The sequence below is a fragment of the Aliterella atlantica CENA595 genome, from assembly GCF_000952155.1.
Taxonomy (GTDB): Bacteria; Cyanobacteriota; Cyanobacteriia; order Cyanobacteriales; family Chroococcidiopsidaceae; genus Aliterella; species Aliterella atlantica.
This window is the reverse complement of sequence record NZ_JYON01000009.1, coordinates 1-57671: the sequence shown is the minus strand read 5'-3', so window position 1 is coordinate 57671 and position 57671 is coordinate 1. Positions and strand designations below refer to the sequence as shown.

Annotated in this window: 53 protein-coding genes and 1 pseudogene (1 of these 54 running past the window's edge); 35 read left to right on the top strand and 19 right to left on the bottom strand. The window is 42.5% G+C overall.

Going from position 1 to position 57671, the window contains the following annotated elements:
* The 3 genes from UH38_RS10280 to UH38_RS10270 all read right to left on the bottom strand — a co-directional run.
* Nucleotides 1-557, bottom strand: partial view of a hypothetical protein gene (locus UH38_RS10280; protein WP_045054572.1) — the 5' portion only. The gene continues 337 nt to the left of window position 1, outside the view; only the first 557 of its 894 coding nucleotides appear in the window; its start codon is at nucleotides 555-557; its stop codon lies beyond the left edge, outside the window.
* A 105-nt stretch (nucleotides 558-662) separates the two neighbouring features.
* On the bottom strand, nucleotides 663-1316 hold the full coding sequence (locus UH38_RS10275; RefSeq protein ID WP_045054571.1) for an Npun_F0813 family protein: 654 nt from the start codon (nucleotides 1314-1316) through the stop codon (nucleotides 663-665).
* Between the two features lie 209 nt (nucleotides 1317-1525).
* A complete protein-coding gene (locus tag UH38_RS10270; protein ID WP_045054570.1) occupies nucleotides 1526-2416 on the bottom strand; it encodes a tetratricopeptide repeat protein in 891 nt (296 codons plus the stop codon).
* A 301-nt stretch (nucleotides 2417-2717) separates the two neighbouring features.
* Here UH38_RS10270 and UH38_RS10265 point away from each other — a divergent pair, with 301 nt between their 5' ends.
* From UH38_RS10265 to UH38_RS10230, 7 genes are all read left to right on the top strand, one after another.
* Nucleotides 2718-3893 (top strand): DUF3466 family protein, encoded by a 1176-nt coding sequence (locus UH38_RS10265; RefSeq protein ID WP_045054569.1) that lies wholly within the window; start codon nucleotides 2718-2720, stop codon nucleotides 3891-3893.
* Between the two features lie 251 nt (nucleotides 3894-4144).
* Complete coding sequence (locus UH38_RS24780) at nucleotides 4145-5368, top strand: PEP-CTERM sorting domain-containing protein (protein ID WP_052672334.1); 1224 nt, start codon at nucleotides 4145-4147, stop codon at nucleotides 5366-5368.
* A 180-nt stretch (nucleotides 5369-5548) separates the two neighbouring features.
* Nucleotides 5549-6700: a PEP-CTERM sorting domain-containing protein gene (locus tag UH38_RS10255; RefSeq protein ID WP_045054568.1), complete on the top strand. Its 1152-nt coding sequence runs from the start codon at nucleotides 5549-5551 to the stop codon at nucleotides 6698-6700.
* A gap of 349 nt (nucleotides 6701-7049) precedes the next feature.
* Nucleotides 7050-8237: a PEP-CTERM sorting domain-containing protein gene (locus tag UH38_RS24775; protein WP_160295948.1), complete on the top strand. Its 1188-nt coding sequence runs from the start codon at nucleotides 7050-7052 to the stop codon at nucleotides 8235-8237.
* Between the two features lie 154 nt (nucleotides 8238-8391).
* Nucleotides 8392-10080: a dihydroxy-acid dehydratase gene (ilvD, locus tag UH38_RS10245; RefSeq protein WP_045054567.1), complete on the top strand. Its 1689-nt coding sequence runs from the start codon at nucleotides 8392-8394 to the stop codon at nucleotides 10078-10080.
* A gap of 82 nt (nucleotides 10081-10162) precedes the next feature.
* Entirely contained in the window at nucleotides 10163-10714 is a 552-nt protein-coding gene (locus tag UH38_RS10240) for a hypothetical protein (protein WP_045054566.1), read from the top strand.
* 516 nt (nucleotides 10715-11230) lie between these two features.
* Nucleotides 11231-11644 (top strand): response regulator, encoded by a 414-nt coding sequence (locus tag UH38_RS10230; protein WP_045054564.1) that lies wholly within the window; start codon nucleotides 11231-11233, stop codon nucleotides 11642-11644.
* Between the two features lie 112 nt (nucleotides 11645-11756).
* Here the strand turns inward: UH38_RS10230 and UH38_RS10225 are convergent, their stop codons facing one another.
* Both UH38_RS10225 and UH38_RS10220 read right to left on the bottom strand, forming a co-directional pair.
* Nucleotides 11757-12131, bottom strand: a complete 375-nt coding sequence (locus UH38_RS10225) for a DUF2294 domain-containing protein (RefSeq protein WP_045054563.1) — start codon at nucleotides 12129-12131, stop codon at nucleotides 11757-11759.
* A 124-nt stretch (nucleotides 12132-12255) separates the two neighbouring features.
* Entirely contained in the window at nucleotides 12256-13302 is a 1047-nt protein-coding gene (locus tag UH38_RS10220; protein ID WP_045054562.1) for a zinc-dependent dehydrogenase, read from the bottom strand.
* Nucleotides 13303-13450: 148 nt separating this feature from the next.
* On the opposite strand from UH38_RS10220, the gene UH38_RS10215 reads away from it, so the two are divergent.
* Both UH38_RS10215 and UH38_RS10210 read left to right on the top strand, forming a co-directional pair.
* Nucleotides 13451-15406 carry a serine/threonine-protein kinase gene (locus UH38_RS10215; protein WP_045054561.1) on the top strand — a complete coding sequence of 652 codons (1956 nt, stop codon included), beginning with the start codon at nucleotides 13451-13453 and terminating at the stop codon, nucleotides 15404-15406.
* Between the two features lie 206 nt (nucleotides 15407-15612).
* Nucleotides 15613-16665: a WD40 repeat domain-containing protein gene (locus tag UH38_RS10210; RefSeq protein ID WP_045054560.1), complete on the top strand. Its 1053-nt coding sequence runs from the start codon at nucleotides 15613-15615 to the stop codon at nucleotides 16663-16665.
* Nucleotides 16666-16860: 195 nt separating this feature from the next.
* Here the strand turns inward: UH38_RS10210 and UH38_RS10205 are convergent, their stop codons facing one another.
* A complete protein-coding gene (locus tag UH38_RS10205) occupies nucleotides 16861-17055 on the bottom strand; it encodes a hypothetical protein (protein WP_045054559.1) in 195 nt (64 codons plus the stop codon).
* Nucleotides 17056-17253: 198 nt separating this feature from the next.
* On the opposite strand from UH38_RS10205, the gene ffh reads away from it, so the two are divergent.
* The 6 genes from ffh (at nucleotide 17254) to UH38_RS10175 (ending at nucleotide 21766) form a co-directional block, all read left to right on the top strand.
* Nucleotides 17254-18699, top strand: coding sequence for a signal recognition particle protein (ffh, locus tag UH38_RS10200; protein ID WP_045054558.1), 1446 nt, complete (start codon nucleotides 17254-17256; stop codon nucleotides 18697-18699).
* A gap of 149 nt (nucleotides 18700-18848) precedes the next feature.
* Entirely contained in the window at nucleotides 18849-19112 is a 264-nt protein-coding gene (rpsP, locus tag UH38_RS10195; RefSeq protein WP_045054557.1) for a 30S ribosomal protein S16, read from the top strand.
* Nucleotides 19072-19521: a KH domain-containing protein gene (locus UH38_RS10190; RefSeq protein ID WP_072044910.1), complete on the top strand. Its 450-nt coding sequence runs from the start codon at nucleotides 19072-19074 to the stop codon at nucleotides 19519-19521. The genes rpsP and UH38_RS10190 overlap by 41 nt, the downstream gene beginning before the upstream one ends.
* Nucleotides 19522-19613: 92 nt before the next feature.
* Nucleotides 19614-20567 carry a PhoH family protein gene (locus tag UH38_RS10185; RefSeq protein WP_045054555.1) on the top strand — a complete coding sequence of 318 codons (954 nt, stop codon included), beginning with the start codon at nucleotides 19614-19616 and terminating at the stop codon, nucleotides 20565-20567.
* A gap of 3 nt (nucleotides 20568-20570) precedes the next feature.
* Complete coding sequence (locus UH38_RS10180; RefSeq protein WP_045054554.1) at nucleotides 20571-20978, top strand: ChuX/HutX family heme-like substrate-binding protein; 408 nt, start codon at nucleotides 20571-20573, stop codon at nucleotides 20976-20978.
* A complete protein-coding gene (locus UH38_RS10175) occupies nucleotides 20975-21766 on the top strand; it encodes a DUF6816 family protein (RefSeq protein WP_045054553.1) in 792 nt (263 codons plus the stop codon). Before UH38_RS10180 ends, UH38_RS10175 begins: the two co-directional genes overlap by 4 nt.
* 156 nt (nucleotides 21767-21922) lie before the next feature.
* On the opposite strand, the gene UH38_RS10170 is transcribed toward UH38_RS10175, so the two are convergent.
* Nucleotides 21923-24322, bottom strand: a complete 2400-nt coding sequence (locus UH38_RS10170) for a putative bifunctional diguanylate cyclase/phosphodiesterase (RefSeq protein WP_235355182.1) — start codon at nucleotides 24320-24322, stop codon at nucleotides 21923-21925.
* Between the two features lie 400 nt (nucleotides 24323-24722).
* Between UH38_RS10170 and UH38_RS10165 the strand changes: the two genes are divergently transcribed.
* The gene (locus tag UH38_RS10165; protein ID WP_045054552.1) at nucleotides 24723-25358 is read left to right on the top strand and encodes an antibiotic biosynthesis monooxygenase family protein; all 636 of its coding nucleotides are present in this window, start codon (nucleotides 24723-24725) and stop codon (nucleotides 25356-25358) included.
* Between the two features lie 33 nt (nucleotides 25359-25391).
* Here the strand turns inward: UH38_RS10165 and UH38_RS10160 are convergent, their stop codons facing one another.
* Nucleotides 25392-27851 (bottom strand): CHAT domain-containing protein, encoded by a 2460-nt coding sequence (locus UH38_RS10160; protein WP_045054551.1) that lies wholly within the window; start codon nucleotides 27849-27851, stop codon nucleotides 25392-25394.
* Between the two features lie 259 nt (nucleotides 27852-28110).
* Between UH38_RS10160 and UH38_RS10155 the strand changes: the two genes are divergently transcribed.
* From UH38_RS10155 to UH38_RS10130, 6 genes are all read left to right on the top strand, one after another.
* Nucleotides 28111-30693 carry a M1 family metallopeptidase gene (locus UH38_RS10155; protein ID WP_045054550.1) on the top strand — a complete coding sequence of 861 codons (2583 nt, stop codon included), beginning with the start codon at nucleotides 28111-28113 and terminating at the stop codon, nucleotides 30691-30693.
* A gap of 219 nt (nucleotides 30694-30912) precedes the next feature.
* Nucleotides 30913-32622, top strand: a complete 1710-nt coding sequence (locus tag UH38_RS10150) for an ABC1 kinase family protein (protein ID WP_045054549.1) — start codon at nucleotides 30913-30915, stop codon at nucleotides 32620-32622.
* Between the two features lie 96 nt (nucleotides 32623-32718).
* Complete coding sequence (locus tag UH38_RS10145) at nucleotides 32719-33090, top strand: hypothetical protein (protein ID WP_045054548.1); 372 nt, start codon at nucleotides 32719-32721, stop codon at nucleotides 33088-33090.
* 10 nt (nucleotides 33091-33100) lie between these two features.
* The gene (gene gloB / locus UH38_RS10140) at nucleotides 33101-33874 is read left to right on the top strand and encodes a hydroxyacylglutathione hydrolase (protein ID WP_045054547.1); all 774 of its coding nucleotides are present in this window, start codon (nucleotides 33101-33103) and stop codon (nucleotides 33872-33874) included.
* Between the two features lie 552 nt (nucleotides 33875-34426).
* Complete coding sequence (locus tag UH38_RS10135; RefSeq protein ID WP_200892380.1) at nucleotides 34427-34954, top strand: LabA-like NYN domain-containing protein; 528 nt, start codon at nucleotides 34427-34429, stop codon at nucleotides 34952-34954.
* A gap of 118 nt (nucleotides 34955-35072) precedes the next feature.
* On the top strand, nucleotides 35073-35315 hold the full coding sequence (locus tag UH38_RS10130; RefSeq protein WP_045054545.1) for an indolepyruvate ferredoxin oxidoreductase subunit alpha: 243 nt from the start codon (nucleotides 35073-35075) through the stop codon (nucleotides 35313-35315).
* A gap of 101 nt (nucleotides 35316-35416) precedes the next feature.
* Here UH38_RS10130 and UH38_RS10125 read toward each other — a convergent pair whose 3' ends face one another.
* The gene (locus UH38_RS10125; RefSeq protein WP_045054544.1) at nucleotides 35417-35872 is read right to left on the bottom strand and encodes a DUF4383 domain-containing protein; all 456 of its coding nucleotides are present in this window, start codon (nucleotides 35870-35872) and stop codon (nucleotides 35417-35419) included.
* Nucleotides 35873-36225: 353 nt separating this feature from the next.
* Nucleotides 36226-36789, bottom strand: a complete 564-nt coding sequence (locus UH38_RS10120; protein ID WP_045054543.1) for a Uma2 family endonuclease — start codon at nucleotides 36787-36789, stop codon at nucleotides 36226-36228.
* A 113-nt stretch (nucleotides 36790-36902) separates the two neighbouring features.
* Between UH38_RS10120 and UH38_RS10115 the strand changes: the two genes are divergently transcribed.
* From UH38_RS10115 to dnaB, 3 genes are all read left to right on the top strand, one after another.
* A complete protein-coding gene (locus UH38_RS10115) occupies nucleotides 36903-38351 on the top strand; it encodes an alpha/beta hydrolase (protein WP_045054680.1) in 1449 nt (482 codons plus the stop codon).
* Between the two features lie 152 nt (nucleotides 38352-38503).
* A complete protein-coding gene (gene rplI, locus UH38_RS10110) occupies nucleotides 38504-38962 on the top strand; it encodes a 50S ribosomal protein L9 (protein ID WP_045054542.1) in 459 nt (152 codons plus the stop codon).
* Between the two features lie 66 nt (nucleotides 38963-39028).
* Entirely contained in the window at nucleotides 39029-40372 is a 1344-nt protein-coding gene (gene dnaB, locus UH38_RS10105; protein ID WP_045054541.1) for a replicative DNA helicase, read from the top strand.
* Between the two features lie 24 nt (nucleotides 40373-40396).
* Here the strand turns inward: dnaB and UH38_RS10100 are convergent, their stop codons facing one another.
* From UH38_RS10100 to UH38_RS10080, 5 genes and pseudogenes are all read right to left on the bottom strand, one after another.
* Nucleotides 40397-41326, bottom strand: coding sequence for a hypothetical protein (locus UH38_RS10100; protein WP_144405665.1), 930 nt, complete (start codon nucleotides 41324-41326; stop codon nucleotides 40397-40399).
* Complete coding sequence (locus UH38_RS10095) at nucleotides 41268-42140, bottom strand: SDR family oxidoreductase (protein WP_045054539.1); 873 nt, start codon at nucleotides 42138-42140, stop codon at nucleotides 41268-41270. The genes UH38_RS10100 and UH38_RS10095 overlap by 59 nt, the downstream gene beginning before the upstream one ends.
* A 59-nt stretch (nucleotides 42141-42199) precedes the next feature.
* Nucleotides 42200-43699 (bottom strand): annotated as a pseudogene (locus UH38_RS10090) (aldehyde dehydrogenase family protein).
* Nucleotides 43700-43815: 116 nt separating this feature from the next.
* A complete protein-coding gene (locus UH38_RS10085; RefSeq protein WP_045054538.1) occupies nucleotides 43816-44715 on the bottom strand; it encodes an AraC family transcriptional regulator in 900 nt (299 codons plus the stop codon).
* A gap of 57 nt (nucleotides 44716-44772) precedes the next feature.
* The gene (locus tag UH38_RS10080) at nucleotides 44773-45051 is read right to left on the bottom strand and encodes a hypothetical protein (RefSeq protein ID WP_045054537.1); all 279 of its coding nucleotides are present in this window, start codon (nucleotides 45049-45051) and stop codon (nucleotides 44773-44775) included.
* Nucleotides 45052-45240: 189 nt separating this feature from the next.
* Here UH38_RS10080 and UH38_RS10075 point away from each other — a divergent pair, with 189 nt between their 5' ends.
* Both UH38_RS10075 and UH38_RS10070 read left to right on the top strand, forming a co-directional pair.
* A complete protein-coding gene (locus UH38_RS10075; protein WP_045054536.1) occupies nucleotides 45241-46434 on the top strand; it encodes an MFS transporter in 1194 nt (397 codons plus the stop codon).
* 15 nt (nucleotides 46435-46449) lie between these two features.
* Nucleotides 46450-46845 carry a VOC family protein gene (locus tag UH38_RS10070; RefSeq protein WP_045054535.1) on the top strand — a complete coding sequence of 132 codons (396 nt, stop codon included), beginning with the start codon at nucleotides 46450-46452 and terminating at the stop codon, nucleotides 46843-46845.
* 167 nt (nucleotides 46846-47012) lie between these two features.
* On the opposite strand, the gene UH38_RS10065 is transcribed toward UH38_RS10070, so the two are convergent.
* Entirely contained in the window at nucleotides 47013-47603 is a 591-nt protein-coding gene (locus UH38_RS10065; RefSeq protein WP_045054534.1) for a (2Fe-2S) ferredoxin domain-containing protein, read from the bottom strand.
* Between the two features lie 78 nt (nucleotides 47604-47681).
* On the bottom strand, nucleotides 47682-47924 hold the full coding sequence (locus tag UH38_RS10060) for an Asr1405/Asl0597 family protein (protein WP_072044909.1): 243 nt from the start codon (nucleotides 47922-47924) through the stop codon (nucleotides 47682-47684).
* Between the two features lie 257 nt (nucleotides 47925-48181).
* Between UH38_RS10060 and dpsA the strand changes: the two genes are divergently transcribed.
* A complete protein-coding gene (gene dpsA / locus UH38_RS10055) occupies nucleotides 48182-48736 on the top strand; it encodes a DNA starvation/stress protection protein DpsA (protein ID WP_045054533.1) in 555 nt (184 codons plus the stop codon).
* A gap of 40 nt (nucleotides 48737-48776) precedes the next feature.
* On the opposite strand, the gene UH38_RS10050 is transcribed toward dpsA, so the two are convergent.
* Nucleotides 48777-49550 (bottom strand): ABC transporter permease, encoded by a 774-nt coding sequence (locus tag UH38_RS10050; RefSeq protein WP_045054532.1) that lies wholly within the window; start codon nucleotides 49548-49550, stop codon nucleotides 48777-48779.
* The gene (locus tag UH38_RS10045; RefSeq protein WP_045054531.1) at nucleotides 49543-50478 is read right to left on the bottom strand and encodes an ABC transporter ATP-binding protein; all 936 of its coding nucleotides are present in this window, start codon (nucleotides 50476-50478) and stop codon (nucleotides 49543-49545) included. Before UH38_RS10045 ends, UH38_RS10050 begins: the two co-directional genes overlap by 8 nt.
* Nucleotides 50479-50588: 110 nt before the next feature.
* Between UH38_RS10045 and UH38_RS10040 the strand changes: the two genes are divergently transcribed.
* The 7 genes from UH38_RS10040 to mutT all read left to right on the top strand — a co-directional run bounded on the left by UH38_RS10040 (nucleotide 50589) and on the right by mutT (nucleotide 57408).
* On the top strand, nucleotides 50589-51023 hold the full coding sequence (locus UH38_RS10040) for a GNAT family N-acetyltransferase (RefSeq protein ID WP_045054530.1): 435 nt from the start codon (nucleotides 50589-50591) through the stop codon (nucleotides 51021-51023).
* 68 nt (nucleotides 51024-51091) lie between these two features.
* On the top strand, nucleotides 51092-51379 hold the full coding sequence (locus UH38_RS10035; protein WP_045054529.1) for a BrnT family toxin: 288 nt from the start codon (nucleotides 51092-51094) through the stop codon (nucleotides 51377-51379).
* Nucleotides 51348-51623 (top strand): hypothetical protein, encoded by a 276-nt coding sequence (locus UH38_RS10030; protein WP_045054528.1) that lies wholly within the window; start codon nucleotides 51348-51350, stop codon nucleotides 51621-51623. The genes UH38_RS10035 and UH38_RS10030 overlap by 32 nt, the downstream gene beginning before the upstream one ends.
* Before the next feature lie 154 nt (nucleotides 51624-51777).
* A complete protein-coding gene (carB, locus tag UH38_RS10025; protein ID WP_045054527.1) occupies nucleotides 51778-55047 on the top strand; it encodes a carbamoyl-phosphate synthase large subunit in 3270 nt (1089 codons plus the stop codon).
* Nucleotides 55048-55457: 410 nt separating this feature from the next.
* Entirely contained in the window at nucleotides 55458-56417 is a 960-nt protein-coding gene (locus UH38_RS10020; RefSeq protein ID WP_045054526.1) for an RNA polymerase sigma factor, RpoD/SigA family, read from the top strand.
* Between the two features lie 157 nt (nucleotides 56418-56574).
* The gene (locus UH38_RS10015) at nucleotides 56575-56913 is read left to right on the top strand and encodes a DUF760 domain-containing protein (RefSeq protein WP_045054525.1); all 339 of its coding nucleotides are present in this window, start codon (nucleotides 56575-56577) and stop codon (nucleotides 56911-56913) included.
* A 102-nt stretch (nucleotides 56914-57015) separates the two neighbouring features.
* A complete protein-coding gene (gene mutT / locus UH38_RS10010) occupies nucleotides 57016-57408 on the top strand; it encodes an 8-oxo-dGTP diphosphatase MutT (RefSeq protein WP_045054524.1) in 393 nt (130 codons plus the stop codon).
* Nucleotides 57409-57671 lie beyond the last annotated feature (263 nt).

Below are 57671 nucleotides of genomic sequence, written 5' to 3'. Positions count from 1 at the left end.
TTAGTAACGTCCGCAGAAGTTGTGGGGTTGCCTGATGTTGATACCCAAATCCCCAAACTAATACCAACTAAAGCAATTACACCTACAAGCCCCCATTGCCAACGTTCTAAATTTAGCCTTCTTCCAGTGAGTGCGGAAACCATACCACCACCGATAAATAAGTAGGTTGCGATAAAAAATAAATCGGCTGGCGATACATTAGTTGCTTCCTGTTTGAGAATTAATTCCCAATAAGCCAAAATTAAATTTCCTAATAGATACGATAGCATCCCAAAGCCAACGCCTAGCCAAAGGCTGCGCCCGCTCATAATACTAGGACTGAGCAGGTTTCTAAAGCACAAAATAGCGGCTGCTAAATAGGCAACCGATTGAAATATATAAGTGCTGATGATATAGCCTTCCGAACGTCTAAAAACGCCTTCAGCATCGGCAACTGGTAAGCTAAAAAATAAAGCCGATAGTAGCGCCAGTACGCTCCAAGCGATCGCTAGTAATACAATCGTTTGCAGCGATAGCCAAGATTTAGAACTATTTGCTTGATTTAAAGGTTTGTTCATATAAACTACTCCTAGGGGTAACGGAGCAGCGATCGCTGCGTCTGTACGTAGTTCTCAACGCTTTTGGGATCTGTTCGTGACATTTGCTCGCTAAAGAACTTAATATTACTGCCACAGCTTACCAAGGCTAGATTGATTTAGCCACTGTAAAAACCCCGATTGCTCGACTTCTGGCATATCTTGAAGCCCACTCATAACTTCACGGGTAAATTCAGTATTGCCAAAATATCTTTTGCCTAGGCGATGCAATTCTTGTAATAAGTTCAATATTTGCGCTTCTTGCCATGATGGTAAATTGCTAGCGCTTAGAGGATCGATAGCTAAAAGATAATTAACTGCTTCTGGAGATTTTTCTGTCAAGTCAACTTTATCTAAAAAGTCTTTAAAGTCTTTTTGAAATAATTTTGCTTGCCTCGGTCCTAATAAGTCTTCAATCTCTATATATACTGCTTGCAATAGTAGTAAACTGCCTTTGACTAATTTCTCTAGTTGGTAATTAACGTTATTTTTATTTAATTGCTCTGGTTTGATTTTTCCCCAAACTGTATAGCGGTCTGGTTCTTCAAGTAGAATGCAAGCTTTGCCTTGGTTATCAGTCAAATCTCGCCACAAAGCTAAAGCTTCTTCTTGCCGCTCTGGGGGAAATGATTTTAGCAATCGAAAAGTTTGTCTTTGATAATTAATAATCGGAATTTGGCGATCGCTTGTTGGGTGCTGAATATTAAAAATTTCTACATCTTGTCTTTTTAAAATAAACATAACTTTTTGAGCTTGAGAGCAAGTTAGGTAATTATAGGTTGCCTAGCAGATAGAGCATAGTAGTTATCTTTATAAATTAATTTAAGTAGCATTGGGTGACAAGGTTATTGGCGATCGCAGTTTTTATTAATTAGCGTTAAATAAAAATTTTCCCCTTGCTTGATTAGCAAAGGGATTTTGGATCGCTGGGCAATTTTACCTATCTGTATTTATTGCGGAGTTTGAGGTGTAGTTTGCCTTGGTGGCTGTTGGGGCGCTTGTTGCAGTGTAGTACGGATGCGGGGGGCGGCTAGCAACTTTTTAGTGTCAGCAAGTAAGCGATTGCCCCACAGGTTTTGCTTGAGAAATTCTAAATCGCCGTAGCGGCTATCGATTTTTAAAGCGGCTTCTCCTGCTGCTAAACCGCGATCGCGATCGCCTCTAGCATACAAAGCTACGCCTATTGCTAACTGAGGTTCGGCAGCTTGTTTTTCAATTGCTAAAGCATTGCGCCAGTTAGTAAGCGCCCCTTCAATATCGCCTTGTTCGTATTTGATTAAGCCAATATTGTTAATTGCGGGCCAAAATTTCTGATTATTGGCAACTGCTTGGTTGTATTGGGCGATCGCATCTGATAAGCGATTGAGCTTGTAATAAGAGTTGCCTAAGTCGAACAGAGCATCAGGATCGTTCGGTTTTAACTTCAAACCTGCTTGAATATTGTCAACTGCTGCTTGGTATCTTTCTTGTCCAAAATTTGCCGAACCTAAAGCAAACAAAATCGCTGGGTTTTTCGGATCGAGCGCTCTCGCTTGTTGCAAAGGGGCGATCGCTTCGGCAAACTTATTTGTTTGCAGGTACAAACCGCCTAATAGCAGCCAAGATTGGTAAGTTTTAGGAGCTAATTGAGTTGCTAGTCTGGCTCTAGGTAGTGCTAGTTCGTATTGTTGAAATTGTGCTAACTGCGCTGCTTCCTGTGCTAACCCCAAGCCTTGTTTCTCTAGTTGTGCGGAATTGAGTTGCACTGTATAAGGAACTAACGCTTGCCCAAAAGCAGGTAAACTTATTCCCCAAAAACCACAGACAACTAGGAATGACAGCCAATAATTGCGATTTGGCACAGTACCGCCCCAACGAATTTCAAATAACCTTCAGCTAGCTTAGACTATCTTTGCCAAAATTGGCGATCTTACAACTTTACATTTAGTTAGGAGAGGAGCGACGTTTGGGCATAAATTGATACTTAAGCGTAACTGCCATTAGATAGAGCAAAAATTTTTCTGACTATGACACTCTATCTCTATATAAGCATATTTGCTTGAGAATTTTTTAAGGTTGCTCTACCCAGTATGCGTCGATTTAAGCTTCCAGGATACTGTTGACTGCAAAAATGCAATGTTATTTATTTAACCAAAATAGAACATGAAATCAACTAATATTAGTCAAGTTAGCCTAGTAGTAACAACAGTGTCGTTAGTAGGATTGACCACATCATTACCTGCTACGGCAGCAACCCTGTATAACGTTCTTGACCTCGGTGTTGCTGGAGAATCTGGTTTTACTACTGCCACAGGTCTCAACGACTTAGGTCAAGTTATTGGAACTTCTCGTTTCCTTGAAAGAGCTAACGAGTCTTTCCGCACTGCGCCTAATAGTCCGATTAATCCAGCCACAGATATTGTTGCTAGTTTAAACGATGTTGGAGTAAGTACGCCTAACGATATTAACAACTCAGGGCAATTTGTAGGAACTGGTACTTCCTTTAGCAGGTTTACAGGCGGCTATCTTTCTCAGCCCAATGGTTCTACAGGAGCAGAAAATATTTTCATTGGCAATGCCAATGGTATCAATGATTCAGGACAAGTAACTGGCAGAGCTTTAGTTGTAGATCCGGCAATATCAGAACCTATATATCATGCCGTACTTAGAAATTCAAGAGAAGCTGGGCTTATAGACTTAGGAACTTTAGGAGGAACTAATAGTTCTGGCAATAGTATCAACAATTTAGGTCAGGTAGTTGGTAGTTCGGAAACGGCTGACGGTCAAACTCGTGCCTTTCGCACTACGGTAAATAGTGCTATTAATTCAGCAACAGATGACTTAGGAACTTTGGGCGGTTCTTTTAGCGCTGCCAATGATATCAACGATTTAGGTCAAGTTATCGGTAGTTCAACAACTGCTAGCGGCGATACTCGTGCTTTCCTTACTGGGGCAAATAGTGCCATCAACTCAAGTATAGACGATCTTGGTACTCTAGGCGGCTCGTTTAGTATAGCTTACGGCATCAATGAGTTAGGGCAAGTAGTGGGCGATTCCGAACTTGCTGATGGATCGGATCGCGCCTTTTTATTTGCAGATAACACGATGTTCGATATCAACGATTTGATTCCTGAAACGTCTAACTTTGTCCTAACAAGCGCTAGAGGAATTAACGAAAAAGGACAAATTGCTGCTACTGCCTTCTTTAACGATTCTCAAACAACTCGTGCTGTACTTTTGACACCAGTTCCCGAACCAGCAAGTATGCTAGGCGTACTAGCTTTTGGTGCTAGTGCTGGTATTCTACGCAAGAAAACCAAACGAAAAGAAACAGTGTAGCTACTGAATAATCAGGGCGATCGCTTCCTACAAGCAAGCATTAATGTTGGTGTAACATTAATGCGGACAATCGATCCTAAAGCGATATATAGCAAATAATCATTTCTTAACTATATGTGAATACTGGCAAACGATGATAAATTTTCACTGAATATATAGTTACTGAACATCAAGCGATCGCCTTGATACATAGGTTGCATCTACCACAGTCATAAATTCATGTATTCACAACAAGCATAAAAGCAAATAGTATGAGTCGAATAAGCATTGGTTTGACAGCCCTAGTGTTAGGAATGACTAGCGTGTTTCCTCAATCTTTATCTGCAGCAACGTTATACTCAGTTCTCGACTTAGGTATTCTTTCCGCAGAAGGTGGCGAAACTTTCGCTACTGGTATCAATGATTCAGGTCAAGTAGTGGGTACAACTTCAGGGAGATTTGGAGAACCTCAAGCTTTTCGGACTGCACCGAATCGACCAATCAACCCCCTCACAGATGAAATCGATTTAGTAGAAGGTATAACTCGTGGATTTGGACTAGATATCAATAATTCTGGGCGAATTGTTGGTACTTATAAGACAAGAAGAGGATTTTTTAGAGATGTTGGTTTTCGCACTGCACCTAATGGAGTGATTGATGACACGTCCCTAATATCTAATCGGGAAAATATTTTTTTTGGTAATATCGATTCTGTTCCATTTGTGTATGGTGCTAATGGGATAAACGACTCAGGTCAGGTAGTTGGCAATGGTCTAATTCAATCTGACCCATCTGTCTCAGCCATAGATTACTTTGGTGTATTAGTAGACGACCCAAATAATGCTACCGAGCAAGTAACTCAGTTAGGTGGTGTTATACCTGAAGATATCAATGACTTGGGTCAGATTGTTGGTACTATCGGCGGGTTTGTTGCAGCAGGGTCGTCTGGAGTCGATCTTGGTTCTTTGACTCGCGCCTTTCGCACCGCCCCTGATAGTATAACTCCAGTCGATCTAGGTACTCTTGGTGGTACTGCTAGTAAAGGCTTTGATATCAACAATTTAGGTCAAGTGGTGGGCAGTTCAACTACCGCTAATGGAAATATTCACGCCTTTCTTACTGCTGCCAACGGTGCAATTAATCCAGAAACAGATGACCTTGGTACTTTGTCGGGAAGCAATTTTAGCGAAGCTCTTAGTGTAAATGAACTAGGTCAAGTAGTTGGATATTCTACCCTAGCTGATGGCATCGATCGCGCTTTCTTCTACGATAAGGGGACAATGTTCGACCTGAACGATTTGATCGCTCCAGCCTCCGGTATCGAACTTAGACAAGCTATAGGAATCAATGAAAGAGGACAAATTGTTGCTAATAGCTCCTCCCGCGCTTATTTATTAACTCCCGTTCCCGAACCTGCAAGTATGCTAGGGGTACTTGCTTTCGGTGCTGGGGCTGGTATTTTGCGGAAAAAAGCTAAACAGAAAGTCAAAGCATAAAGCAATTTGCGATCGCTCGCAAGTAAGCATAAGTGCCTTCAACAGTCATTTGCTAGGTGTAGGTCCTAGAAATGCATCGTAAATTTTTGATGGTAATAATTACTTAACGCTAGTGTAAGCGTTTTGACACATATCTAGGGTTGGCATCTACCGCAATTATTCAATTACGTTACAAAAAGCATGAAAGCAAATAACACTCAACTGAGCCTTGTAATTACAACCCTAGCTTTAGCAATAAATACATCATTCTCTCAATCTGCATCGGCTGCAACCTTATATTCGGTTCTCGACCTTGGTGTTGTATCTGGAATTGATACTGTCGACGCTATTGATGTTAACGATTTAGGTCAAGTTCTAGGCGAATCAGGCAACATTGAAGATGGACCTATAACTTTTCGCACTGTACCCAATCGCCCAATCAATCCAGCCACAGACATTGTAGAGGTAAGAGCAGACGATGTAACTTTTTCTAAGGATCTCAATAACTCAGGTCAAGTTGTAGGTATTATTCTCGGTGGATCGAGAACAACTTCTGGATTTATTACAGAACCCAATGGTTTAATTACAACAGGTTTATTTCCAATACAAGAAGTTGTCGCAATCAATAACTTAGGTCAAGCGATAGGCTCATCCTCTTTTTGTATAAGTTTTGATTGCAGAATCAGAGGCAGCGAACCGATCCGCATTAATCCTGATGGCACGACCTCTAGCCTTTTTGCATTAGACCGAGAAGCAGCAAATGGTAGATTATCTGGAGGAGCTATAAATGACTTGGGTCAAGTTGCTACCAGCAGCTATCGTTCCGCACCTAATAGTCAGATAAATCCAGAAACAGATGATATTGGTAGTCTTGGTGGTGGTGGAACATCTGGACTAGATATCAACAACTTAGGTCAGGTTGTTGGTAGTTCTACAACTACGAGCGGCGAAACTCGTGCTTTTCGTACTACTGCCAATAGTGCAATTAATCTTGAAACCGACGATCTCGGCACTTTAGGCGGTAACGATAGCGTTGCTAATGCCATCAATGAATTAGGTCAAGTTGTTGGTTACTCCGAACTTGCTAATGGCGATGTTCGTGCTTTCCTATTCGATGAAAATACAATGTTTGACCTCAACGATTTAGTTGCTGGTGACGTTGATTTTACATTTACTGAGGCTGTAGGTATCAACGAAAGCGGACAAATTGCTGTCAATGGATTTTTTGGTAATGACAGCCAAAACTCCCGCGCTTTCTTGCTAACACCTGTTCCCGAACCTACATCTATGCTAGGCGTACTTGCTTTTGGTGCTGGCGCTGGGATTTTGCGTAGACGAGCTAAAAGAGTGTAGAGAAATTAACTGCAATCGCAAATTAGCATGACCAAATAATTTGTAATTCGTAATTCGTAATTTATGGTTTCAAGCCCCTAAATTTATTTACGGAAAACAAGAAAGTGAGAAGCATCTGTATTCAAGCCAAACGTCGCGCCCTGACTTTAGGCATGGGGTATTAATGCGCGTTCTTCGCGCTCTTTGTAATGCGCGAATTGGAGTGAAGCTACTTGACTTCACCAAGTAGCTTTAGTCAAGTACAAATACTTAAGGAAGTATGGTAAAGTTTGCAAGACTATAAATGTTTTGATAAATAGCCAAGGTCAACATCTACCACTGTCATACATTTATTTACATCGTGATGAACATGAGAACGAATAGTAAGCATCTCAGCCTTGCCTTAACAACTCTAGTAGCAACTGCATCATTCACTCAACCTGTGTCTGCTGCAACCTTATATTCAGTTCTTGACCTTGGTTCTATTGCTGAATTTGATGATGTTGGTGCTTCAGGACTCAATGACTTAGGTCAAGTTGTTGGCAATTCAGTTCCCAATATAGGTCAACCCGTAACCTTTCGCACTGCACCCAATCGTCCAATTAACCCAGCAAGCGATCGCATTAACGTCAATTCAATCACCTTCGCCAGAGACATCAACAATTTAGGGCAGGTTGTTAGCGTAGATCCGCTAGGACGCCAATCATCTGGCATACTCACAGGTGCTAATGGTTTGCCCGACAATCTTTATCCTGTAATTAGTGCTAATGCGATTAATGACTTAGGTCAAATAGCTGGTCTAGCTTTAGTTGCTGGTTGTAGCCGTCCTGGTCCTAGTTGTAGCGAACCAGCAATTTACAACGGGGTACGGGTAGATGTTGCCGATACTGGAGCAACAACTATAGTCGATCTTGGTGTCAGCGATACCGCCAATGGTATAAATGACTTGGGTCAAGTTGTTGCTGGTCAGTACCGCACAGCGCCTAATAACGTGGTAAATCCAGTAACTGACGATATTGGTAGCCTTGGTGGTGGTGGAACTTCTGGAGTTGACATCAACAATTTAGGTCAGGTAGTCGGACGTTCCCTAAATGCTAGCGGTCAACCTCGTGCTTTCCGGACTGCGGCAAATAGCGCAATTAATCCAGAAACAGATGACTTAGGTACTTTGGGTGGCAAATTTAGCACAGCCACAGCAATCAACGAATTAGGTCAAGTTGTTGGTTCCTCAGCACTCGCCAATGGCGATGCTCGTGCTTTTATCTACGATGAAGGCAAGATGTTGGATATCAACGATTTGTTGATTGGCGATTTAGATTTTACGCTTACAGATGCCGTAGGTATAAACGAAAAAGGGCAAATTTTGGTTAATAGCTCTCCTGTTAGAGTAGACGAACAAGGAGAAGTCATAACAGATTCTCCCAGAACTGGCAATCAAAAGTATCGTGCCTTTCTGCTGACACCCGTTCCCGAACCTGCAAGTATGCTAGGGGTGCTAGCGTTTGGTGCTGGCATTGGCGTGCTGCGTAAAAGAGCTAAACAGAAAGTTAAAGCGTAAAACATAAGCTGAAATTTGTAGAGCCAGATGACTAATAAGCAGTCGTCTGGCTTTATTTTTGCTAACCTTCGCTAAGATGCGATCGCACCCCAAAACAGCACCCAACAAATGTAATACACTACCCAAATAGAGCTATATAAAAAAGGATATAGAAATGCCCGATAATCTCAAAAGTCAGGCTGTTACTCAAGGTACAGCGCGATCGCCTAACCGCGCAATGCTACGCGCTGTCGGCTTTACAGACCAAGACTTTACTAAACCCATTGTGGGCGTTGCTAACGGCTACAGCACGATTACACCCTGCAATATGGGCATCAATAAACTTGCCACTAGAGCCGAAGCGGGTTTGCGAAATGCCGCAGCTATGCCGCAAATGTTTGGCACAATTACCATTAGCGACGGGATTTCAATGGGAACCGAAGGGATGAAATATTCCCTGGTATCGCGGGAAGTAATCGCTGACTCCATTGAAACAGCTTGCAGCGGACAAAGTATGGATGGAGTGCTGGCAATTGGCGGTTGCGATAAAAATATGCCAGGAGCGATGATTGCGATCGCCAGAATGAATATTCCTGCTATCTTTGTCTATGGTGGCACGATTAAACCTGGTCATCATAACGGACGCGACTTGACGGTAGTTAGTGCTTTTGAAGCTGTCGGACAATATAGCGCCGGAAAAATTGATGAAGGGGAACTTTTAGAAATCGAACGCAAAGCTTGCCCTGGTGCGGGTTCTTGCGGTGGGATGTATACGGCAAATACAATGTCTAGTGCTTTTGAAGCAATGGGCATGAGCTTGCCTTACTCTTCCACAATGGCAGCAGAAGATGAGGAAAAAGCCGACAGCACTGAAAAGTCAGCTTTTGTCTTAGTTGATGCTATTCGCCAGCAATTATTACCTCGGCAAATTATTACTCGCAAGGCTTTTGAAAATGCAATTTCGGTAATTATGGCTGTAGGCGGTTCTACCAATGCAGTCTTACATATGCTGGCGATCGCACATTCCGCCGGAGTAGAGTTAAGCTTAGACGATTTTGAAACTATTCGCGCCCGCGTCCCAGTATTGTGCGACCTCAAACCCAGCGGTAGATATGTAGCTACAGACTTGCACAAAGCGGGTGGTATTCCTCAAGTTATGAAAATGCTTTTAGCTCATGACTTGCTACATGGCGATGCTTTGACTATTACAGGCAAAACAATTGCTGAAGTCTTAGCCGATGTCCCCGATACGCCGCGCCCAGACCAAGATGTAATTCGTCCTTGGGATAATCCTATGTACGCCCAAGGTCATTTAGCTATTCTCCGAGGCAATTTGGCGAGCGAGGGGGCTGTTGCCAAGATTACAGGAGTGAAAAAGCCAAAAATCACTGGACCTGCTCGCGTGTTTGAATCTGAAGAAGATTGTTTGCGAGCAGTTTTAGCCGGACAAATCGTTGCTGGTGATGTAATTGTGATTCGCTACGAAGGTCCCAAAGGCGGTCCAGGAATGCGCGAAATGCTAGCACCAACGTCAGCAATTATCGGTGCTGGTTTGGGCGACTCTGTAGGCTTGATTACGGACGGGCGCTTTTCTGGTGGTACTTATGGCATGGTTGTCGGTCATGTTGCCCCAGAAGCGGCTGTTGGCGGAGCGATCGCTCTGGTGCGCGAAAATGACACAATTACTATTGACGCTCATTCGCGCTTGTTGCAACTCCATGTATCGGATGAAGAGTTGGCTTTGCGCCGCGCCCAGTGGCTTCCACCTGCTCCCCGTTATACTAGAGGCGTATTAGCCAAATATGCCAAGTTGGTAGCTTCTAGTAGTGTTGGGGCTGTAACCGATTTAGACAGTGACCAGTAACCAGTGACCAGTGACCAGTTAAATAATATAAAGGGGAAGCCCCACTTAAGAGTTTTTATTAGCCTTGGTCACTGGTTACATAATGAATAAAGTATTTATATTTGGGCAAAATCCTTTACTTGCTCAAGTCATAGCTAGTTGGGCGCAGACAAAAGATTTTTTGACTAAAACTGCTGATAGTTTTCAGGAAACAACTTCAGATGCAATGGCAAATGCGATCGCATCTTCAACGTACAATTGGCTGCAAACCCATCCTGTAGCGGCGCGGCTGTTTCATGCTTTGCTCTGGGCAATCGATCGCCCAATTATTAGTTTATGCTTGTTGCTAGTTGCGATCGCTGTTGCTAGCAGTATTGTTAAAGCTATTAACCGCTTGCTAGAACTAGCTGGATTATCCTTACTTAAAGCGCCGTTTCAGCTTGTTAAACTAAGCTGGCAAGGTAGTATAACTACAATTAATCGTTGGTTTGTCCGCCAAAATACTTCAGATTCAGCATTAGTTGGTAATAGCAAACAGCAGAAAATTGGAGCAATTACTACTAGGATAAAAGAGCTTCAGCAAGAGCATAACGAGCTTATGCAAGAACTCATAGCCCTGTTAGCTGCTGAGGAAGTAAATAAACGAGCAGATTAAATTAGCACCTCTAGCAAACTTTGGCAGCATATTAGCTGAGAAAATTAACTGCTGATATCAGTCTGTACAGCCGTTATGAAAATTTGCACAATAAAATCAACAGTGCATTTGTATTTTGTCAACCCCCAAAAGATATTTTTATATTTACACCTAATATCTATCAATTTGGAGTTGAATGTTGCTGATTTTTATTCTTCTTCAAGTTTAATTTGGTAATGATTAATGTAAAATAATAAAAATCAATAAATTTTACTAGCTTGCACTTACCTTTAGATAACGTACAATTATTTACTGCTGCCCAACCAATACTTACTCGCGCTAAAACGCAGGTAAACACAACTGCAGCTAATATTGTTCCAAAAGTTAAGCAACCTGGTATAACAGTTACGAGCCAGTTCATTGCAAGCGCCAAATTCGCCGCTTGAGAAATGCCTCGTCGTAGAGACAACTAAATATATAGTTGCTAATTTATAGGTAAGTTTGACTTGCCTATCTACGACTTGTCTATTATTAACTATGAGTTTGTCAAATTCCTCTAACCGCAGCGAACTAGAAAATCGCGAACAGCCGTTAATTCTAGCAGTAGATGATAACGATGATAATCTCCAATTGTTAAGTCAACTATTGGTATTAATGGAGTGTTCTTTTATTACTGCCACTGATGGCGTTACCGCCTTAGATTTAGCCCAAAAACATCTACCAAAATTAATACTGTTAGATATGATGTTACCAGATTTAAGTGGGATAGAAGTTGCCAATCGTCTCAAGCAAAATGCTCAAACTGCATCAATTCCAATTATTGCTGTAACAGCGATGGCAAGAGCAGAAGACAAAGAAAGTTTTATAGTAGCAGGCTGCATTGATTATATTACTAAACCTTATATTATTGACGATTTAGAAATGACTATTCGCCGTTATGTTGGGGAGTAAAAATATAAATATATGTGTTTAGATGTTAGGCATTAGGTGTTATGATATCGACTTTATTGTATTTTTAAATAAAGCTCGTTAACATAAGCTCCAACGCCATAATATCAGCATTTTATGATTGGTTGCGGACTTGAGGCGATTTTGCCAAAATAGCAACTGTGGCGCTACGCCCTGTATCTAATTTGGCATTACTTAATAAGTCAATTACAGGTACTCCAACTATCTCCTCAATTAGCGATTTCAGTTGTGGTTGGAGGGCATCATCTAATTCTACCCGTACTTGTTGCGCTAAATTTTCTTGACCATTTTCAACTAAAACTTGTTCTGGTTGCGTAATTGAATCTTCTAGTACAATAGCAATTTTGTCATCAAAAATCTGACAAACTACACGACTGGGATTATGCTCTAACTGATTGCGATACAATGATTGAATTCGCTGCGAGAGAGTTCGTTCTACTTGTCCGCGTGTTGGAGGGGATGATTCCATAGATTAGTCAGTTTCTCTAAAAAACATCTATCATCAGATAGATAATAAATCGAAAGTGTGTAATTTTATTAAAATTTATAAAAATCACTCTAAAGGTAGAGTGATAGAAACAAATAGCTGTTTTCTAAGGATAAATCAGAATTTTGTAGGTATTTGGCTGCGGAGATGTAGCCCGTTCCACCGCAATTGATAGCTCTTGGAGAGAAAAGCGATCGCTAATTAAAGCATTAACATCTATACGCGAGTTGAACACAATATCAGCAGCTAGATTTTGCAAGCGGTAGGAAGAACTATAACTACCCATTAAATCGATTTCGCGCCGATAGAGAACATTGGGATTAATGGCAATTTCTACTTCATCAGGAAACTCGGCAAAAAATAAGATTTTGCCACCTTTACGAGTACAATCTAATGCCTGAAAGAAAGCTTTATCGCTAGGAACAGCCAAAAGAGTAGTATCGACTCCCATTCCACCAGTCATTCCTTGAATCAAAGCTGGTAAATTAGGATCGCGGGCATCAAAAGCTGCTTGGGCGCCAACACTCAAAGCTTTTTCAATCCGGGAAGGAAGTAGATCGGTAGCGATCGCTTTACCACCAAAATACTTAATTAACATAATAAACATCAAGCCAATCGGACCTGCGCCTGTAACTAGGACAGTTTCGCCAGGAGCAATCTGCGCCTTTTTCACTGCCTTGAGACAGCAGTTAGTAGGTTCGACAAAACTAGCTTCCTCAAAACTAACTCCATCAGGAATCGCAATTAATCCACCATTGCGAACAATATGACCTGGAACTTTGACATATTCAGCAAAACCGCCACCGCTAGGGTTAAAACCTGCCGTTGTCGAGATGTTTTTATACTCGTCGCACATAGAAAAATTGTCATGAAGGCAGTAACTACAACGCATACAAGGAATGTGGTGCATGACAACCACTCTTTGTCCTACTTGCCAATTGCTAACTTCATTGCCAACTTCCGCAATAACTCCTGCTGTCTCGTGTCCAAATATACGTGGTGGTTCGTAAAGCGGGTAAAGAATTTTTTTAATATCTGACTGACATAAGCCTACTACTTGTACCTTGACTAATACCTCATCGCTGGCTAATGTCGGTACGGGCAATTCCTCGTAACTTAGCTGATTAACGCCTCTAAAGACTTGTGCTTTCATATCGATTTTTTAACTCCTTTGCGATCTTAGACTTTATCGAAAAAAATGAAACTAGGGAAAATAGTCCCTTTGGTATAAAAACTTTCCGAGGAGAGATATCTAAATAACCATATAACAAGTACACTGTGTTACATCAGTTATTGACACGATGCTAGGCAAGTTACTCCAAGGGCGTTATCAGATCATCGGGATTCTCAGTGCAGGGGGCTTCTGTCAAACCTATCTTGCCAAAGATATTGCTATTGCCGATAGCCCTACGTGTGTAGTTAAACACCTCAAATACTCTGCTCAATCCTCAATCTCGCTGCCAAGTCTAAGCGAATTACTAGATAGAGAAGCTGAAGCGCTAAAAAAGTTAGGCAAATACGATCGCGTACCGCAATTATTAGCTCATTTTGAAGAAAAACAAGAATATTACCTAGTTCAAGAGCTAATCGAAGGCTATCCGCTAACAGATGAATTAAACCCCGAACAGCTTTGGAGCGAACACCAAGTTATCTACTTCTTGCAAGAAGTATTGACTATTTTGGAGTATATCCACAGTCACGGGCTAATCCATCGAGATATCAAGCCTAGTAACTTAATTAGGCGCAGACATGACAATAAATTAGTGCTGATAGACTTTGGCGCAGTTAAGCAAGCTTGGACTCAAGTAATTACAGAAGGAGGCAAAACTTCGACCAAATTTGCCTTCGGTGTAGCAGCAACTATTGCCATTGGTACGCCAGGATATACGCCACCAGAACAAGAACGAGGCATACCGCGCCCGAATAGCGATATTTATGCATTAGGAGCGATCGCCATTCAAGCCTTAACAGGGCTAGCTCCTACCCAGCTATTAGAAGACAATAACACAGGCGAAATTTTGTGGCGGCACTACAGAGAAGTCAGCCCGCGCCTAGCAGAAATTATTAGCAAAATGGTGCGCTACCATTTTAAAGAACGCTACCAGTCAGCAACAGAAGTAAAACAAGATTTGCAGCTACTACTCAAGCCGCAGATCCCCCAAATCGCCACAATTCCTACAAAAGTTGTTACCAAACAAAACTACTCCCGACAACTGTATAACTCAAAAGTAGCGATCGCGATGGTAGCAGGCGTTGCTTTAGTTTTAACGGCGATCGCTGGCGGCTATTACTTGCTCAAACCCACAGCACCAGCTTCCGAACAAAAACAGTATTCCCTATTCACAACTAATAGACACAGTCCTTTCGCAAAAATTTTCCTAGCAAAAACTTTATCGGCTCATTCTCAGCCCGTTTGGTCTACTGCCATTAGCGCCAACGGTCAAATATTAGCGAGCGGCAGTCAAGACAATACAATCAAAGTTTGGGCGATAAATAGCCAACAACCAATTTACACCCTGTTAGGACATAAAGATACAGTGCGATCGCTAGCTATCAGTGCAGATGGACGCATCTTAGCTAGCGGTAGCGGCGATACAACAGTTAAGTTATGGAATTTGCAGACAGGCAAGCAATTTGGTACGCTCCAAGGACATAATAGCCCTGTATGGTCGATTGCGATGAAGCGCGACGGGCAAACGTTAGTTAGCGCTTGTGAAGATGGTACGATTAACATTTGGAATTTGCGTACCGGAGCGTTGCGAGAGATTAAAGCGGCGCATTCTAGTCGAATTTTCTCTGTTGCCCTTAGTCCTGACGAACAAACTATAGCAACAGGCAGCAAAGATAAAACTATCAAGATTTGGCACTTGCCTACAGGCAAACTTATCCGCACAATCAACGGACATACAAATGCTGTTCGGGATGTCTTATTTAACCCCAACGGCAAAGAACTTGTCAGCGCTAGTTGGGATAAAACTATTAAAGTTTGGGATTGGCAAACAGGCAAACAATTGCTGGTGCTAAAAGGACATAGCGATCGCATTGTCAGCGTTACCTTCAGCGCTAACGGTCAAAATTTAGTTAGTGCAAGTATTGATAAAACAATCAAAATTTGGGATATACATACAGGTAAAATGCTGCAAAGCTTGCCTGGACATTCTGACTGGGTTTTATCGCTAGTTAGCGACCCTACTGGGCAGACTTTGGTCAGTAGCAGTAAAGATAAAACAATTAAAATCTGGCAACGGGAAATGTAATACTTTACTGTATAGGCGATCGCTTATAATTTTAATTAAAAAAAGTTTATCTCCCGTTACTGCAAGTAAGCAATCTTTAGCATAAGATGGCATTGATATATTTGTTGCTGTAATTCAAATCGTTAAAAGTTGGTAGCAACTAAACTCAAAAAATGAGTTAGCAAGTAATAACAGTTTTTCCTCAATATTCAAGGTAGCGCGAAAAAATGCTAGATACTAAACCGCAACAAAACACTGCTACAAGTCCAGTTCGCCGCAAATCGAGAGTACCGCTAGCAATAGGTATATTCAGCGTCATAGCTCTTTCAACTGCTACATACGGATTTTATCAATGGCAAGATGCTCGCACCCAAGCTAGAAATAATTGGGAAAATGTCCAAAGTCAAAGTTTGAACGGTCATAGTAAAGGCATTTGGTTTGTAGCTACAAGTCCCGATGGCAATACCTTCGCAACTGCTAGCGATGACAATACAGTTATGTTGTGGAATGCTCAAACAGGACAACCTTTGCGTACTCTTAAAGGACATACTGCGCCTGTTTTATCGGTTGCTTACAGCCCAGATGGGCAAACTCTAGCAAGTAGCGGCAAAGATAAAGTAGTTAAACTGTGGAATCTGCAATCGGGGCAACTCATTCGCACAATTCAAGCAGATCAAAAAAATGTTAGGGCTATAACTTTTAGCCCAGACGGACAGGAGTTAGTTAGCAGCGGTTGGAATGGTGTTATCAAAGTTTGGAATCCCCAAAACGGGCAGCTACTTCATACTTTAAAAGGACACGTTGAGGGAGTATTTGCTAGTGCTGTTAGCCCTGATAGCAAAATCATCGCTAGTGCGGGTAAAGATAAGACCGTAAGATTGTGGGATATGCAATCTGGTAAGCTGCTCAATACAATTACCGCTCATGCTGCGCCAGTAAGAGCGATCGCATTCAGTCCTGATGGCAAAACTTTAGCAACTGGTAGCGGCGACAAAACTATTAAGTTTTGGGATGTAGCTACAGGTAAGCCAATTCGGACGTTAGAGGGACATACAAATTTTGTAAATTCAGTTGCCTTCAATCCTCAAGGCAAAACCTTGGCTAGCGGTAGCGAAGACAAAACTATCGATTTGTGGAATGTTGAGACAGGCGAACTTATTCGTACATTCAAGGGACATACAGGCGTAGTTAATTCTGTCGCTTTTAGCCCCAATGGAGAGTATATAGTCAGCGGCAGCGACAAAGGCGATAAAACCGCAAGAATTTGGCGGCAAGAGTAAGGAAGCACAAGGGCAAAAGTTAAAGGCTGAGAATTTTTCTTTGCCTGCAAAACCTATTACTCTCTAAGTTACCAATACCACCACGTCCAACTAAAAAGCTTGTCACTATTTAGTCGTGACAAGCTTTTTAACTATGAGTTTGCAGAAATTTTGTACTGATGTAATCATCTATTATTTATTGTCCATCAGCGCTATCTAGCTAAACGTACCGCCATCGCGATTGGAAGTTTGGCGGAAGCTAGACTGATTTTTATCTTGAGTGTGATTCCAGTAATCAGTACCTTCAAGACCTACTTCTGCTGCAACACGGTTTAACATTGATTGTTCGCGGTTTTTAATCAAGTGAGCGTGGCGCATCATCAAAGCACGAGCTTGTTCTTGAGTAGACATACTGGGTTCCTCTGTGTTTTTGTTTTTCTATATTTTTAATATATCAGATAATTCTGTAGCATAAACTACAAAATTGATGTTCTTAACAAAACTTTACAATTACCAAGAATACCCCACTAAGACAAACAAAAGACTTAACCTGTATATAGCGGGTTTGCTACCCGAATAATTCCTATTGATGAACGTATTAGACGAACTATGTTTGATGCACTGGCTGACCGTTTAGAATCTGCATGGAAAAAATTGCGGGGTCAAGACAAAATCACCCCAGCAAATATTCAAGACGCACTGCGGGAAGTTCGCCGCGCTCTTTTGGAAGCAGATGTTAACTTGCAAGTAGTTAAAGATTTTATTGCTGGAGTTGAAGCCAAGGCACAAGGAGCAGAAGTAATATCTGGAGTAAGACCAGATCAACAGTTCATCAAAATTGTTTACGACGAATTAGTAGAAGTAATGGGGGACACAAACGTTCCTCTAGCGCAAGCTGAAGTAGCGCCGACAGTAGTATTAATGGCTGGACTGCAAGGAACAGGTAAAACTACCGCTACCGCCAAGCTAGCATTGCACCTAAAGAAAATAGACCGCAACTGTTTGTTAGTAGCGACAGACGTTTATCGTCCTGCAGCGATCGATCAGTTAGTAACTTTGGGCAAGCAAATTCAAGTTCCAGTGTTTGAAATGGGTAGCGATGCAGACCCCGTAGAAATCGCCAGACGTGGAGTAGAACAAGGTAAAGCAGAGGGCGTTGATACCGTAATTATCGATACTGCTGGGCGCTTGCAAATTGACCGCGACATGATGGGCGAACTAGCGCGGATAAAAGAGGCAGTGCAACCGCAAGAAACACTGTTAGTTGTAGATGCGATGACAGGTCAAGAGGCAGCAAACTTGACGCGCACGTTCCACGAGGAAATTGGCATCACAGGCGCAATTTTGACTAAGTTAGACGGCGATAGTCGTGGTGGTGCAGCGCTATCAGTAAGACAAATTTCCGGTCAACCAATTAAATTTGTTGGCGTAGGCGAAAAAGTAGAAGCCCTGCAACCGTTTTATCCCGAACGGATGGCATCGCGGATTTTGGGCATGGGCGATGTATTGACGCTAGTAGAAAAAGCCCAAGAGGAAATCGATCTTGCCGATGCCGAACAGATGCAAGAGAAGATCCTGTCAGCAAAATTTGATTTTACTGACTTTCTCAAGCAATTGCGCTTGCTAAAAAATATGGGATCGCTAGGCGGCATCATTAAAATGATTCCTGGCATGAATAAGCTCAACGCCGACCAGCTAAAACAGGGAGAAACCCAGTTAAAACGCTGCGAAGCCATGATCAAGTCGATGACAGCCCAGGAACGCAAAGATCCCGATATCCTGGCAAGCTCGCCTAGTCGCAGGCGGCGGATTGCTAGCGGTTCTGGTTATAAAGAGAGCGATGTTGCTAAGTTGGTCAGCGACTTTCAAAAAATGCGCGGTCTCATGCAACAAATGGGTCAAGGCGGTTTTCCTGGAATGCCTGGAATGTTTGGAGGTATGGGCAATCCGGCTGCTGCGGGCAATCGTCCCCAACCAGGTTGGCGCGGCTATAACGATCCTGGGAGTAAGAAGAAAAAGAAAGAGAAGAAGAAAAAAGGTTTCGGTACTCTGTAGAGATGGGGAGACAAGGAGATAAGGAGATAAGGAGGACAAGGAGACAAGGAAGATAAGGAAGACGAGGGGGCTAGGGGGATCTATATAGTGATAGAATAGTAAATTCAGCAATAAAGCGAACAACTTTAATAGGAGCATCAATTTTCAACATGGTCAAACTGCGATTGAAGCGCTACGGCAAAAAGCGCGAAGCAAGTTACCGGGTAGTAGCAATCAATAGCCGCGATCGCCGCGATGGTCGTCCTTTAGAAGAATTAGGATTCTATAATCCTAGAACTGATGAAGTCAAACTAGATGTTCCAGGAATTGTGCGTAGACTCCAACAAGGCGCTCAACCCTCGGACACTGTACGTAGTATTCTACGTAAAGCTAATGTCTTTGAACAAGTCGGTGCTACACCAGCCGCCGAGTAATATTGCAAATCAACGCCCAAAAACAAAAATGACTGATTATGCTGGCTTGGTGCGCTTTCTCATCGAGCCATTTTTAGAATCTACGGACAATTTAAGCATTGATTGCGAAACGTCGTCAAATGCAGCAAAAGTGTGGATTCGCGTAGCCTTTGAAGGCGAAGACAAAGGGCGAGTTTTTGGTCGCGGCGGACGCAATATTCAAGCAATTAGGACTGTGCTAGCTGCTGCTGCTGCTTGTTCTGGTCATTCAGCACATTTAGACATTTATGGCAGTCAGCCTAGTAATAATTCCTTTGATGAGGTAGCCCAAAGCGCTGAACCGCCGAGAAGGTCTAGAGAACAACAGCGCGAACCGATAGCCAAACCTACTCTTAAGCTGCGTTCTCGTGATTCAGAACGAGACATCTAAGCAGGATCGAGTTCAGGAGTCGGTTCTACCCCGTCAGAACCGCTCTTGACAAGGCGATCGCTATACTTAAACCAACTATCGATAAAAACTTTATGGCAGAAGCGTCGACGATTCAACTGCCGACTATTGAAAGCGCGATCGCCTTGTCGGGAGAACGCGAAGAAAATCTCAAGACTATAGCGCGGCAAACAGGCGCGGCGCTAGTTTTACACGGGCAAGAGTTATATATTTCTGGTACGGATAAGCAAGTCGATTTGAGTCGGCGATTGGTGCAAAGTCTTGAGTATCTGTGGCTCAAAGGTAAAGCGATTACTCAAACAGATATTTTGACAGCAAGACAAGCTTTAGATACTCAGCGTCAAGACGAACTCCAAGATTTGCAGCGGGACGTTTTGGCTAAAACTCGCAAGGGTGAAGAAGTCCGCGCCAAAACTTTTCGCCAAAGGCAGTATATTCGCGCCCTGCATCAAAATGACCTAATTTTTTGTACTGGTCCTGCTGGTACTGGAAAAACGTTTTTGGCTGTAGTTGTTGCTGTGCAAGCGCTTCTTGCTAATCAGTACGAACGGATAATTTTAACTCGTCCGGCGGTGGAAGCAGGGGAAAAACTTGGCTTTTTGCCTGGAGACTTGCAGCAAAAGGTAAATCCTTATCTGCGTCCGCTCTACGATGCTATTAATGAATTTATCGATCCTGAAAAAGTTCCGAATTTAATGGAACGCGGGGTAATTGAGGTAGCGCCTTTGGCTTATATGCGAGGTCGTACTCTTAATAATGCTTTTGTAATTGTCGATGAAGCGCAGAATACTACTCCCGCTCAAATGAAAATGGTGCTGACTCGTTTGGGTTTTCGATCGCGCATGGTTGTAACTGGCGATATTACTCAAACCGATTTGCCTTTGAACCAACAGTCGGGCTTAACTGTGGCTTTGAAGATATTGCAAAATGTGGAAGGGATTGCTGTTTGTGAATTTTCACAGAAAGATGTGGTGAGGCATCCCTTGGTGCAGAGGATTGTGGCGGCTTACGAACAATACGAACATTAACTTATGAGTGCTACTTTAAAGGAATTTTTGGAACAGTGTGAAGCGCTTTCTACTCTGCGGTTGATTGTAACTAGCAGTGCTGCGGTTTTGGAGGCGCGGGGTAAGATTGAAAAGCTTTTTTACGCCGAGTTACCCAAGGGTAGGTATGCAAATATGCATACCGAGGGGTTTGAGTTTCATCTGAATATGGATGAAATTGTGCAGGTGAAGTTTGAAACTGGTGAGGCGAAGCGGGGGAATTTTACTACTTATGCGATTCGACTTTTGGATAAGGAGGGAAAGTCGGCGCTGAGTCTGTTTTTGCAGTGGGGGAAGCCAGGGGAGTATGAGTCAGGGCAAGTTGAGGCTTGGATGGCGCTTAGGGAACGATATGGGGAGGTTTGGGAGCCTGAGCCTGTAGGGAAGCTATGAACGCGCTAAGAGGGCTTTGGGTTGGTTTGTTGGTGTTGGTTTGGTGTTTTTGGGGTGGGGTGGCAGAGGCTAATCAGTTGAGCGATCGCTTGGCTAGTTTTCCGCGTTGGGAGAAGTTGTCTGTGCAGGTGGCGAAGGGGGATTTGGTTTATCCTGATTGGATGGCGGGTAGTTGGAATGTAAAAAGTACGCTGGTTGATTTGGCTGCTCCTTTGGCTCCTGATATTGTTACGCCTGGCTTTGAGAGCAACCGCCGCACTTTGAATGAGCCTGTAAGTTTTACGGTGCGGTTTGTCCAAGAGCGTTTGTCTACTGGCGGGTTGAAGGTGCGATCGCAGCCTGCGGTTGTTGCAGATCGAGCTTTTAATGGTCTGAATCTGGCACGCGCTTATTTAGATCGCTCGGTAATCGCTGTTAAGGTCGATCCTAAGTCTCCTAATAAACAAATTACTCTCTTGAAGGGCGATCGCGCTCTTGTTTCTTTGGTTACTGGACGGGCTACCGAATCTCCCCAATCAGATAGGTTTGTTGCTGCTGAGGTGTTTCAACAATTGTTTAAGGGTGGTTCTCAACCGTATTTTAATGAGGTGGAAAGCACTACTGCTTATCAATATCTGAGCGATCGCACTGTTGAGGCGGATCAGGTTACTGCTGTTTATCTTTCTCCTCAAGAGCCTCAGTATTTTATAGCTAATTCTCGTCCTGTGGCTTTGTATCGCTATCGTTTGGAGTTTTCGCCTGCTGATGTCTTACCATTCGAGCAAACCTACACAAATTTACCAAAGTAGAAAAGCGCGGCGTTGACTCTTTATACTGGATTGACCAGTAATTTAGAAAGTTGTTTGCGGTTATCTTTTAAACCACTACCAACTTCTTTAAATAGCTCACACCTGCTTGTTTGGCACGCATTAGATAGTTTCATTACATTTACCAAGTCTATAATTTCATGGGGCTACTACTAGATCGTTTTTATTAATACCTTGTCTGCTAGCATTTTCTAACTGCGTGATAATTAAGTCAGTCGCGGCTTCAGCTTCTAAAGGTTGGGAAAATAAGTAACCTTGCCCGTATTTGCAGTTAAGTTCTGCTAGGCGAAATAATTGTGATGGTGTTTCTACACCTTCAGCAACTACATCCATACCTAAAGCATGAGCCATTTGGGCGATCGCCTGCACAATTTCTAAGCCTTGATCGTTGGCTGTCATCCGATTGACAAAGCAACGGTCGATCTTTAAGGTATCGATAGGAAAGCAGTGCAAATGGCTTAAAGAGGAATACCCAGTCCCAAAGTCATCCAAATACAGCAAAATACCTAAAGATTTGAGTTGAGATAGGATTTTATGTACGGGTTCGTCATTTTTCATCAACAAACTTTCGGTAATTTCTAGACGCAGACTCAACGGGCTAAGGTTAGTTTGTTGCAAAATCTGGTCAATTTGCTCGATTAGCTGCGCGTGCTGTAGTTGTTTAACAGAAAGATTGACGCTAATTGTTAGCGGTGTCATGTGAGGAAATTGCTCGTGCCAAGCGCGCGTCTGCTGACAGGCTTGGCGTACTACCTGTTCGCCAATAGCGACAATTAACCCCGTCTCTTCAGCTAGCGGGATAAATTCAGCAGGTGAAACAAAACCGCGTTCGGGATGCTGCCAGCGTACTAAGGCTTCAAAGCCAGTAATTTCACCAGTTTCTAGCAACACAATTGGCTGATAATAAACTCGAAACTCTTGTTGCTCGATCGCTCGTCTGAGATCGTTTTCTAATTGCAGGCGCTTGACAATTTGCGTATGCATCGCCCTGTCGAACACTTCGTAACGATCTTTGCCTAGTGCTTTAGCGCGGTACATGGCAATATCGGCGTTGCGTAAAATGTCATCTAACCAGCCTACATCTTTACTACCCAAAGCAATGCCAATACTTGTAGAGATAAATACCTCATTGCCATTGAGTTTAAATGGTGAAGCTAGCGACGTGGCAATCCTTTGGGCTACAGATATAGCGCGATCGCACTTTTCAATATCGTCTAGTAAAATGCCAAACTCATCTCCACCAAAACGGGCGATCGTATCTCCTTGGCGCAAACACGATTCTAACCGCCTTGCCGTCGCCACTAACAGTTCATCGCCGATCGCATGACCTAGACTATCATTAACTATTTTGAAGCGGTCTAGGTCTAAAAATAGCAAGGCAAAGGCATAACCATCTTCAGTTTTCGCCCGCTTAACTGCTTGTTCTAGTCGCTCCGTAAATAAAGTTCTGTTGGGCAAATTAGTCAGCGCATCGTGATAGGCATTGTGTCGCAGTTCTTCTACAGCGCGTTTGCGATCGCTAATATCTCTTAAGGTCAACACAATTCCGCCAACGCTAGAATTCTCTATGAAGTTGTTGCCGACAATTTCTACATAGCGCCATTGCTCTTGACCGCACTGAACGTATAATTCCAGTAATGGTTTAGTGGGATGATGCAGGCACTCTACTAAAAAATTCTGCATTAATGCCTTATTTTCCTGGGAAAATAAGTTTAAGATGTTGCTACCAACTAAGTTTTCTGGGCAACAACACAAGAGGGCTTCTACCGAGCCGCTGATGTAGTTAATAGTCCAATCGGCATTTACAACTAGAATTACCTCAGAAGCGTTTTGCACCAACGCCCGAAACCGCTCCTCGCTCTCAATTAGGTTTTTTTGCTTGGCTAAAGCAAGCTCCGTCATTTGTTGTACTTGAGCGAACCGCCACAATAAAAAGCCGATAACTCCTGTAGAGATAAATAATGCTAGTGCAGAGCCATAAATTGCCTTGTCTTTTGCTAATTCCTCTTGTTGACTATAAATGCTTTCTAACTGGCTAATTTCCGCTTCTAGCAGTTTGTAAGCTGGATCTACCAATCGTTCTTCAATGGCGATCGCTTGGGCAATTTGCCCTGCACTAATTAATTTAAACTCTGTACCTATTGCTTGGTTGTATTGGGCATAAAGTTGAAAAAATTTCTTTAACTTGTGTTCTTCTAGGTCGAGGCTGTTTAGTTGTTTGAGTGTTTGTGCAGCGCGATCGCGGGCAGATTGCAATTCGCTTAGTGACTTGGTATCTAGCTCTTTACGAGCGATCGCTTGCCATTCTAATATACTGATTTGACTTAGTTCTGCTTCAGTATCAGTTAGTAAATGCTTGACCTCAGCACTCCTATTCACACGTTGATTTAATCCTACAATCAATGTTGCTGTAGTCATCGCAACAAGTAATGCAGCAACTAACGGTGTTGAACGCGGTAATTGATGTTTACCTCGGTCGTTGCGACTATTTACATTTTTGTTGCTCTTAAAAAATAACATTGCATATATAAAATTCAATTATCAATATCCTATTCTTTGCTATATGAATATTCGATTGTTTTGATTAACTCTTGTATGAACTTTCCGATAAAATATGGCGCTTAAAATAGCGATATTACTTAAGTAGTAATAATAAATACACGCATTTTTAATATTTCTAGTAAATTATCCGTAATTACCGCGAATAGTTAAATTTAGTTTGCGTAAATACACGGAAGTAGTTGAAGGTGTTTTAAATAAAATTGATTCATAAATTGCCTGGGTGAGGATCGCGAACAAAGTTGCTAGAGAAAAATAAATTACTATATCTTAGGTACAAAAAAATGAAACTATACATTTATAACCAATGTTTTAGAGATTACAGACAAAAGTTAAAACTTATTTCAGAATAAGCAGAATTGAAAATAGAGGTATTGAGATGCCTGCGATCGCCAAGCACAACGATGTCTTAACCGTTATCATCATTTTTGCCGTAGAACCAGCCAGACAGCAGGAATTGATAGATGCGATCGTTGAATTTTTGGAAGTAGTCAAACAGCAACCTGGTTTTGTATCGTCCAGCATTCACAAAAGCATTGATGGCGTGCGGGTTATGAACTACGCGCAGTGGCAAAACCAAGAAGCTTATCAAGCATTTATCAGTAATACTCAAGTCCAAGCAAAAGGTGAGAAACTCAGAGAGTTTCAGATTCACGAATACCACCGCTATGAAGTTGTAGTTTCCTTACCAGACAACGCTACACTCAAAATTGCTAAAGGCGGTTTGATTCATCTAGCGGAATTTCGAGTCAAACCAGAAAACCAGATGCGGTTAGTAGAATTAGAAAGAGAGTATTTACCCTTGGGGTTGCAAAATCCAGGACTAATATCTGGCAATTTCCACCGATCGCTTGATGGCGTACATAATATAAATTACGGTCAGTGGCGCAGCTTTGCAGATTTTGAAGAACTGGTTAAAGATCCCAAGTACAAACCTTTGAGCGAGTATTGGCAAGGTTTAGCCGAAAATGAGTTTCATTTGTATGAGGTAGTGCATACTGAACCTAGCGATTAGGGATTTGGTAGAAGGTGAAAAACTGCTCTTTAATCAACGTGCATCGCCAATTAAAATAAATGGCGACCAGTATAAAGGATGCTTGTCAATTAAGCTTAGTTTTGCCTGACGCAGTGCTTCTCCTTTGGTCATTCCCTTTTTCAGATTTTGGTAGAACTCAATCATCAATTGCTTGGTTTCTTCATCTTTGGCTAGCCACAAGCTAGCAATTACAGACTTAGCACCAGCACGTTCAAACAGATATGCTATACCTGCAAATTCTTCGCCGCTAGAATTGGCTTGAACTGCTGTTTGACAAGCACTGAGGACGACTAAATCGGTGTTTTTTAGTCCTAGCAGTGCAGCATCGGCGATGTTGAGATTGCGATCGCGAAACAAGATAGTATTAGCTGGTAACTTTAGATCGGGACAACCACCAGGACGGAAACAACCGTGAGTAGCTAGGTGCAAAATTGGAAAGCGAGGAGCCTGAATTTTAAAAGTATCGAGTTTAGCTTTAGCACCTAAGAAAGCCTCACTTCCTGGCAAAAGTGGAGCAATACTTTTAACTTCATCTTCTGCGCCTTGCAAGCTACGCCCATCATTGGGGAAGGGATTACCTAGAGCTAATAACGTTTCCTTGTTCTGATTTGACTGAGGTAAAGTACGACTTGACAGGCGAGTGAGATTATTAACAGGGTATTTTTGGATTAGATACTTGCCTGTTTTACTGTCAATCAGGGTTTCAAAAGGAATATAACGTAGTTTACCTGTAGCAATGATACTCAGTTGCTTGGCTTGATTGGCGACAATTTGCCTCTCTATAGGGCGAATCAGGATGTCGTAAAGCTTAGAGCTAGTAGCGCGGTACTTGTTGAATCTGCCATCGGTTATTTCTTGGCGATATTGAGTAACTAATTCGTCAAATACTTTCGGATCGATTTTTTGTTGGGTGACAGTCAGTTTATCTTTAGTGAGGACAAATATAGCGATCGTATTTGGGACATTAGTAGTTCCAGTGAGTAATACAGGTTGAATAACCACCGTTTCAGCAGGAATATTAGCCCGTAGCATAGCAACATCTTCAGGTTTAGTCTCAAACAGTTCGGCTACTTCTGGGAAGCGGCGGGAGATAGTTTCGGCTTGTTGATTAACCTGTGCTTGTAAAGTATTGACTTGTGATGATAGCTGGGGCGAAAATTTTTGTTGCAACTGCAGACGCAAGCTCTCTAGTTGACGGTTAGATTGATTCCACTTCCCAATTGCTTGTTGTGCTTGAGGGTTAGTGACTTTTGCATCAATCAGGCGGGAATAATCAGCAAGATCGGCGCTAGTAGTGAGGTTGACCCACTGATAAGCACGTTCTGGTTGTTTTTGAGCAATCAGTAAGTTAACTAAAACAATTCCTGAAATTTGGTTACTCGCCAAAAACTGTTGGCGATTTGTTCGCTCCAGCCCGCCACGAATTTGTAAAGTAATTTGCACCGACTTTTCAAGATTTTTGATGGCTTCAGATGGTTGCTTAGTGTCTCGATAGACTACACCAATATTACTCAGCGTCGTTGCTTCTGTATATCTGTCGCCTACTTCTCTAATAATTGGTAAGGCTTGCTTCAAATAATTCAAAGCTTGCTGCGGTTGCCTAGTAGCGTTATATAGTTCACTAATATTATTCAGTGTTTTAGCTTCCACTGAGCGAGCGCCTACTTCTTTAGCGAGCGGCAAAGCTTGATTGTAATAATTCAAAGCTTGCTGCGGTTGCCCGATAGCTCTGTAAACTACACCAATATTACTTAGTGTTATGGCAACGCCATAACGATCGCCTATTTCTCTGAGAATCGGTAAAGATCGATTGTAATAATCCAAAGCCTTCTGTGGTTGTCCAATAGCTCTGTACACTAAACCAATGTTACTTAGCGTGGTGGCGACACCCGATCTGTCGCCTACTTCTTTGGAGATCGGCAAAGCTTGATTATAATATGCTAGTGCTGTCTGTGGTTGCCCGATAGCCTGGTAGACTGAACCAATATTATTGAGAGCCGTAGCTTCATCTAAACGATTGCTGACTTCTCTAAGAATCGGTAAAGCTTGACTGTAATAATCTAAAGCCTTCTGTAGTTGCCCAAGGACTCTATATGCTTCACCAATATTACTCAATGTTATGGCAACGCCAGAACGATCGCTAATTCTTTTGAATATGGGGAGAGCCTGGTTGTAATAATTTAAAGCTTTCTGTGGTTGCCCAATATTATAGTTAAGACCAATACCAAGGAGTGCGATCGCCTCAGCTTCCTGGTTTTTGACTGCCCTTGCTACAGACAAAACTTTTTGGTATGTAGCGATCGCCTGTTGTGGATTCCCTTGCTGTGTCTGTTGTCTAGCTTGCTTTTGTAGTCTTTCTAGTTCCTGCTGCTGAGTTTGTGTCTGTGCTTGGGTAGGTTGAACTATTGGTGGTACAGCCACGTTACTCAGACTAATGCCCAACACTAATAGACTGCTCAAAAGTTTTTTCACGTCTGACACCTACTTGCTAAGATGTTCAATTACCGCAATTTGGTATAACTTCACTTGTTTACCCCCTACTTTCAAGTAGAAAGGATAGGGCTACTGCAAATATGGTATTAGCAAAGTATTAGTAGACGCTGAGAATTACTTAAGACAATATGGTGCGTTGCAAGGCAACACACCCTACAAGAAGCGATCGCTAATATTCGGTTAGAACTCTATGGAAGTGAAAAAGTTAGAATTTAGCTGATTATTCTATTTTCTAACTATGCCTCACTCCTACTTCGATACAGAAAATAACGGTCACAAATCCTTTGAACTACCAGGCGCGAAACCTCACTACAATCCCGATCGCCCAGGGCAAGTTGAGCATATATACTTAGACTTAAATTTAGATATTCCCAACCAAAGCTACAGTGGTACTTGCACCATTAGCTTAAAACCAATTTGCACAGGCATTAACAGCTTGTCACTAGATGCGGTTAATCTCAATATCGAGTCAGTGCAAGTTGATGGTATAAATCAAGCCTTTGATTACGACAAATCCAAGCTAGATATCAGGCTAGAGCCAGCTACCGAAATCGGCAAAGTTATCCAAATTGCGATCGCCTATTCTGTCGAAAAACCCCAACGCGGACTGTATTTTATCGCTCCTGACAAGCACTACCAAAGCAAACCTACGCAAGTTTGGACGCAAGGCGAAGATGAAGATTCTCGTTTTTGGTTTCCCTGCTTTGACTATCCAGGACAACTAGCAACATCAGAAATCAAAGTCAAAGTTCCTAACCCATTTATTGCGATTTCCAACGGACGCTTAATCGATACCCAAGCAGACGGCGATTATAAAACCTATCATTGGTTGCAAGAACAAGTCCACCCTACTTATTTAATGACGCTAGCAGTAGGAGACTTCGCCGAAATTCAAGATGAATGGCAAGGTAAACCTGTAACCTACTACGTAGAAAAAGGACGGGAAGAAGATGCGCGGCGCAGCATGGGCAAAACTCCCCGCATGATAGAGTTTTTCAGCGATAAATACGGCTACCGCTATGCTTTTCCCAAATATGCCCAAGTCTGCGTTGATGATTTCATCTTTGGGGGAATGGAAAATACCTCTACAACCTTACTGACAGACCGTTGCTTGTTAGACGAAAGAGCAGCTTTAGACAATCGCAATACAGAAAGTTTGGTTGCTCACGAACTGGCGCATCAATGGTTTGGCGATTTGGTTGTGATTAAACATTGGTCTCATGCTTGGATTAAAGAAGGGATGGCTTCTTACTCGGAAGTCATGTGGACGCAGCAAGAATATGGCAATGAAGAAGCCGCCTATTACCGCTTGTTAGAAGCCCGCAACTATTTAGCCGAAGATAGCAGCCGTTACCGTCGTCCGATTGTTACTCACGTTTACCGCGAAGCAATTGAACTGTACGATCGCCATCTCTATGAAAAAGGTTCCTGTGTCTACCACATGATTCGCGCCGAACTAGGCGATGAATTGTTCTGGAATGCTATTCATACCTTTGTGCAAGATAATGCTCACAAAACTGTCGAAACTGTAGACTTGTTACGAGCAATAGAAAAGGCGACAGGACGCAATTTGCTATTTTTATTCGACCAATACGTTCATCGCGGCGGACATCCCGATTTTCAAGTTGCATATTCTTGGGACGCTGATAGCAAATTAGCCAAAGTTACAGTTACTCAAACCCAAGCAAAGCCTGGTAGCACTACCGATTTATTCGATTTGAAGATTCCGATCGCTTTTGGCTACGCGCAGGAAGGAGGCGAAAGTCAATTTAAAACGTTTGCAGTGCGACTATACGAACGCGAACAAAGTTTTTACTTCCCCTTAGAGGAAAAGCCCCAGTTTGTTAGCTTTGATGCTGGTAATAACTATTTAAAAACTGTAACTTTAGAGTACGCCTTGCCAGAGTTGCAAGCACAGTTGCAATATGACCCCGATCCAATTTCGCGCATCTATGCAGCAGCAGCTTTAGCCAAAAAAGGCGGTTTAGAAGCAATTAAAGCCTTAGCTACCGCTTTAAAGAGCGATCGCTTTTGGGGTGTGCGTGTCGAAGTAGCAAAAAGTTTGGCAGAAATTAAACTTGACCAAGCTTTTGAGAGTTTGGTAGTTGGGTTAGAAGATGACAATGCTTTGGTACGTCGTTCTGTAGTTGAAGCTTTAGCGCAAATTAAAAATAAAGATAGTTACAAAGCCATTAAAACTTTGCTCAAAAAGGGCGATGCTAGTTACTACGTTGAAGCCTCAGCCGCTAGAGCGTTGGGCGCGATCGCGTCTACGATTTCCAAGGAAGAAAAAGCGGTTAAATTGCTCAATTTAGTCCTAGAACAAAGAGCAGGTTGGAATGAAGTCGTGCGTTCTGGTGCGATCGCTGGTTTAAGTCAATTAAAGACTTCACAAGCAGCGCTTGACCTAATTTTAGAATACACTGAAGCGGGCGTTCCTCAAGCTTTGCGTTTGGCAGCAATTCGGGCGTTAGGTGCTATTTCTAGCGGTCAAACTCCTGTTAATTTGGAGCGCATACTAGAACGCTTAGAACAACTAGCTAATGAAACATTTTTCCTGACGCAAGTTTCGGTAGTTGTCGCTTTAGGACAAATGGAAACTATCAAAGCAATGGGCATTTTAAGCGCTTTAGCTAGCCAAACTCCAGATGGGAGAGTGCGCCGCATGGCGGAAGAAGCAGTGCAACAAGTGCAAGCCAAAGCTGGTTCCCAGCAAGCAACCAAACAACTGCGCGAAGAACTCGACTTGCTCAAAGCAGCCAATCAAGAACTCAAAAGCCGTTTAGAAACCCTAGAAGCCAAGTCCTCTACCAAAGGCTAAATTACTCTATCAGTGACCAGTTGCCAAACCTGGTCACTGTTCTTTACTTTTCTTATAAATACTTTGTACTTTTAAATACTATAATTAATAAAAAGATAAAAATAAGTAGCTATTCTAAAGCCATCTGGTGATAGGAAATCTACGAAGGTTGTAAATCAAAGTTAGCAATCCTTCAAAGTATCCAACGTACACTTCCCAGTTTGTGAGGCAGATCGAGGCGTGGGTCAGTATCAACTTGCTCAAAGTAATCGCAGTTACAATCCAAAAGCGATCGCCAAATACTACCGTTTCCGTCCCTGGTTAGTATTAGGACGAGTTATAACAATAGTTTGGTATTTTTCTGGATTCATATTTAACTTGCAGTGGGACGAATGGCTAGGCAAATCGGCAGAAAACCAGCCAAAACGTGCAATTCAAATCAGAAAAATTCTGACTCGCCTCGGTCCTACGTTCATCAAAGTCGGTCAAGCACTATCGACAAGACCTGACTTAATCAGAAAAGATTACTTAGAAGAATTAGTTAAGCTGCAAGATCAGCTACCACCATTTGACAATGCGATCGCGCTACGCACCATTGAGACAGAATTAGAGCGTCCTTTAGAAGATATCTACAGCGAAATCTCTCCTCAACCTGTAGCTGCTGCAAGTCTGGGACAAGTATATAAAGCGCGTTTGCATACTGGCGAAGAAGTAGCAGTAAAAGTACAACGTCCTAACTTACGTCCAGGATTAAGTCTTGACCTGTACTTAATGCGATGGGCAGCAGGTTGGTTATCTCCTTGGCTACCGCTCAACCTCGGTCACGATCTCAGAACAATCGTAGACGAATTTGGTACGAAGTTATTTGAAGAAATTGACTATCTCAATGAAGGGCGCAACGCGGAAAAATTTGCCACTAATTTCCGCAACGATCCACGCGTCAAAGTCCCGTCAATTTACTGGCGTTATACAACCACCCACGTATTAACTTTAGAGTGGATTAATGGCTTCAAGCTTACAGATACTCAAAGTATCAAACAAGCAGGGTTAGACCAAGATGCAATTATTGAAATTGGCGTAACTGCTGGCTTGCAACAGCTTTTAGAACATGGATTCTTTCACGCCGATCCCCATCCAGGTAACTTATTTGCTACCCTCGATGGTCGCATGGCTTACATCGACTTCGGGATGATGGATCAGCTAACAGAGGAAATGAAAGAAACTCTAGTAGATGCGCTGGTGCATTCTGTCAATCACGAATATGCAGATTTAGCAGAAGATTACGTAAAATTAGGCTTTCTCGCACCAGGAACAGATATTCGCCCGATCGCACCTGCATTAGAAGCGGTACTAGGAAATGCGATTGGTGAAAGTGTCGCCAATCTCAATTTCAAAACTATTACTGACTCCTTTTCGGAGTTGATGTACGAGTACCCTTTCCGCGTTCCAGCGAAGTTTGCATTAATCATTCGCTCGTTGGTGACGCAAGAAGGTATCGCTTTAAGCTTAAATCCTGACTTTAAAATCGTAGAAGTTGCCTATCCATATATAGCCAAGCGCTTGTTGAATGGCGAAACACCGCAATTACGTAGACGGCTACTGAATTTGTTGTTTAAAGATGGCAAATTCCAATGGGAACGTCTGGAAAACTTGATTGCGATCGCTCGTGCTGATAATAGCTTCGATTTGTTACCTACAGCACAAATGGGTTTGCAGTTTCTCCTTTCCGATGAAGGCAAATTTCTCAGACAGCAACTTGCGATCGCTTTTACCGAAGACGATAGATTGCACACACAGGAAGTACAAAGGTTGTGGGATTTAATCAAAGATGAATTGCAGCCTACAAAGCTAATATCTGTAGCCTTTGGTGCGATCGGAGAATTGTCTAAAGAACGCACAGCAGCTTTATTTCCGGCTTTAAACGCCTTTGCTGCTAGACAAGATAAGTAAGGAAAAGGGGAAGCAAATCATCTTCCCCTTTTTAGTTAAGAAATGTAACAATATTAATTTATAGTTGAAGTAGTACCAAATTTAGAATTTAAAAAAATGTCTTACTATTTCACCCCACCTTACTTTCTAGTATTTGCAGGTTTATTTATATCTTTGACTTCTGGATCTGCCTTTGCGGCGACGCTGAAACAAATTGTGGCAAAATGGTCGAGCGATCGCGCGGAGGCGGCTGTAGCTAAGTTACCCACAGGACAATTGATCGTGCCTTTTTTGGGAATCAACGCTGGGATTTTAATGTTCTTAGCTGCTGGTTTGGAAGTGTTTGGATTTCCAGGTTGGCTTGCTTATGCTGCTGCTGTACCTTTAACTTTGTTTATTGGCATCCTAGTTTGGTATCAGTTAGGCAGTATGTTGACTTATGTAGAACAAAAAGGATTTGCATCTTTAGATTTAGATTCTTGGCAATAGGGAGAAGTTGATGCAGGTAATTCGGATTCCAGCACTTAGCGATAATTACATTTTCTTGCTGCACGAACAAAAGGAAAATATTGCTGCTGTTGTCGATCCGGCGGTAGCGCAGCCAGTGTTGCAAAAACTGCGATCGCTTGATGCGCGATTAGTGGCAATTTTTAATACCCACCATCACCACGATCATGTCGGCGGCAATCAACAATTGCTGCAAAGCTTTGATAATGTTGTAGTGTATGGTGGCGCAGAAGATCGCGGCAGAATTCCAGGACAGCAAGTGTTTTTGCAAGAAGGCGATCGCGTCACATTTGGCGATCGTACTGGCGTTGTCTATTTCGTTCCTGGACATACTCGCGCTCATATAGCTTACTATTTTGCTCCTAATACAGCCGCAGAACCAGGAGAATTATTCTGTGGCGATACTTTGTTTGCTGGCGGTTGCGGGCGATTATTTGAAGGTTCGCCGACGCAAATGTTAGAGTCTTTAACTAAATTGCAAGCCTTACCAGATGATACGCGGGTATGGTGCGCCCATGAATATACGCTCTCAAATCTGCAATTTGCCTTAACTGTAGATGGTGACAATGCTGATTTGCGATCGCGTTTTAGTGAGGTTAAGACTCTGCGCAGTCGCGACGTAGCAACTGTTCCTTCTACATTAGGTTTGGAAAAGCGTACTAATCCTTTTCTGCGCTGGAATCAGCCGAATTTGCAAGTGGCTGTTAATAGTCAAGATCCTGTTCAGACTTTTGCTAGGCTGCGGGGAATGAAGGATCGGTTTTAGGTGGTGATAGAACGAACGCTGATGCACGCAGATGAACGAGGCAGTACGCCCAAAGCGGCTTTGCCGACTTGTAGCACCAGAACAGCAGATGTAAAACTGCGCTTGTTGCACTAGCGAGTTTTGTAGACGCTGTATAGGCTATGAGTTTTAGCTTATTCTATATTTTTTATTTGTATAGGCAACTACTATAAATATTAATACTCATCTCTTACATTTGGCAGTTAATAGTCACAGTAATAGTAAGTAATTTAGAAACTATTAATCCATATAGGGAGAATTGGTATCTATCTTATTTTATATCCTTTTGACGATTGCTTAATTAGCAAACAACTTTTTCTAAAAACTAAATAATAAAGATTTGGTGGCGCAATACTATAGTTTACATAATTTTGGAATTGATAAACTTTAGTCTTCTGTGCAAATTTAAACTTATTTAATTAAAGTGAATACTATTAAAATATCTGATTACATATGCAATTACTTCCACGTCCTCAAAAACAAAGTGACAAAATAGGTAATTTAAGGCAACAGCAAACATTCAAGCAATCGTATTTGCCAAATAATGAAGAAATAAACCTTGGCGATCGCTCTCAAGAACGCGTAGCAGTTTTTATTAATAGCTCAAGTTTATTTGCTGCAGCAACGCATCTCAATATTGAAATTGACTACAACAAATTACTTAGTTGTTTGACAAAAAAACGTAAATTGCTGCGGGCTTATTTCTACATAGCTACTGATTTCACCAACAGAAAGCAGCAGATATTTATACACCAAATGCGTCATCAAGGCTACCGCGTGATTACAAAAGAATTAATTCAACGTTCAGATGGTTCCAAAAAAGCAAATTTAGATGTTGAGATAGCCGTTGATATGTTGACAATATCAAAGTATTGCGATGCTTTAGTTCTACTAGGCGCAGATGAAGAACTTATGTATGCGGTTAACACTGTTTCTTATAAGGGAATCCAAGTTGAAGTAGTAAATTCGGGCATATTGAATGACGAGATACTGAGTGTTGCTGACTGTTATACCGACATAGAAACCATTAAACACGAATTTGCAAAAAAGCGCGTTAGATAATTTGCTCGTAGTTTGATGAATAATATCTACTCACTATTAGATCGTTCAAAAATTGTTATTAAAACAGTTAACGACGAAGAGAAGTATAAGTATTTTGAATAATTAAGGGTGTGAAGATATGTCATACACAATTGTTACTGATATATGTGAAGGCTTTGCTGATTGTGTCGATGCTTGCCCTATTGCTTGCATTTATCCTGGTAATGGCAAGAATGCTAAGGGTATAGAAACCTGGAACTGGATTGATTTTTCTACTTGTATAAATTGCGGTATTTGTTTTCAAGTTTGCCCAGTTGCAGGCGCAATTTTACCGGAAGCAAGACCAGATTTACAAAAAATGACCAATAAAGTTGTGACTTAATTATTTGAAATAAAAACTTTAAACAAGCTAAGATAAATAACTTGAAATTATTGAAACTGGGCAGGCTCAAACTAACTAACCCAGCTTCAATATAATTTGTTTTAACCTTCGCTGCCAGTAGTTTTTCCTGTGCGTAGTTCTAACAAATCTGGCGTAGCGATAAAACCAAAGTAAATAGCGATCGCTGCAGTAATTGCGTGTAACCAAACATCATTACCAAAAATGGGAATAAAGCCCAAAGTTGATTGGGTAGGCGGAAAAAGTCCCATCACACTTAGCAAGCCATAGAAAATTGCTAATCCACCGCTATAAAGACGGGCGCTACCCAGCGAAGAGGATGCAGCAAGTCCTAGAACACCTACCGAAAGATGAACGATATTGTGCAAGACATTGATAGGGAATAATCCTAACAAATAACCGTATCCGGTCGTAAATGCAAGACCAGCCTCATCAGGTGTAGCTGCTGGTTGTTGAACAAATGCATGAATAAATCCCATCACGCCAACAAGTGTAAACATCCCGCCCACAATTAAAGCAAAATACTGTCCTGGTTTCATACTCAAACTCCCTGCTATTTAGAGAAATAGAAAATCTTTAAATCTCAATCTTTGCCTGGCAATTGATAAAAATTGCTCGACTGACTTCTATCCCTAATTTACAGCGATCGTTTTTAGTAATGTTCCTACTTTAGTTCTATTTTCAGACATATCAAATAATTCAAATTATGTAATATTACTTACAAATTTTATTAACATTTTAACAGCAGTAGATCGCTATTAAACAGTAACAATAATTATCTACGCAAATATGTAAACTTCAACGTCATGAATTGGAGTAAATCTTTGATGATTAATCTTAGTTAGTTCTAAAATTATCATTTTTACCTTTCCGCCTTCATTACGAATTAGTGTTATTTATTAGGTAGTCCAGCCAGTTGAAAAATTTGCTGGGGAGTAAGTTCTAACCCTACAAAAATTGAGTCAGTTATAGGAGTTGACTTTGTATAAGTGCGCGGAGGAGCATCAGGATAAAAAATAGTAACGCTACGTGCTTGGGAATCAACTATCCAAACGCGTAAAACTCCGGCTGCTAAATAATCTGTAGCTTTTTGGTTTAATTCCCCAAAAGTTTGCCCTGGTGAAATGATTTCGATTACAAGTTCGGGTGCAACTGGACAAGCTGTGTCTTCAATCCAGTCAGCAGCAAGGCGATTGTATGATACATAAGTTATGTCTGGGACAGGAACCCAGTCTGCATTATTACGTTTTAACAGCACTGCCCATTCTGAATATAGATGACCCCGATTTTTAGCCCAAATATCTATAAGAATGAGTAAAGCTTTTTGAACACCAGCATGAAATCTTTTCGGTAACACTTTTGTTACTACTTGTCCTTCAATAAATTCATTCGCTACATCACATACTGGTAAAGCCAAAAACTCTGCAAGAGTGAGTTTTTTATTTATCTGAATCATAGCTTTATATAGGTAGTTATTGAATGCTATTAAATAAATTATGAAATTAACTTAGTAGTTGCGATCGCTTATCCTGAAGACAAGTGTATTTCTAAATAGATAAGTTGACTTTGTTGCCACGCCCGAAAAAATTGCTACTACTGCTATCAATCATATTAATAGCGCTATCTTGGTGGGGAATTGCTGCAGCACGAACGGGGCTAGTAATACGCACTCTAGAGCGCGATCGCATTCCCTTAGTATATGTCGCCCCCCAACAATCACAAGCTATCCCTGGCGTTCTGATAGCTCACGGATACGCAGGTTCTAAGCAGTTAATGCTAGGTTATGCTTACGTATTGGCAAAAGCAGGCTATGGCGTGATGCTGTGGGACTTTAATGGACATGGCGCAAATCCCAATCCATTACAAAGATTCGATTTGCAGCAGAACTTGAATGTAGCGTTATCTGCTTTGCTAGAACAGCCAGAAATCGATCGCACTCGTCTAGCACTGTTAGGACACTCAATGGGTAGCGGTGTTGTTATGTCTGCGGCAATAAAGCAACCTCAGCGCTTCGCAGCTACAATTGCTGTTTCACCCACAGGTGCGAAAGTCTCCCCGCAAGTACCGCGCAACTTACAACTACAAGCAGGTAGTTGGGAAGGCAGATTTATCTCCAATGCTCAAAAATTGCTAGCTGCTGCTGGCGGTAATAATTCTAACTTTGCCTCTGGAACTGCACGAGAATTAGTCGTAGTGCCAAATGTAGAACACATCACTATTTTATTTAGCGATCGCTCTGCCCAAGCTGCCCTAGGTTGGCTCAATAATACCTTCAATCAATCCAATTCTAGTAATTACCGCGATCGCCGCATGGCTTGGTATGGGTTGCATTTAGTTAGTTGGTTGCTGTTAATAGCAGCAATAGCGCCAAGTATTGCTAGTTGGAACAAATCTTATCTAAAAAAAGTGCCTCCCGCGCGGCGTTGGGTTGGACTTGCGATCGCACCTATAATTGGCACAATTAGTTTAACCGTCTTAAATCGCAGCATCGAACTAGAAAGTTTAGCTGGAGTGCAAGTAGGCGGAGCAGTTGGACTTTGGTTTTTGTTTGCTGGTAGCACTTGGCTAGCATTTTTAGCGCGTTTTCCGCGTCCTACTTTTCGCTCTCTAGGATTAGGTTTGGGACTATTCGTGCTGTTGTGGCTTGCATTTGGAGCAATGGCACAAGTTGTTTGGCTGCAATGGTGGCTAATTCCCACTCGATTCAAACTCTGGTTGCCCTTAGCTGTTGCTTGTTTGCCTTGGTTTTTAGCATCTGGTATCGCCCAACAGCAAACAAGTAGAGGCGAACGATTTGGCTGGTGGTTTGCTCAAAGTGCAATTTTAATTGGCGGCTTTCTATTAACTTTGAACTATTTGCCCCAATTAGGCTTTATGTTTCTCCTCTTGCCTCTATTTCCGCCTTTGATTGCCGTTCTCTCGTTAGTAGTTGCGTTAATAGATAGGGCATGGGTTTCGGCGCTTGCTAGTGCGCTGTTATTTGGTTGGATTTTGGCTGCTGGCTTCCCGCTAGCTTAGGGGCGCGTTGCAAGGCAACACACCCTAGAAGATTGCCCTAGAACATAGTTGCGATCGCACCCTATATTTAGGTAAAATCGTATGTTCGTTCATATCACTTGCTAGATCCTGACGGGTTAAACCCAGATAGTTGAATTTCAATAGGAAAGATTATGTCTAAGCGCGTACAATTAGTTTTAAACAAAGATATCAGCAAACTGGGAAGACTAGGCGATCTAGTAGAAGTCGCTCCTGGCTATGCCCGTAATTATTTGATTCCCCAAAAGTTAGCCGTTCGCGCTACTCCTGGTATTCTCAAACAAGCCGAACGTCGCAAAGAGCAGGAACGTCAGCGCCAAGCCGAACTCAAAGCCCAAGCAGAAACCCTCAAAGCTAATTTAGAAAAAGTTGGCAGCTTTACAATAGCCAAGCAAGTCGGCGAAGGCGAAGCAATTTTTGGTACAGTCACAGATCGGGAAGTTGCAGCCTTAATTCAAGGCGCAATCAACCAAGAAGTAGATAGACGCGGCATTACGCTTCCAGATATCAGCAAAACAGGTACTTACAAAGCTGAAGTCAAATTACACCCTGAAGTTACTGCCACCGTAGATATTCAAGTAGTAGCTGAATAACTCCACTGCCTATGAATTAGTAGTTTATGATAGCTAATAGCTCCTCGCTCTTAGCTTTTTTGATTTATGTTGGAACAACTCAATTTTCAAGGCTTGGGCGATCGCCTCCCTCCCCAAAATATTGAAGCGGAAGAGGCAATTTTGGGCGGCATTTTGCTAGATCCTGAAGCTATTAGCCGCGTTAGCGATCGCCTCACAGCTGATGCCTTTTATATCAGCGCTCACAAAGAAATTTATCAAGCAGCGTTAAAACTCAACAGTCAAGGTAAGCCTACAGATTTACTTAGCATCACAGCTTGGTTGACTGACCATGATTTATTAGCAAAAGTTGGCGGCAAAAGTAAGTTAGTCCAATTAGTAGATCGCACCGTATCGGCAGTAAATATTGATGCTTTAGCAGCGCTGGTAATGGATAAATACCTGCGGCGCAAGCTAATTACTGCTGGTAATGAAATTGTCCAACTTGGCTATCAGACAGAAACAGAACTGCCAATTGTGCTAGACGGAGCAGAACAAAAAGTTTTTAATATTACTCAAGATCGTCCCCAGCAAGGTTTGATTGCGATTTCTGACACATTGATCGATACATTTCAGGACTTAGAAAACCGCGATCGCGAACAGGCATTACCAGGGCTTTTGTCAGATTTCTACGATTTAGACGCGCTTACAGGTGGTTTCCAGCGATCGGACTTAATTATTGTTGCCGCTCGTCCAGCAATGGGCAAAACTGCTCTAACTTTAAATATTGCCCGTAATATTGCTAATCGCTACAAAAAGCCTGTGGCTGTATTTAGCTTAGAAATGTCTAAAGAACAGTTAGTACAGCGCTTGCTAGCTAGCGAAGCCGGAATCGAAAGTCAAAGAATGCGATCGGGGCGGATCAGTCAAAATGAGTGGGAACACTTAAGTCGAGCCTTTGGCAACTTGTCAGAACTGCCGATCTATATAGACGATACGGCAAATATGACAGTAATGGAAATGCGGAGTCAAGCTAGGCGTTTGCAAGCAGAAAGAGGCAACGAACTAGCGCTAATTATGATCGATTACTTGCAGTTGATGGAAGGTAGCAGTAGCGACAACCGCGTGCAAGAGTTATCCAAAATCACGCGCAGCCTCAAAGGTTTAGCCCGCGAGTTAAAAGTTCCGGTGATTGCCTTATCTCAGCTTAGTCGCGCTGTAGAATCTCGGACTAATAAGCGTCCTTTACTTTCAGATTTGCGCGAATCTGGCTCATTAGAACAAGATTCAGATTTGGTATTGATGATTTATCGAGACGACTACTACAACGCCGATTCTCCAGATCGCGGTATTACTGAAATCATTGCTGCCAAACATAGAAATGGTCCGACAGGAAACGTTAAACTATTATTTGACCCGCAGTTTACCCGATTTAGAAACTTAGCCAGATAACGATTATTAAGCCAATTGGCTCCCTCAGACTGTTTGGTAATAGCGATCGCTATAGGGAAACAAGTCGTCATCAGGTTTAGCAACTGTAATAAAACACCGATGCTTAACCAACTCAATTTGTTCTAACAATTCTAGCTCTTCATCCTGGGATTGCCCCAAGTTGAGATTGTTTTTTCCGTCAACGTTGTAGTAAATATTGCCATCAATCTTATAATCTCGGCGAAAACTCGTTCGCCACTGGGAATTACTACCCCAACCATACGAACTATCTTGGCATCGTCGGTTCGGACGCTGATAAGTCCAGTACAGCGTTGATGTTTCGGCAATTGATTTGTTAATGTTTGCTATACCACCAGCTAGGCAAGTACCAACACGCGAAAACATCATGTTTCCTAGCATCAAAGCATCCCAAAGTATAGCAACAACAGTTATCTCTGCGTGTTGCTGCTTATCTTGCATCACCTCAACTATTTCATGATAGAACGGTGAAAATTCTCTAGAGATTGCTACCTCCAAGCCTAAAGAGCGCATAAATTCATGGTAATTGCTGTTTGAGATTTCTACTTTTGTACTAGCATTTTCAGCATTTTCGTCACGCAAGCGCGATAGTAGCAGATCGTTGACGCGAGAAAGCGCATATAGTTGCCACAAGCCTTCAATTGAAGCGTTTGGGATTGAAGACCTACTATTTGCTGCAAAATGATTTAACCAGGCTTTAACTGCAATTGCATTCGCACACCAAGGATGCAATAAGTCTGCATAGAGATTAGTTCCTTGATAGCTAGCGATCGCATCAAATAGTTCTCGATAAGGTGCTTGGGAAATATGCATTGCTTGTAAACCAATAGTCTGAAAAACTGCATCACTTGGCAACTTTTTACAAACAGGTGCAGCATTATGTCTGTGAAAAATCTTGAGCGTGAGTTTGAGCAAAATAGCGGACAAACTCATCATAAGTTATTGGTAGGCGATGAGTAAGGGTAGCGATCGCATCAGTTACAGGCTCTCCTGCACCATCTGCCCAGCAAGTAAATAGTTCTAATTCAGCATCTAAGTACCATTCTGGTTCGCCATTTGTCAGTCGTGCTGCCTTCAATTTTTGCGGAGTTACATTGACGTAAGCGACTGGGCGATTCAACGCTTGAGCAAATTTTTCTGCAACTTCGTCAAACGAAATCGCTTCCGCCCCAGTGAGAACGTATGATTTATTTTCATGTCCTGCTTCAGTTAAACAAACTGCAACAACTGCGGCAACATCACGAGCATCGACATGGGAAATTTTAGCCTTGCCAACAATGTTGTAGAAAGCCCCTTGCTGGGCGATTGTAGGCGTAAACCAGCGCATATTTTGCATCAGCATATTCGGGCGCAGATGCGTCCATGTAATGCCAGAGGTTTCCAAGCGTTGTTCAATTTGACGATGCCATTTCTGGAACGTGCTAGGCAATTGTCCTGCACCCATAACTGAGAGTTTGACAATATGTTGCACTCCTGCTTTTTGAGCCGCATCGATGAAATTTGACTCTAGTTCGACTTGATGGGGATCGCTAGTCATGACCAAAAAAGCTCTCTCAACGCCTTGTAATGCAGCCTCTAGCGTGTCAGGTTGGCTAAAATCTCCTTGAGCAAGTTCAATACCTTGCGCTGCGAGTTTGGCTGCTTTATTGCGATCGCGCACAAACGCCCGCAACGGCAACTTTTTCTCAGTCAGATGGTTAACTACTTCACCACCAATGTTTCCAGTTGCTCCACAAATCAAAATCGCCATTTGTTTGCCTCAATCTACTAGCAATCGCACAGATCAGATACTGTTGCACTAAAAGCACGTTAGGACAAATCTACCCACACTGTTTTTGTTTGCAGATAAAACTGTAGCGCTTCCCAGCCTTGTTCGCGTCCGTAGCCGCTCATTTTATAACCACCAAAGGGAGCAGATGGATCGAAATGACCGTAGGTATTTACCCAAACAGTTCCAGCCTTGAGTAAAGCCGCTGCTTTGTGGGCTTTTTTAATGTCGCAAGTATGAACGCCAGCAGCAAGCCCGTACTGATTGCTATTCGCAATTTGGATTGCATCTGCAAAGGTATCGAAAGGAATAATCGATAAAATAGGACCAAAAGTTTCTTTGCGGGCGATCGTCATGTCGCTATGCACGTCTGCAAACACAGTCGGTTCGACAAAATAGCCTTTGCCCGTACCGATATCAGCGGCTTTCCCACCTGTAACTAACCGCGCGCCATCTTATTGTCCGATCTGCATATATTTGAGAACTTTGTCGTATTCGCCTTTATTAGCGAGCGGTCCCATTTGACTTGCAGTATCGAGCGGATCTCCTGGTTTTGTATTCAATGCTTGCTGGCGTACGCGATCGATTACTTCGTCGTACACCGACTTTTCAACTAGCATTCGCGAACCTGCATAGCAGATTTCACCTTTGTTGTAGAACATCCCATCATAGGCGCTCTGCGTTGCTACATCTAAATCTGCATTGGCAAAAATAATGTTGGCACTTTTGCCACCAAGTTCCATTGTTAAATGTTTCAATGTGTCTGCTGAGTCTTTAATCACGCGAATTCCGCTAGCAGTCGATCCGGTAATTGCCACTTTTTCGATACCAGGATGCGTCGATAAAGCATTGCCAACAGTCCCCCCTGGACCCATAACCACATTAAACACGCCTGGCGGTAAGCCTGCTTCTGCCATCATTTGCGCCACTTTCAGCGCCGAGAGCGGAGTTGCTGAAGCAGGTTTGTGGATGATGGTATTTCCAGCAGCTAAGGCGGGGGCAAACTTGCTAATTGAGAGAATTAGCGGAAAGTTGAAGGGAGTAATTGCTGCTACTACCCCAAGCGGTTCGCGGAGTGTATAAGTATGCAGTCCTTTTGTAGTCTGTTTGACGGAGCCTTCAATCTTGCTTGCCCATCCCGCATAGTAGTGGAACATATTAGCAAGATGGGGAATATCTACAGTCATCGAATCTGTAAACAGCCGTCCCATTTCTTTGGCTTGCAAAAAAGCAAGTTCCTCGCCATATTTGAGAAACAGATCCCCTACTCGCCACAGAATCTCACCTCGCTCGTGTCCGCTCATTTGTCCCCAAGCACCTGCGAAGGCAGTTGCCGCAGACTTTACAGCAAGTTCAACATCTTCAATTGTTCCTTCTGCAACTTGGATAATTTCTGCTTCCGTAGTGGGATCGATCGCCGCAAATGTTTTACCACTATGGGAATTACGCCACTCTCCATTGATATAGAGCTTATTTAAGGTAATTGGAAAGTTAGGACTCGCTGATGTTTTGGATTGTAAGGTAGGTTCGCAAACTTTCATGGGCATCTCCTAAAAGCATTGGTGAAACTTAGCAACAATTTAGGGCGATCGCTAACTATGAAAGAAAAAATCAAGATTATTCATTGATTCTTGCTCAATTTATGGCAATCTTGCGCTCAAAGTTGTTTGCGGTAGTTGCTAGGTGTTGTGCCTGCAAACTTGCGAAATTGAATTGTGAGTTGATTTTGATTGGCAAAACCAACTTGTGTGGCGATCGCCGCAACCGCAAGCGCAGTTGTCCTCAATAAATACTTTGCTTGTTCAATTCGTTGTCTGATTACATACTGATACGGCGATATGTCTAAAGATTGCTTGAACAACCTGGAGAAGTGATACTGACTCATCTCCAACTCATCAGCGATCGCTACAATAGACAAGTCTTCTGTTAAGCGATCGTTGATATAAGCGATCGCTTGCTGTAATTTCCGCTGCGGTAGCCCGCCGCTATATTCGCGTAAAGGTTGCAGCAAGTTTGAGTAATTTCTTAACAGGTGAATTGACAGCGCAATTGCCAGCGAGTCTGCAAATAATCGACTACCGAACTGATTGGATGCAAGTTCTGCTGTTAGCGCTCTACCAATGCGATCGATAAACGGATCGGGCATTGCATATTGAGGCATCAGTTCGACTCCAGCTATTACAGATTCATAAGCAATTTGCCTTAAGCGATCGCTTTCTAGAAATAGCAAAGTAAAGGGGCTTTCTCGAGCCCAATTTGCCTGATGCTGAACTGTCGCTGGAACGATCGCAATATTATTTCCACCACCAAATTGCTCTTGCTGTCTGCGTCCATCAAACCAACGTTCCGCTCGAACTGTCACATTAGCACTGTGAACCAAGAGCATATGCCTCGTGTGAGCGTATTCAGGGGTTTCCCAAGCAGGTTGTTGATGTTGTTGAACGTAAATACCATTCCACCCCAAATTATCGCTCGATCTTAGCGACGGACGAGGCAAAATCTGTAAAACGTTATCTTCCTGAGTAAAGTCAACAGTTAAAGGCTGCGTGTTTGACATTGCACTTACTCAACTGAAATGATGTCGTAACCTACTAAAAATGCGTTATGTAGCAAATTATTCTCGGATAAAACATCCTAAATCTATTGGAAAGAGTACAAGTTCATCTGCATAAACAGAGAATACTATTTTTATAAAATATCTGCTTTTCTGGGAATCTAGACTCAATATATTACTAAATTGACCATTGTCTTGAAAATCCAAGGCTTTAATACCATCTGTATCGCACATTTCTATAAGAAACCAATGCTCTTTACCATTCAGTAGTAACGAGACTTTAATTCGAGCATCCGTAATTTTGCAAATATTAACAATTACCAAGTGCATTTCATTCATTACATCTACCTCTTACTTGCAAATTTCATAACCTGTCCATACCTGTTCAAAATTTGCGCGAGTCATTGTGTAGCTACTTCCATTCCCTAAAGAGTTATATTCGTTGCCAATATTTATGGCTTCAAGAGCGATCGCCAGTAACATTGTCTAGATGGATGCGATCGCGTGTAATTTTGTAGCAACTAACTTATGCAACCAATGGATACCGATACTTTGCGCTACAGTAACCGTAAGCTTTACAAAGACCGCAATTTACTGATTATTTTTACAGTGTCTTTAATCGCCATTCTGGGAGTTGCTAGCGTTACGCCAACTTTTCCGAGATTAAGAACAGCGTTAAATGTCCCTGTAGAAAGAATTGGTTTATTAGTTACAGTCTTTACCTTCCCTACAGTTATCTTAGGTCCGATTATTGGTATCCTTGCCGATCGCTTGGGTAGAAAAAAGATCCTCGTTCCTTCGCTAATACTCTTTGGTATAGCTGGTTTCGCCTGCGCTTTTGTGCGCGATTTTAATCTGTTGCTGCTGTTGCGCTTTTTGCAAGGTATTGGTGCAGCTTCTTTGCTTTCTCTGAGCGTTACTTTAATTGGCGATTTATATGTCGGCGATAGGCGTACTACTGCTATGGGTTACAATGCTAGCGTCAGTAGTATAGGTACAGCTATTTATCCAACGATTGGCGGTGCTTTGGCAACTATGGGTTGGTATTTCCCGTTTATGTTGCCGATAGTTGCTATTCCTGTTGGATTATTAGTGCTATTTGCCCTAAAAAACCCAGAACCGCAAGGACAGCGCAATCTCAAAGTCTATCTACAAAATGCTGTCAAAGCTCTGAAAAATCGGCAGCTATTTGGACTTTTTATCGCTAGCGCTGCTAATTTTGTGCTGTTGTACGGCGCTTATGTCACTTATTTACCCAGTTTAATCGCCGATCGCTTTGACGCAGAACCTTTTACAATTGGGCTATTTCTGTCTAGTATTTCTGTTGCGATCGCTTTTACTTCATCGCAATTAGGTAATTTAGCGCGACGTTTTTCCGAAACCATTCTGATTAGAGCATCTTTTGTTTTCTACGCTGTAGCTCTATTAATTGTGCCTTTTGTACCGAATTTGTGGTTTTTACTGATTCCTACTACACTTTTTGGTATTGGTTTAGGTATAGGTTTTCCGAGCATTCAAACCCTTTTAGCTGCCTTAGCGCCTAAAGAGTACCTAGCTACCGTCATCTCTGTTAACGGTACTTTCTTCGGCTTAGGACAAACTTTAGGTCCTCTACTGATGGGTATAGCCTATGGTATCGGCGGAATCAATAGCGTATTTTTTGCTGGTATTGGTTTTGCGATCGCTACATTAATAGTATTTAGATATTGCACTTGTCTCTAACTCTTTGGAGTATTCATGGAAGTAAAAATATCCTATACGCGGCTTTTAGTTGCCGATTTGCAAGCTTGCTTTGAATTTTATCGAGATGTGATGGAATTTAAGGTAGTTATGGAAGCTTTGGCAGATGGCTATGCTGAGTTTACTACCCCAGATATGAGGCTGTCTTTATTTAGGCGGCAAGAAATGGCAGAAATGATTAGTAACGATCGCCAACCTTTAACTGTAGAGTGCCAAGATCGAGTCGCTTTGATTTTTACTATTCCCGATCTAGATTCAGCCTATCAGGAACTCAAAGCTAAAGGCGCTCAATTTGTCACCGAACCGCTAAATAACCCTTATTACTCGCTCAAAACAGTTTACCTGCGCGATCCTGATGGCACTTTGATCGGACTATTTCAACCTGTGGTTTAAAACAGCTATTGCTTGCAAGCTAAAGATTTGTAAAAACTTGAGTTCGCGGGGCGATCGCCTCGCGATATTTTATTTTAATTGTCAATAATTTTTCTTATTGCTAATAAATGGCAAGACCGTTCAAAAGCTATTAATTTCTTGTGCTGACAAGCTTTTGTCAATTATTCTCATTTAGCAGCAACTAAGAAATCGCCTTCTTTGACTGCTTCCTCTGGGGTAAAATGCTTGTCAATCAGTTCGGGAATTTGATTTGCCTCAACTTTGCTGTAGCGAGTTTTATCTGGCATCATGACAATATTTGGTCCGGCTTTGCAGTGCTTGAGACAACCAGTACCTTTGATACTTACTTCATCTGTCAAACCGCGATCGCTTAAGGCTGCTTGCATAGCTTGACACAACTGTTTACCACCCCGTTTCATACAGTCAGACTTTTGACATACCAAAATACTTGCTTTACTTTTAGCGCTCTTGGCTGCAACTGGAATGCTAGTCTGCTCCTGACTAATTGTTGCGGGAATTACTTGTTCGGCTTTGAGCTTAACTTCGCCTGTTTTGCGATCGATCTTTTTCTCGCCTAATATTTGCAACCAATCGCCAGGTATTAAACGCAATCCAAAACTATACCGTAAAGACTTAGCAATTTTTAGAGTACATTCGCCTTCTGAAGTGGCAATTAACAGCCGTTTGGGTTTATATTCTTCAAACTCAAAGCCCAAAAATCGTCCTTCTAAGCTGAAATTTACTACTTGTTTGCTCATTGTTTTTACCTTCATCTTTGCAAAGTTACAGACATACTTACCTGCGAAATACTCAGAGACGTAAGCAATGCTACGTTTCTACCCGCGCCAACAACGTTCCAAATGGCGCACCATATCTTGCCTTGATGTATTTAATTGCCTCAAAACGCTCCAGAGTTGAACCGCTGCCACCGCATCAGTAATTTGTATCTGCAAAGGTTTATCGATAAAGCAAGAACAGGGAATAGCTAACTCCTGTAAGCGCCAGTAAACCTGCCATCGATCCGCCCAATTCACCTCAACCATTACACTTGGTTCGGTTTGACAACTCAACGACTTCAAGACAATTACCTCCAAAGATGAAACAACGAGCGCAGTAGCTTTTAGCCAATTACTCTACTAAGTACGCATATTAGCCATTTAGCTTCTTTCATATCAGCATACACTAAATGCAAATAATTCTCATGAATTTTGCAAAAAGATATTAGTAACAGCCGCAAAGAGCGATCGCAGGGAACAGCGCTTAAATTTAGAAGTGATAAGGTGTAGGTAAATTCCAGCAAGTAGGAACTGATTGCGGATCTAAGGAGAGAAACACGATGTCAGAAGCTCAAACACTATTACGCAACTTTGGCGAAGTCTACGACAATCCAGTTTTGTTAGATCGCAGCGTTACAGGACCCGTTTGCGAAGGCTTAAATGTAGCTCTAGCAAGCTTCCAAGCGCTGTATTTGCAGTACCAGAAGCATCATTTCGTGGTTGAAGGTGCAGAATTTTATATGCTGCACGAATTTTTTGGCGAAAGCTACGAACAAGTACAAGGTCACGTCCACGATATCGGCGAACGCTTAGACGGTATTGGCGGCGTCCCTGTAGCTAGTTTTAGCAAATTAGCTCAACTATGTTGCTTCGAGCCAGAAGAAGACGGCGTGTACAACTGTAGAGCGATGGTAGAGCATAACTTAGCAGCCGAGCAAGCTATTATCGGTTTAATTCGCCGTCAAGCAGCCCAAGCAGAAAGTTTAAGCGATCGCGCCACGCGCTACCTATACGAAACAATTTTACTCAAAACCGAAGAAAGAGCATATCACCTAGCTCACTTCCTCGCCCATGACAGCCTGACTTTGGGCTTTATGAGCAACGGAAAAAATTAGCATATTATGTAGGGTGCGTTTTCAAAACGCACCCTATTACTTAGTAATCGTTGAGATTTCCGTAGCGTTTGACTCGGCGTTCTGCCCAGCTAAACAGACAAATACCCAGTGCAAAATACAGCCCACCATTAATTAGAGCAATACTTAACTGCGGTAAATCTAATGGTAGCTGCCGCGCCATCAAGTTGCGTAATATGCCAGCACCAGGACTCATTGGCAGCAAATTTCCTACTATTCGCATACCACCTGTCCATTCTTCAGTCGGTATGCTCATCAAAAATAGTAGCCCAAACTGGAAGATACCTGAAACTTGCCCAACGCGCTTGAAAATTAATGCCAAAGAACCCATTGCAAACGAAATACCATAGGCTCCTAGCAGCACCGTCAACAGCGGTAAAATCAGGCTAAGAGGAAAAGCCAGCCAACGCCCAGTCAATGCCATAATAATTACTAAAATCGCGCCAATCAGCCCAAATTGCAATAGCAAGTCAGCGATCGCCCGCGAGAGGAAAACCTGCGACGCGCTAAAAGGCGAGATAAATAATTGCTCTAAAGTCCCTGTCTGGGCTTCTCGTTGCAGAGTACCAGAAATACTCGTCATCACAAACAATACCAGCGTCCAGAGGACATAGCCGACAATAATTGCATCTAATCTGTCACCAAATTTTAATCCAGGTCCAGCAATATAGCTCGCACTGAGGAACAACCCGTAAAAAGTCAGCGTAGCGATCGCAATCCCGCCAATTGATTCAAACAGATAACGCCGAAACTGAATTCTGCCACGCTTTAACTCTGCTAAAAATAGTTCAAGCATAAATACTGTTTGCTGGAGTCGGATGAGATTGAGTAAGTTTGAGGAAAATATCTGTAAGATTTGCCCGTTCGGTTTCCAGGCGCACAATTGGTAAAGGTTTCAAAATTTCTAGTACCGGATAGAGCAACTTAGGATCGGGAATACGAATAGTAGTATCTGCAACGAGCGCACCTATAGAAATTAGCTTGCTCATGCGATCGCTGGGAAGTTCGGCTAATTCCACCCGATAAATTGCACTAGAAAACTGCTCGATCAAAGCTGCGGTTTGCTGTTGAACGACAATTTGCCCTTTGTTGATAATTGCTACGCGATCGGACAATTCCTCAGCAATATCAAGTTGATGCGTTGTCAGTAAAATTGCTCTACCTTCGCTAGCAATCTCGCGTACTAGGCGCTTTACTGTTTGAGTTACTTCTACATCTAGTCCCAAAGTTGGTTCGTCTAGAAGTAATAATGGTGGTTGATGAATTAGCGCTACTGCGATCGCTACTTTTTGCTGCATCCCCCGTGAGAGCTTTTGTACCATCGTCCGATCCTTATGGCTAAGTTCAAAGCGATCTAATAGTAGGCGCGATCGTTGTCTTGCTACGCGCCGCGATAGACCTCTTAGCACGCCAAAATATTCTAAATTTTCTGCTGGAGTCAAGCGCCAGTAGAGATTGCGGTTTCCCTCTAATACAGCACCAATTAATTGTCGCGCTTGCTCATCGCGATGCGGATTGCGATCGTTTATCCTTACAGTACCTCGATCTGGCAATACCAACCCTGCAATCATTTTGATCGTTGTCGTTTTGCCAGCACCATTTGGACCGAGAAAGGCAAGCACTTGATTGGCATTAATTTCCAGCGATACATCTTGCACTGCGTAACTAATTTTGTCTTGAAAGCGATAAGCTTTTTGCAAGTTTTGAACCTGGAGCAGAGGCATTGCCACACTAAATGAATTCTGTATTATGAATTGTAACAATAATGATAGTAGGGTGCGTTTTCAAAACCCACCCTACAGTCTAATAAACAGCAAATTTTGTATCAGTAGCAATGGTTCCTACAGAAGTTGAGTATCGAGACAATGCAGAATTACCCCGCGATGGAGTAGTCAATCTTTATTCCCAGTGCGGATGGTCATCAGCAGAAAAGCCGGATGTACTGTTGTTAGCCCTTGCAAATTCGCAAACAGTAGTATCAGCGTGGCATTTAAATTCGCTAATTGGACTTGGTAATGCTATTTCAGATCGAGCATTATTGGTTTATTATTCCCACTTATTAGTGTTGCCATCATACCAAAACATGGGTGTAGGTCGAGAAATCATGAAACGGCTTCAAAGTCGTTACATTGATTTTCATCAACAAATATTGCTAGCGATAGATAGTGCTGCTCCATTCTACGAAAAACTTGGTTTTAAGCATTCGCGTGGTGTTAGAGCAATGTGGATATATGATGATTCCGACATCGATACTGTCAAAGAAGACTAGCTTGCCAGGATATTGAGCGTTTTACCGTATAGCAGTTTGCTACTTTGCAGGTGTGATTGATTTAACTCATGAATTTTGCGTGGGATGAGAGAAAAAACGAAGTTAATATTGATAAGCATGGCTTCGATTTTGCGGATGCCGAGCGGGTATTTGATTTGCCTATGATAGTTGAACTTGATGAGTGTGACGATTACGGTGAAGATCGATGGATTGGGATAGGAATGGTAGATGGAAGAGTTGTGGTAATTGTTTACACCGAGCCTAATGAAGCAACAATTCGGATTGTTTCACTAAGAAAAGCTATCTCTCACGAAAGGAAACGTTATGAACAATACCTCAAGAACCGATTGGGCTAGAATTGATGCAATGACAGATGATGAGATTGACACGTCTGATATTCCGCCTCTTACAGATGAGTTTTTCGCAAAAGCAAAATTACGTATGCCTTCTTCATTGGCTACCGTTGCTATTCATGTCGATCCTGAGACTTTAGCTTGGTTTCAATTGCAAGGCGAACAAGCTGAACAACATATGGCTGCTGCCTTGCGAATCTATGCTGAAGCACAGAAAAATGCTGCTAGTATGCGCCAATCAGCTTAGAGTATATAGCGATCGCATCTTCAGAGTTCTCCAGCTAAAAACAGCTTCTAGTTGCGACAACAATCTCCAAAATTGCTAAATAAATAGCAACGAAAATTACCTTAGACCCTTAAAATAGTCAGGATTTGCATATTCGGACTACGAATTAACTACTATGCCCCGCCGCAACGACCTCAAAAAAATTCTGCTGCTTGGTTCTGGACCGATTGTAATTGGACAAGCCTGTGAGTTTGACTACTCCGGTACTCAAGCTTGTAAAGCACTGCGCGAAGAAGGTTACGAAGTGGTGCTAGTCAACTCCAATCCGGCTACGATTATGACTGACCCAGAAACAGCCGATCGCACGTATATCGAGCCGCTGACACCGGAATTAGTCGAAAAGGTAATTGCCAAAGAACGCCCAGACGCTTTATTACCGACAATGGGCGGACAAACAGCGTTAAATATTGCTGTTGCACTAGCGAAAAATGGGGCATTGGAAAAGTATGGCGTAGAGTTAATCGGCGCAAAACTACCAGCAATTGAAAAAGCTGAAGATCGGCAATTATTTAGAGAAGCAATGGATCGCATTGGTGTAGATGTCTGTCCTTGCGGTACAGCTTCCACAATCGAAGAAGCCAAAGCAGTAGCTCGTTCCATCGGCTCCTACCCTCTAATTATTCGCCCTGCCTTTACAATGGGCGGTACGGGCGGCGGTATTGCTTACAATCAAGAAGAATTTGAGGAAATGGCGCAAGTAGGTATTGATGCAAGTCCCGTTTCGCAAATATTGATCGATAAATCGCTCCTCGGTTGGAAAGAATACGAACTAGAAGTAATGCGCGATTTAGCAGATAACGTCGTCATTATCTGCTCGATTGAAAACTTAGATCCAATGGGTATTCACACAGGAGACTCAATTACTGTCGCTCCCGCCCAAACATTGACAGATAAGGAATACCAGCGTTTAAGAGATGCAGCAATCAAAATCATCCGCGAAATTGGTGTAGAAACAGGCGGATCGAATATTCAATTTGCTGTTAATCCCGTTAATGGCGAGTTTATCGTTATTGAAATGAACCCCCGCGTTTCTCGTTCTTCGGCGCTAGCTTCCAAAGCGACAGGGTTTCCCATTGCTAAATTTGCGGCAAAATTAGCTGTCGGTTATACCCTAGACGAAATTAATAACGACATTACTAAGAAAACTCCAGCTTCATTTGAACCAACTATCGACTATGTAGTTACCAAAATACCTCGGTTTGCCTTTGAAAAATTCCCTGGTTCCGAACCAGTGCTGACGACACAAATGAAGTCTGTAGGCGAAGCGATGGCGATTGGACGTACGTTTAACGAGTCGTTTCAAAAAGCGTTGCGGAGTTTAGAAACTGGACGTGCTGGCTGGGGTTGCGATAAACCAGAAAAATTACCCAGCGGCGAACAAATCCGCGCTCAACTAAGAACTCCCAACCCAGAAAGGATATTTGCTGTTCGTCAAGCAATGCTATTGGGTATGAGTAGCGAGGAAATCTACGAACTTACAGGGATCGATCCTTGGTTTTTAGATAAAATGCAAGTTTTGCTAGAGATGGAAAAGTTCTTAAAAAGAACGCCATTGCAGCAGTTGACAAAAGAGCAAGTGTATATGGTGAAACGCGAAGGATTTAGCGATCGCCAAATTGCTTTTGCTAGCAAAACTAGCGAAGACGAAGTCCGCCAATATCGCAAACAATTGGGAGTTATCCCAGTTTACAAAACTGTAGATACCTGTGCGGCAGAATTTGAAGCTTTTACTCCTTATCACTACTCTACCTACGAAGAAGAATCAGAAGTTAGAGCATCTGACAAGCAAAAAGTGATGATTTTAGGCGGTGGTCCCAACCGGATCGGTCAGGGAATCGAGTTTGATTACTGCTGCTGTCACGCAAGTTACGCCCTCAAAGCTGCTGGGTTTGAGACAATTATGGTCAACTCCAACCCAGAAACAGTATCTACAGACTACGATACGAGCGATCGCTTGTATTTTGAACCGCTCACTAAAGAAGATGTCCTCAACATCATTGAAACAGAAAATCCGATTGGCATCATTGTCCAATTTGGCGGTCAAACCCCATTAAAATTAGCCGTACCATTACAAACTTATCTTCAGCAAGCACGCTCATCTACCCAAATCTGGGGAACTTCGCCCGATTCTATCGACACGGCTGAAGATCGAGAACGATTCGAGCAGATTTTAAATCGCCTGAATATCGCTCAACCACCGAACGGGATCGCCCGCAGCTATGAAGATGCTTTAGTAGTTGCAGGTAAAATCGGCTATCCAGTAGTTGTACGTCCTAGCTACGTCCTCGGCGGACGGGCGATGGAAATTGTCTACTCGGATGCAGACTTGGAACGATACATGATTTATGCAGTCCAGGTAGAACCAGATCATCCGATTTTAATTGACAAGTTCCTGGAAAATGCGATCGAAGTAGATGTAGATGCGATCGCCGATAGCACAGGTAAAGTAGTCATCGGCGGGATTATGGAACATATCGAACAAGCTGGAATTCACTCTGGCGACTCTGCTTGTTCTTTACCTGCTATTTCTCTTCCTAGTGCAGTTTTAGACAAAATTCGCACTTGGACGGTACAGCTAGCTAAGGCGCTAAATGTAATTGGATTAATGAATATTCAATTTGCTGTCGTCAACGCCCACAGTTATAACCCCCAAGTTTACATCCTCGAAGCCAATCCCCGCGCTTCTCGCACCGTACCTTTTGTTTCTAAAGCAACAGGAGTACCACTGGCGAAACTTGCATCTTTAATCATGTCTGGTGAAACTTTAGCGTCTTTAAACTTTACAGCCGAAGTTACACCCGCGCATATTGCTGTTAAAGAAGCTGTATTACCGTTTAATAAGTTTCCTGGTACGGATACCATTTTAGGTCCTGAGATGCGTTCTACAGGCGAAGTAATGGGCATTGACAGCGATTTTGGACGCGCTTTTGCTAAAGGCGAATTGGGAGCGGGTGAAGTATTGCCACTCAAAGGTACAGTATTTGTATCGATGAGCGATCGCGATAAGGCTTTGGTTGTACCAGTAATCCAAGACTTTATAGCTTTAGGTTTTCACGTACTAGCCACAGACGGAACGCGAAAAGTTTTACAAGAACATGGGCTAAAAGACGTGGAATTAGTGCTAAAACTTCACGAAGGTCGTCCCCACGTCCTAGATGCGATGAAAAATCATCAAATTCAATTGATTATCAATACGCCTTCAGGAGAAGAAGCACAAACAGATGCGCGGTTAATTCGGCGCACAGCGATTACTTACAAAATCCCCATCATCACCACAATCGCAGGAGCTAAAGCCACCGCCGCCGCTATTCGCTCCATGCAATCTACAACTTTAGATGTCAAAGCACTACAAGACTACTTGCAACCGACAGTAGCAGCGCGTTAGTCGCCTAAGAGGGACAAGGGAGACAAGGGGACAAGGGAGATCGTAGCTTAATCTTCAACTCAAAATTATTTCCTCCTCCCCTGCTCTAATTACGAATTAGACTGCTCCCTATTCCTCAAGGAGTAGCTATTTTTATTCATAAATGTTACAATTGTTAACAATCATAAAATTAAATAAAGATTAATAACAAAGCCAAAAAGTTAAAAACAACATAGTGTATATTTAACGCTCCAAGTATTGAAAGTTGATTTGTCCATCTAGGTCTGTTCTTACATCTGGTTGTGGATTGTTGTAGCTATAGACAATGTTAAAAAAATAGGTTCTATTAGCTCGGCGCTCCAGTCAACAAGCATATAATCTGATTTCCTAAGCCACCCGCCCAGCCCATCAATAATACACAAAGTAGCGATATGAAGACCGCTCAAACTGCCACAGACCTAGTGCGTACCTACCTGCGCGAGATCGGACGCGTTCCACTGCTCACCCACGAGCAGGAAATTCTCTATGGTAAGCAAGTACAGCGCTCGAGCGCCCTACAAGCTACTAGAGAGTCGCTGATGGCTCAGTTGGGACGCGAACCAAGCTTAGATGAATGGGTTCAAGCTGCGAACATAGCAAACAGCGAGGAACTAACAAAAGCGATCGCCGCAGGCGAACTTGCCAAGCGCAAAATGGTAGAAGCAAATTTGCGGTTAGTGGTTTCTGTTGCCAAAAAATACATTAAGCGCAATGTCGATCTCTTGGATTTGATTCAAGAAGGTACGATTGGGATGCAGCGCGGTGTAGAAAAATTCGACCCAACTAAGGGCTATCGGTTTTCAACGTACGCATACTGGTGGATTCGCCAAGCAATTACTCGCGCGATCGCCGAAAAAGGGCGGACAATTCGCTTACCGATTCATATTACCGAGAAACTCAACAAAATTAAGAAAGCTCAAAGGCAGCTATCTCAAAAGCTAGGACGCGCTCCGACAGCAGGTGAACTAGCAACAGAGTTGGAATTGACGACTAAGCAAGTAAGGGAGTATTTAGAGCGGGCGCGTTTACCTTTGTCTTTGGACTTGCGCGTAGGTGATAACCAAGATACTGAGTTGGGAGAACTATTAGAGGATACAGGTGCATCGCCTGAAGAATTTGTCATGCAGTCTTCGTTAGCTAGTGACTTAGACGTATTGATGGCAGATTTGACTCCCCAGCAAAGGGAAGTGTTGATCTTGCGGTTTGGGTTAGCAGACGGACAAGCGCTGACACTAGCAAAAATTGGCGATCGCCTTAACATTAGCCGCGAACGAGTTAGGCAAATTGAGCGCGAAGCTTTGACCAAACTCCGCAAGCGTAAAGCTGATATGGATCAATACTTGGCTAGTTAGTGAGGTAAACTACCCCATAATTAGTTCGGTTTCACCAACTACAAGGGGGCAGAGAGGTTGTTACATTAGTTTGCATAAGCCGATAACTACCATACATTAACAGGTGACTCTCAACCAAAGTTGGATTTTGGGAGTCAAAACTAAACGGAGGTATAACGTGAGCAACTCATCTAACCAAATCTCGGAGTTTTTCAGTAGTGAGTCAGAAAATAGCAACTTGCTATGGCATTACGTGCAATCTCTGAGTCCAGAAACAATTGCTCAACTTTCTAAACCTGCTTCCTCTGAAGTATTTCAAGTAATGGAGCGCAATATAGTTGGGCTTTTAGGTGGTTTACCTCCCGAAAATTTCGGCGTGACGATTAGCACCAGTCGCGAAAACTTGGGTAGACTTCTAGCTTCAGCAATGATTAGCGGTTACTTTTTACGTAATGCCGAACAAAGACTAAGTTTTGATAATGCGATCGCCGCCGCAGAAACTACAGTCAGCGAATAAGTAGCGGGTGTGTCAATTTCAAGCTCGGTTGAATTATATCAGCCGAGCTTTGTGCTATGGAAACCAAGTAGAATCTGGCTTGATAGCTAAAAGTATTTGTTCATGCCACAGAAAACAATTGGTGTTGGTGTAATTTGGAACGAGCAAGGGCAAATTTTAATCGATCGCCGACTGCAAACAGGGGTATTAGGAGGCTTATGGGAATTTCCTGGCGGTAAGATTGAGCCAGGTGAGACAGTTGAAGAGTGTATCAAGCGAGAAATTTGGGAAGAGTTAGGGATTGAGATCGAAGTTGGCAAGCATCTAATCACAATTGAACACATATATACTCATTTGCACGTTACTCTGATCGTCCATCACTGCGATTATGTCAGCGGTACTCCTCAACCGTTAGAATGCGATGAAGTGCGTTGGGTAACATTAGCAGAAATTGACGAATTCCCCTTTCCTGAAGCAAACGCGCAAATTATCGCCGCCTTGCGTCAGAATGTATAGAGCTAATTTGCGAATAATCAAGACTTACGAGGTTGCGATCGCCTCTCAAGTTTCAATCCCTAATAAGGATTTGTATTAATTGGAATCCAAGAGAGTAGAGCTAGATCCCGCAGACCTTTAGTTTCAATCCCTAATAAACGTCAGTTCGGGATAAGAAAAGGAGGAGGCAAGTAAGCTGAAATTAAGTTTAACGATTCAGCGCCTCCGTCCTATGTCTAGTTTAGAAGAATTGTTTTGTCAGATTGATGATTTTTGCAGGGGTT

Excerpts from the sequence above, each read along its gene's own strand:
- UH38_RS10165 (WP_045054552.1), top strand. The coding sequence starts at position 24,723 with ATGCCTGCGATCGCCAAGCACAACGATGTCTTAACCGTTATCATCATT.
- UH38_RS24780 (WP_052672334.1), top strand. The coding sequence starts at position 4,145 with ATGAGTCGAATAAGCATTGGTTTGACAGCCCTAGTGTTAGGAATGACT.
- UH38_RS10095 (WP_045054539.1), bottom strand. The coding sequence starts at position 42,140 with ATGGCGATTTTGATTTGTGGAGCAACTGGAAACATTGGTGGTGAAGTA.
- UH38_RS10070 (WP_045054535.1), top strand. The coding sequence starts at position 46,450 with ATGGAAGTAAAAATATCCTATACGCGGCTTTTAGTTGCCGATTTGCAA.
- UH38_RS10035 (WP_045054529.1), top strand. The coding sequence starts at position 51,092 with ATGAATTTTGCGTGGGATGAGAGAAAAAACGAAGTTAATATTGATAAG.
- UH38_RS10030 (WP_045054528.1), top strand. The coding sequence starts at position 51,348 with ATGAACAATACCTCAAGAACCGATTGGGCTAGAATTGATGCAATGACA.
- UH38_RS10065 (WP_045054534.1), bottom strand. The coding sequence starts at position 47,603 with ATGAGCAAACAAGTAGTAAATTTCAGCTTAGAAGGACGATTTTTGGGC.
- mutT (WP_045054524.1), top strand. The coding sequence starts at position 57,016 with ATGCCACAGAAAACAATTGGTGTTGGTGTAATTTGGAACGAGCAAGGG.
- UH38_RS10045 (WP_045054531.1), bottom strand. The coding sequence starts at position 50,478 with ATGCCTCTGCTCCAGGTTCAAAACTTGCAAAAAGCTTATCGCTTTCAA.
- rpsP (WP_045054557.1), top strand. The coding sequence starts at position 18,849 with ATGGTCAAACTGCGATTGAAGCGCTACGGCAAAAAGCGCGAAGCAAGT.
- UH38_RS10180 (WP_045054554.1), top strand. The coding sequence starts at position 20,571 with ATGAGTGCTACTTTAAAGGAATTTTTGGAACAGTGTGAAGCGCTTTCT.
- UH38_RS10210 (WP_045054560.1), top strand. The coding sequence starts at position 15,613 with ATGCTAGATACTAAACCGCAACAAAACACTGCTACAAGTCCAGTTCGC.
- UH38_RS10240 (WP_045054566.1), top strand. The coding sequence starts at position 10,163 with ATGAATAAAGTATTTATATTTGGGCAAAATCCTTTACTTGCTCAAGTC.
- UH38_RS10265 (WP_045054569.1), top strand. The coding sequence starts at position 2,718 with ATGAAATCAACTAATATTAGTCAAGTTAGCCTAGTAGTAACAACAGTG.
- UH38_RS10175 (WP_045054553.1), top strand. The coding sequence starts at position 20,975 with ATGAACGCGCTAAGAGGGCTTTGGGTTGGTTTGTTGGTGTTGGTTTGG.
- ffh (WP_045054558.1), top strand. The coding sequence starts at position 17,254 with ATGTTTGATGCACTGGCTGACCGTTTAGAATCTGCATGGAAAAAATTG.
- UH38_RS10275 (WP_045054571.1), bottom strand. The coding sequence starts at position 1,316 with ATGTTTATTTTAAAAAGACAAGATGTAGAAATTTTTAATATTCAGCAC.
- UH38_RS10120 (WP_045054543.1), bottom strand. The coding sequence starts at position 36,789 with ATGATTCAGATAAATAAAAAACTCACTCTTGCAGAGTTTTTGGCTTTA.
- UH38_RS10100 (WP_144405665.1), bottom strand. The coding sequence starts at position 41,326 with ATGATGAGTTTGTCCGCTATTTTGCTCAAACTCACGCTCAAGATTTTT.
- UH38_RS10050 (WP_045054532.1), bottom strand. The coding sequence starts at position 49,550 with ATGCTTGAACTATTTTTAGCAGAGTTAAAGCGTGGCAGAATTCAGTTT.
- UH38_RS10020 (WP_045054526.1), top strand. The coding sequence starts at position 55,458 with ATGAAGACCGCTCAAACTGCCACAGACCTAGTGCGTACCTACCTGCGC.
- dnaB (WP_045054541.1), top strand. The coding sequence starts at position 39,029 with ATGTTGGAACAACTCAATTTTCAAGGCTTGGGCGATCGCCTCCCTCCC.
- UH38_RS10215 (WP_045054561.1), top strand. The coding sequence starts at position 13,451 with ATGCTAGGCAAGTTACTCCAAGGGCGTTATCAGATCATCGGGATTCTC.
- UH38_RS10255 (WP_045054568.1), top strand. The coding sequence starts at position 5,549 with ATGAAAGCAAATAACACTCAACTGAGCCTTGTAATTACAACCCTAGCT.
- UH38_RS10225 (WP_045054563.1), bottom strand. The coding sequence starts at position 12,131 with ATGGAATCATCCCCTCCAACACGCGGACAAGTAGAACGAACTCTCTCG.
- UH38_RS10185 (WP_045054555.1), top strand. The coding sequence starts at position 19,614 with ATGGCAGAAGCGTCGACGATTCAACTGCCGACTATTGAAAGCGCGATC.
- UH38_RS10125 (WP_045054544.1), bottom strand. The coding sequence starts at position 35,872 with ATGAAACCAGGACAGTATTTTGCTTTAATTGTGGGCGGGATGTTTACA.
- UH38_RS10230 (WP_045054564.1), top strand. The coding sequence starts at position 11,231 with ATGAGTTTGTCAAATTCCTCTAACCGCAGCGAACTAGAAAATCGCGAA.
- dpsA (WP_045054533.1), top strand. The coding sequence starts at position 48,182 with ATGTCAGAAGCTCAAACACTATTACGCAACTTTGGCGAAGTCTACGAC.
- UH38_RS10085 (WP_045054538.1), bottom strand. The coding sequence starts at position 44,715 with ATGTCAAACACGCAGCCTTTAACTGTTGACTTTACTCAGGAAGATAAC.
- UH38_RS10040 (WP_045054530.1), top strand. The coding sequence starts at position 50,589 with ATGGTTCCTACAGAAGTTGAGTATCGAGACAATGCAGAATTACCCCGC.
- gloB (WP_045054547.1), top strand. The coding sequence starts at position 33,101 with ATGCAGGTAATTCGGATTCCAGCACTTAGCGATAATTACATTTTCTTG.
- UH38_RS10130 (WP_045054545.1), top strand. The coding sequence starts at position 35,073 with ATGTCATACACAATTGTTACTGATATATGTGAAGGCTTTGCTGATTGT.
- carB (WP_045054527.1), top strand. The coding sequence starts at position 51,778 with ATGCCCCGCCGCAACGACCTCAAAAAAATTCTGCTGCTTGGTTCTGGA.
- UH38_RS10220 (WP_045054562.1), bottom strand. The coding sequence starts at position 13,302 with ATGAAAGCACAAGTCTTTAGAGGCGTTAATCAGCTAAGTTACGAGGAA.
- UH38_RS10145 (WP_045054548.1), top strand. The coding sequence starts at position 32,719 with ATGTCTTACTATTTCACCCCACCTTACTTTCTAGTATTTGCAGGTTTA.
- UH38_RS10205 (WP_045054559.1), bottom strand. The coding sequence starts at position 17,055 with ATGTCTACTCAAGAACAAGCTCGTGCTTTGATGATGCGCCACGCTCAC.
- UH38_RS10155 (WP_045054550.1), top strand. The coding sequence starts at position 28,111 with ATGCCTCACTCCTACTTCGATACAGAAAATAACGGTCACAAATCCTTT.
- rplI (WP_045054542.1), top strand. The coding sequence starts at position 38,504 with ATGTCTAAGCGCGTACAATTAGTTTTAAACAAAGATATCAGCAAACTG.
- UH38_RS10190 (WP_072044910.1), top strand. The coding sequence starts at position 19,072 with ATGTCTTTGAACAAGTCGGTGCTACACCAGCCGCCGAGTAATATTGCA.
- UH38_RS24775 (WP_160295948.1), top strand. The coding sequence starts at position 7,050 with ATGAGAACGAATAGTAAGCATCTCAGCCTTGCCTTAACAACTCTAGTA.
- UH38_RS10075 (WP_045054536.1), top strand. The coding sequence starts at position 45,241 with ATGCAACCAATGGATACCGATACTTTGCGCTACAGTAACCGTAAGCTT.
- UH38_RS10080 (WP_045054537.1), bottom strand. The coding sequence starts at position 45,051 with ATGAATGAAATGCACTTGGTAATTGTTAATATTTGCAAAATTACGGAT.
- ilvD (WP_045054567.1), top strand. The coding sequence starts at position 8,392 with ATGCCCGATAATCTCAAAAGTCAGGCTGTTACTCAAGGTACAGCGCGA.